Genomic DNA, 57,671 nt, shown 5'->3' with positions numbered 1-57,671 from the left:
TTTAAAAGACGTTTATCCGGTATTTTTGTATTCAATTTTTAGAATTAAAAACATGAGTACACAAGCACTTTTAAAATCTTATAAATTAGGCGATTTAGAATTAAAAAATCGCGTGATCATGGCACCCATGACACGTGGTCGCGCCGATAACCCTGAGAAAAAACCTACCCGTGAACTACATGCGGAATATTATAAGCAACGAGCAAGCGCTGGTTTGATCATTTCAGAAGGTTCTCAGATTTCTGAGGATGCCGTGGGTTATATCAATACTCCCGGAATTCATACAAAAGATCAGATTGAAGGCTGGAAAGAAGTGACCTCTGCGGTGCATGATGCCGATGGGAAAATTTTTATTCAGTTATGGCATGTAGGAAGAATGTCGCATCCCGACTTTCACACTGGTGAATTGCCATTGGCGCCATCTCCTATCAACCCCAATGCGAAATCTTTTACGCCGGAAGGTTTTAAAGATACAGTAGCACCAAGAGAGATGACTACTGAAGATATCAAACAAACCATCGCAGATTTTAAGCAAGCGGCAAAAAATTCTATGGAAGCAGGATTTGACGGAGTTGAAATACATTCTTCTAACGGATATCTTTTCCATCAATTTTTTAATGCAACTTCCAATCATAGAAATGATGAATATGGCGGTTCTATAGAAAACAGGGCGAAGATCCTTTTTGAGGTTCTTGATGCAGTGAAAGAAGTAATGCCTGAAAATCGTATCGGAATTCGTCTAAATCCTTCCATGCACGGATTATTTGGTATGACGATGGATGAAGAAACCATTCCTACGTTCGATTATATCATTAAGAAGCTAAATGAGTATGATCTTTCATACCTGCACCTTTCTGAACCATTTAACGATGTTTCTGAAATTTCTTTTGCTGAAACAGATATCGCTAAACGCTATCGTCCTGTTTACAACGGAACTTTAATGATCAACAGCAATTTTGATCAGCAAAAAGGAAATAATGTAATTAAAGATGGCGATGCAGATCTTGTTGCCTTCGGAAAACCATTTATCTCTAATCCAGATCTGGCTGAAAGATTCGCTCAGGATATTGAACTCGATTCCTGGGATGAAGACACTTTCTATTCTGGTGGAGCAAAAGGCTATATCGATTATAAGGCAAAAACCGATAGAGCAGCGGTTCTTCAGTAATACTGGATTTATCCATTATAAAAGAAGTCGTCCAAAAAGTAACACCTATATGGCATTGCGTCCCGAGCTGTCGGGAGAAGTGAAGCAATCTCCTGTTTGATACCGGTGATTTGCAGATTGCTTCGTTCCTCGCAATGACCGCTAAAAAAAGTCCTTCAGAAAACTCTGAAGGACTTTTTTTATTGACTAATCAAATATCTATAAACCTAGAACTCCTGAACGGTAGGTCTAATTACTATTTCATTTACATCTACATCATTCGGCTGCTCAATTGCGTAGGCAATAGCTCTGGCAATAGAATCCCCGGGAATAGCCTGCTTGTAAAATTCTTTTACATTTTCTGAACTTTCATCATGGCTACTTCCAAATTTTAATTCAGAATCTATAGCTCCAGGTTCTATTGTGGTAGTTCTAATATTTCCACCAACTTCGTGACGTAAACCTTCAGAAATTGCTCTTACCGCATATTTTGTTCCGCTATATACAGTTCCTCCTGGACTAAATACTTTAATTCCCGCAACTGAAGACAGATTAATAAAGTGACCATGTCCCTGTTCCTGAAAAACGGGCAATGCAGCAGAAATTCCGTACAACACCCCTTTTACGTTGATGTCTATCATCTTATCCCATTCGTCTACTTTATCTTCGGCTATTGGAGCAATTGCCATTAGCCCGGCATTGTTAATGAGAACATCCACTTTTCCAAACTCTTTTTTGGCGGTATCTATAAGATTTTTCACCTCTCCTCTATTGGTAACATCGGTTTTCACTACTAAAGCTTCCCCTCCATTTTTCTTAATATCTTCTGCAATAGCATCGAGTTTTTCCTTTCTTCGTGCAGCTATAACCACTTTTGCACCTCTGGAAGCTAAAAGACGCGCAGTATCTTCACCTAATCCGCTACTTCCTCCAGTTATCACAACAACTTTTCCTTTGATATTATCTTCCATTATTTTAAAATTTAGATTAAACTTATTTAGAAGACAAAAATACGATTAGTTGAAGCCTAAGAAGCGGCAATCTAATTGATTATAAATAGTTTAACCTGTTTGATTAACCTAGGTTAAGAAGATTTCTTAAGGTAATTGAAATATGCGGCTACGTATTGAAAGTATAAAGTAAAATTGTAAAGAAATCAGGAAGAAAATTAAAATTACACACTGTTCAGGCTATAAATTCTCATGGCTTCGGTTTTGCCTTTAAGCTGAATATTTCCTTCAAATTTTAAATCGAAACCCTCTTTAGAGCCAAGCTGCTTTTTAATATCTTCAGAAATAAGAAAATCTTTCCCTAAAATATTGCATTCATTCTGGATTCTGGAAGCAGTATTGATAGTGTCGCCGTGATAAGCGATCTCTCTTTTGTATTCCCCTACCTCAGCCACGGTAATAATACCCATATGCATTCCGGCTTTAAATTCAGGAACCACCTCATATTTTTCTGAGTAATATTTTCTCTTTGAATAGATCTTTTCCTGAAATGCCAAATAGGTCTTAATACACCGGTTATTCTTTAAACCTTTTTCTTTTTCCCAGGTAAGCACGGCTTCATCACCAACGTATTGATAAATTTCAGCCTTATATTTTTTAACTATAGAAATGTCCCTGAAACAATCCTGGATTAGTTCGCTATATCTAATATGCCCCAGTCTTTCGGCAATGCTGGTGGAGGATCTCAGATCCAGAAACATAAAAATTCGCTCTTCCTCTTTAGGTTTATAGAACTTGCCACTCAGCATCTTTCGCAAATTACCGGGACCAAATTTTTTATCGACTTCAGAAAGAAAGTTTATTAAAGAAGCTACCAGAAAACAATACACAATAATGGGCACCACTTCTTTTGAGAGCAACAATTCCCTGTAGAGATTTATATGCAGTTCTTCTTCCAGGATTCCGGAAAAAACGAAAATCGCTAAACTCAGCAGTGCAAAAATTGCCAGTAAATATCCCAGGGAACCTACCAATAATGCAGCTCCAAAGGCTATTTTCTTAAAAATATATTTTTCGAAAACAATTTGAATACTCCCGAATAAAATTCCCGCGAATATTCCCAGAATTAGGTGAACCCCAATCTGCTGAAAGATTTTAAGAGATGTATAATCTTTAAGCACATCCTGCCCAAATTCCCTTAGAAATGTAAAAAATGCCAGGGCGATGATCCAAATTAGGATATAAAACAGAATTCTTGATACGTAGTTCTTATACATTCAGCATTATTAAACTTTCACAAATTAGCCCTTTTTTACTGAGACCGGGTGTATAAAGATAAAGGATGTTTGAAATAGCTTTCATCCTTCCAGAACTTAAGTATTCTAGTTTACTATTTCAGGTATAAGCCTATGAATAAATTCCATGATATCACATCAAGGATCATTAACTTACCACCTACCTGAAATTTGCTTACTTTTACTATATTAAATGTAATATATACATTTAATATAAATTCAATAAGTTTTTCGATGGTTGGAATATTTCCGGAATTTAAATCTTTAGCACTCTGGGTATGCATTGTTTTTTATGCTTCCCTATCTGCCCAGATTCAACCGGAATTTAAAAATATCGATCAGTCCAGTGGTTTATCTAATGGTCGTATTACAAGCATTGTTAAAGATCAGCACGGGTTTGTGTGGATCGCTACCAAAAACGGAATTAACCGTTACGATGGCCTTGATTTTAAAATTTATTCCAAGCAAAACTCCAGTCTGAGTTCCAACGACATTTCAGATTTATATATAGACAGAAAGCAGCGTCTATGGGTCGCCACGCTTGGTGGCGGACTCAACCTTTACGACCCGGTTCTGGATACATTCACGGTTTTTAAGAACTCAGAAAATCCAAATAGCATTGCCTCAAACCAGGTAAATGTGATCTATGAAGATAAAAGTGGACATCTGTGGCTGGGAACCGAGAACGGACTTTCAGAATACCTAGAAGAGAAAGGAAAATTCAACAATTTCAGGCACGATAATACTCCTGAAAGTTTAAGCCACAACAGTGTGACCAGTATTTTTCAGAAAAAAGAAGGAACACTCTGGATTGGAACATTTGGGGGTGGATTGAATAAATTCAATATATCTAAAAGAAAATTTGAAAGGATTCATCCTTCAGAAAAATATTTTACTTCTTTCATCTACAAAATTTTCGGAATGGATAAGGAGCATATTCTGTTAGGGACAGGTGGCGACGGACTTCTACTATTCAATACTGAAACCTATAATTTCTCTAACTATTTACAAGACCTGGGTGTTTCCCAGGAGATAAATATCGTTCGCGCGATTAGCCGGGATAAATCTAAAGCACTTTGGATAGGCACCGATGGGAATGGTCTTTTTAAGATTGAAAATACGGGTGAAAAGTCAGTCATCCAGAACTTCCTCTATAATTCCCAATTACGTTCATCCCTTTCTGGCAATGCAGTTTACGAGATTATGGAAGATGATGAAGAAAACATGTGGATTGGAACGGCATGGAATGGCATCAATGTGCTGGAAAATAATAAGAATTACGAACTTCTTTTTAGTGATATCGTGGGCGAAAACCCCACCCCGGTACTTTCCGTATTCAAACAAAATAATAAATTGTTTTTGGGGCTTGATGGCAATGGTCTCACCATTTTCAATTCAGAAAACAACCGGGTTTCCTATTTTAATAAGGAAAATAAAAATTATATAGGCGGCAATTACATTCAGCATATTGCCGAATTCCAGAATTCTGAAGATCTATGGCTGGGAACTTTTGCAAACGGACTTATCAAATTTAATCCGGAATCGGGCAGTTTCACCCGGTTTATGCATCGTTCAGAAGATACCAGCAGCATAAGCTATAACGATGTTAGATATATTGTCCCGGAAGAAAATGGAGATCTCTGGATTGCTACCTGGGGCGGAGGACTCAATTATTTTAACCGGAAAACTGAAAGCTTTAAAAAATTCCGTGCTTCTGAAAATGATCAGAATACGATAAATAGCGATAATGTTATCAGCATTCAAAAGGATGGGAATTTATTATGGCTGGGGACTTTCGGCGGTGGGCTGGATAGATATGATATTGAAAAAGACAAATTTGATCATTTTGAATACCAGGAGAATGATCCAAATTCTATTTCCGGGAATAATCTTTTTTCTCTTCTGATAGATTCTGAAAAAAAAATATGGATTGGCACATCAGGAGAGGGCATCAATCGTTTTGATCCAAAAACTGAAAAATTTGAAAGGTTTGATAATTTTCAGAATTTAAGATATGCCACCGTAACGGCAATTATCGAAGATGACGCTCAAAATATATGGTTCAGTACCAAGCAGGGAATCTGGAAATTTGACCGTGAAACTGAAGCATTTCAAAATTTTCCAGGCTTGACCGGGGAATTCCATATCAATTCAGCTTTTAAGGACGAAAATGGCCTGCTTTATTTTGGCGGAATTAATGGCGTTGTAAGATTTGATCCGGAGAAAATAACCTATGACAGCCATCCTCCAAAGCTTGTGCTCACGAACTTCAAATTATTCAACAAAGAGTTACCCGTAGGGCAACGGGAGTTTTTAAAGAAAGATATTGCTTTTGAAGACCGTTTGACACTTAAGCATAACGCCGATGTTATTACGTTTGAGTTCGCAGCCTTGAAATTTCCTTTTTCAGACAATTGCGAATATGCGATCAAAATGGAAAATTTCGATCAGGACTGGCGAAATATCGGGAAAGACAGGACCGCTACTTTTACTAATCTGGCTCCCGGTGATTATATTTTTAAGGTTAAAAGTCGTGAAGCCTGGGACGAATGGGGAAAGGATTATGCTTCTATAAATGTGAAAATTCTGAAACCTTTCTATTTGCAATGGTGGGCTTTTGTGATCTATGCACTCCTAATAATCCTTCTTTTTTACCTGTTTAGAAAATATATTATCGCATGGGAACAGCTAAAATCAAACTTACGCCTGGAAAAACTGACCCATGAAAAAGACACGGAATTGTATAATCTAAAACAACAATTCTTCACGAATATTTCCCATGAAATAAGAACGCCAGTAACCCTAATGCTGGGTGCAGTAAACCGACTTATAGAACGTTCCTCTTTCGTGGAAAAGAAAGAAACCACGCCGGTTCGCACCATACAAAAACATGGAAACCATTTATTGCAACTGGTGAATGAATTACTGGACTTCAGAAACCTGGAACTGGAAAGTATAAAATTGAAGGTTTCACGGGATAATTTTGTGGCGTATTGCGAAGAAATCTTTCTCTCTTTTAGTGAAAGTGCCAGGGATAAGAATATCGATTTTCAATTTGAAAGTACCTCCCCGGAAATTGAATTGTGGTTTGATCTAAACCAAATGGAAAAGATTCTATATAATCTGCTTTCCAATGCTTTCAAATTCACTCCGCAAGGTGGAAAAATCAGTCTGAAAATTACAGAAAATGAAAGCGAAGTTTTCCTGGAAGTTCAGGATTCTGGGATTGGAATTGGCAAAAAACAACGTGAGAAGATTTTCGAACGCTTCTATCAAAGCAAAAAACCAAAAGATTTTGATGTACCCGGTTTTGGCCTTGGTCTTTCTATTACAAAGGAAATTGCAGACCTGCATGACGGAACAATTAGCGTAAAAAGCAAGAAAAATGAAGGCAGTTCATTTCTTCTGAAACTTAAAAAAGGTAAAGAGCATTTTCAGAAGAAACAAATTATAGAAACGCAAACACCAGGTTTTGATGTTATAAAGCAAAAACCGGAAGATGGAATTAGAGAAGAAGATTTTGATACTTCTCTTAGCGGCCTGCAAGATGAATCTATATTGATTGTGGAGGATAATAAGGAAATTAGAAAATATATTTCCGGTCTTTTAAAACCTTACTGCAGGGTCATTGAAGTCGAAAACGGAAAAGAAGCACTTGAAGAAATCACTCAAAACCAGCCCGATCTTATTATTAGCGATATAATGATGCCCATCATGGATGGTGTGAGCCTAACCCGAAAATTAAAGACTTCTACGGAGACCAGTCATATTCCTGTTATTTTACTCACTGCGAGAGCAACGTCTATTCAACGCATGGAAGGTTACGAAACGGGCGCTGATGCTTATATCACCAAGCCTTTTAATGAGGAAATGCTCATGATCAGGATTAAAAATCTTTTACGAAACCGAAACCTACTGCAGGAAAAATTTAAAAATGATCAAACGCTTCTTCCATCAGATCTTGCCATAAACTCCTTAGATGAAAAATTCCTTCAAAAATTGATAAAGGTTATTCAGGAAAATATAGATGGTGAATCGCTGAATGCAGACTTCATCTCAAAAGAAATGGGCATGAGTCATTCTGTAGTTTATAAAAAAATAAAAGCTATCACCGGAATGACTTTTATAGAATTTGTTAGAGATTTCAAATTAAAAATGGCCAAAGAATTGATTGCTGAAAAAGGCTTTTCCGTTTCAGAAGCATGTTACCGGATTGGATATTCAGACAGAAAATATTTCAGCAAGTTGTTCAAAAAGAAATTCGGCAAGAATCCTTCTCACTACGCCAAGTAAACCTCATAGCATTCAGCCTAAACATTTAAGGTATAAGCTATTGAGAAATCTATAAATTTCACCTCACCCCGTTTAATTAGGCTTAAAAACGAAATTCTCCCCCCTTTAAAACGAATATTTCCCCCCATAAGACTTACGAAAACGTTTTAATTGCAAATGTTAACGAATCCTGAATTTTAAGGTATTGAATACAACTATTCAATAATTAAATAAGGTTTTAATTAAAGCATTAACAATTAGAAATTTCAATTCACTCTTATGGAGATAAAATCACAAAAACATTCAGGCAGTCAATGGGGATTATTGTTCACCGCCTTTTTATTACTCATTCCTGTTATTTCTTCTGCCCAGCAAATAACAGTTTCGGGAATGGTTTCTGAAGCCTCAACCGGAAATCCGCTGCCGGGGGTAAACGTAATAGTTAAAGGAACCACTACGGGAGCCATTACAGATTTCGATGGAAATTACGAAGTTCAGGCAGAGTCTGGCGCTATAATCCAGTTTTCATTTCTGGGTTTCAAAACACAGGAAAGAACAATAAATAATGAAACTATTAATGTGGCATTAGAAGAAGACGCCGGCCAACTGGATCAGGTAGTTGTGATAGGCTACGGGACCACTACGGTAAAAGATGCTACCGGGGCAGTAACAAGTGTACAGGAAGAAGACTTTAATAGAGGTAATATTGTAACTCCTGAAAACCTCCTGAGCGGAAGGGTTGCCGGTTTAAGTATTAACACAGGAGGAGCGCCCGGTTCGGGATCTACCATCAGGATTCGTGGCGGTGCGTCCCTGGGCGCATCTAATGATCCGTTGATCGTTATTAATGGCTTGCCGGTAGACAACAATACTATTGGTGGTTCCCGCTCAGTTTTGAGTACGATCAATCCCAGTGATATTGAATCTTTTACGGTTCTAAAAGATGCCTCTGCCACCGCAATTTACGGCTCCAGGGCTTCTAATGGTGTTATTATAATTACTACAAAACAAGGTGGTAAAAATCTTAAAGTGAATTTTGATACCCAGTTTGGAATTAATACGCTCACCGATAAGATTGATGTATTTACCGGCGATGAACTAAGAGCTTTGGTGGCAGAAAGAAGACCTGAACTCTCTTCCCAGCTTGGTGAAGCGAATACCGACTGGCAGGACGAAATTTACAGAACAAGTCTCACTTCGAGTCAGAATATTTCAGTTTCCGGGTCACCTATTAAAAATCTCCCCATGCGCTTGTCCATAGGCCGAACGCTTCAGGAAGGACTGCGACTTACTTCACAATTTGAAAGAAATAATGCTGCCCTTACGGTGAATCCTAGATTATTTGATGATCACTTGAAAATTAGTTTGAATGCCAATGCCACGTATGCTGAAAACCGGTTTGCTGGAGGTGAAGAAGGTAATGCGATTACTTTTGATCCCACCCAGCCGGTCTATGATGCAGATTCACCTTTTGGCGGTTATTTTCAATATTACAACCTCAACGATGACGGGGTTTTAGATGAAAATGACCTTACTTCCCTGGCTCCTTTTAACCCGGTTGCGAATTTATTGCAGAATGAAAGCCGAAGCGATGTAAAACGTTTCTTCGGAAATATAAAATTCGATTATAATTTTCACTTTTTTCCAGATTTGAGCGCTGTCATAAATCTTGGTTATGACGAACAAAGGGCAGACGGATTCGTAAGTATTTCCAGTCTCAACCCGGTAACTCAGCCAGACGGAAGTATTGTGGGATCTGAATCTACGTACGAAAATTACCAGATGAACAAGCTTTTTGACGGTTACCTGGCTTATGAAAAAGAATTGGGTGACTTTGGTATCGATGCCACTGCCGGTTATTCATACCAGAGATTTGAGAGCAACCAGTATGTTTCAGGAGAACTTTTAAACGATCAGCCCGATAGCGCACCGATTTTGAATATAGACACCGATTTGGTACTTATTGGTTTCTTCGGAAGGACAAATTTTGACTTCCAGAATAAATATCTTTTAACCCTTTCTTATAGAAGGGATGGAACTTCAAGATTTAGTCCTGAAAATCGTTGGGGTAATTTCCCTGCAGCCGCCTTTGCCTGGAAAATAAAAGAAGACTTTTTTCCCGATACTGAAACCTTTTCAACTTTAAAATTAAGGGTTGGTTATGGTATTACCGGTCAGCAGGATATTGGAAGGTCCAACGGAGACCTGTTTCTGGCGAAATATGTAACCGGACAGCCGGCTTCTCAATACCAGTTTGGGAATGAAGTGATCCAGATTGGAATTCCGCAGTTTAGAAATGAAAATCTTAAATGGGAAGAAACCACCACGTATAACGCTGGTTTTGACTACGGATTTTTAAATGATCGTATTTCAGGATCTATCGAAGCTTTTTACAAAGAATCTGACGATCTACTTGCCAATGCGGCAATTTCAGACGGTTCCAATTTTAGCAACGCCGGTTTCCAGAATGTGGGAAGTTTTACTTCGAAAGGACTTGAATTTGCCGTGAATGCAGATGTTATTAAAAGTGACACCGGGGGATTCTCCTGGAATGCTAATTTTAATGCGACCTATATAGATACCGAAATTGAAAGCCTTGCGCTTGATCAGGACCAATTAGTTGGGGGAATCTCCGGAGGTACCGGGAATACCGCTCAAATTAATAGAATTGGTTATAGCCCGTATGCATTCTATGTATATAAACAGATTTACAATGCAGAAGGAATGCCTATTGAAGGTGGTTATGCCGACCTGAACGGGGATAATATTATTAATGGAAATGACCGCTATATCTATAAGAACGGAAATGCTGATGTAACCATGGGTTTCCTCTCAAATATGAACTATAAAAACATAGATCTTTCCTTCAATTTAAGGGCTAGCCTCGGCAATTATATTTACAACAATGTGAACTCTTCAAGAGCACAGTTCAATATACTTCAGAACAACTCGGTAGTTTCCAACCTTCCAGTTACAGTACTGGAAACAGGATTTACAACTACAGAAGATGTGATCCTTTCAGATTATTATATCGAAAATGCTTCCTTCCTGAAAATGGACAATATTACCCTGGGCTACACTTTCGACAAAACCTGGAATGAAAGTTCTTCAATTCGGATTTCTGCCGGAGTTCAAAATGTTTTTACCATTACAAATTACTCGGGTTTAGATCCTGAAGTTTTTGAGAACGGAATTGATAATACACTCTATCCGCGTCCCCGCACATTTTTAATTGGAGCAAATGTTAGACTTTAAAAAATTAACTATGAAAATATTCAACACATTATCAAAAATCGGCATTTTGATGCTGTTTATTGGCTGTACCTCAGATCTGGACGTAGAACCTGGCGATCCAAATGCATTCCTGGATTCAGATTTCTATTCAGATCCCAGCGCGTATCGTGAAGGACTTGCAGGTGTTTATGCAAATTTAAGTTTAACCGGTACGAATGGTGCCGATAATTCAAATATTCAGGGTCTTGATGCCGGAACGAGCCAGTATGGCCGTGGATTATGGAATTTACAGGAATTAACCACCGATGAAGCGATCTGGTCCTGGGAAAACGATCCCGGATTACGGGAATTAAACAGGAATACCTGGGCTGCTGACAATGTGGTCTTACGCGGAATGTTTGGTAGAACCATGACCTCTGTGGCGTTTGCCAATGAATATTTAAGACAAACCGAAGAAAGCGTTTTAGATTCCCGCGGCGTTGACGGGTCGTTAAGAGAAGATATTCAGGTCTATCGTGCTGAAGCAAGATTCCTTAGAGCTTTGAGTTATTACCATATGATGGATTTATTCGGAAAAGCACCTTTTGTAACCGAAGCAGATCCGGTGGGTGCTTATCAGGCTCCTGAATATGACAGGACTGAATTATTCAATTTTATCGAATCTGAATTGACAGCGATCATCCCTGATTTAAAAGATCCGTTACAAAATGAATATGCCCGGGCAGATAAAGCTGCTGCCTGGATGCTACTGGCAAAAATTTACCTTAATGCCGAGGTGTTCACCACGGAAGCACGCTATTCAGAATGCCTAAGTTTCTGTGAGCAGATCATCAATTCAGGCTATTCCCTGGCCCCTGAATACCTGAATTTATTTAAGGCAGATAACGATCAGGGAGCTTCCCGGAATGAGATCATTTTTCCACTGGTTTCCGACGGAATCACCACCCAGAACTATGGTCCAACAACCGTAGCGATCAACGGCCAGGTGGGTTCAAAAGAACTGAATGGTGAAAATTTTGGTGTTGCCGCAGGTGGCTGGGGTGGAGCTTTAAGAGTTACACAACAATTTTCTGAAACCATGTTGAATGGAAATTACAACGAGGATACTCGTAATACCATAATCCTTGCAGACAGAACTATAAATATTACTGAGGTTTCTCAAAAAGACCAGGGATATATTGTTTCTAAATGGTCCAATAGAACTTCTACCGGGGAAACAGGCTCTGCGACTGAAATTGTAGATACAGATTTTCCTCTTTTCAGGCTTGCAGATGTTTATTTAATGTATGCTGAAGCGCAAATTCGTGGCGGAGGTGGCTCAGCCAGTTTGGCCGTTGAATATATTAATGATTTGAGGACAAGGGCAGAAAACCCACAGCGTATTGGTGTTTCAGATCTTACATTGGATCTAATTCTGAACGAACGTTTGGTGGAACTTTACTGGGAGGCACATCGCCGACAGGATCTTATACGCTTTAACCGCTATACCGGCGGAGTGTACAACTGGTCCTGGAAAGGAAATACTCCCAACGGGATTGCGATAGATGCGACTAAAAAACTATTTCCAATTCCTGAAGCAAGTTTAGCCGCAAATCCCAACCTTACCCAAAATTCTGGTTACTAACAATTAAAAAATTATTGAAATGAAAAAAGCACTTTTTATACTATTCAGTTTTATGTCGGTTTTCGCTTTTATCTCCTGTGAGGAAGAGGAAAACCTTATTTTTACTGCACAACCTGACCCGGAAGGAGTTTCCTTCGAAAATTCGTTCCAGGCCCAGTATTTACTTTCAGAAGAAACCGCTTCGAATATTGCCGAACGATTTTTATGGAACCCGGTAAATTTTGATGCTCCTGTAAATGTAACTTACGATCTTGAAGCATCGCTGGATCCTGAATTTTCAACTTCAGAAATTATAGGGACAACTTCAGAAACCAACCAGGTAGTTACTGTAGATCAATTATTAGAGTTTGCTGAAGAAATGGGATTGGATGCTGATCCCGAAACAACCAATGAGGATGGCACCCCAAATAATTTAGGAGAAGTATTTTTCCGAATTCATGCCTATACGGGAACCGGTGCGGCCAATACCGTAGAAATGTATTCAGATATTCAGCCGCTATCCATTAAATGGATTGAAAAAGTAGCTACAGGAGCTGGTTGTGACCCCATTTATGTGGTTGGTGCTGCAGCTGTAGATGCAGGATGGAACTGGGCTTCCCCAATTGTATTTAATTGTGAGGACAAGGTTTATACGGCAATGCTTTCCCTTACCAACGATAATTTCAGATTTTTCGAAACTGAAGGTGACTGGGAATCGGGATTAAACTATACCTATTTTTCTGAAGAAGGTTATACCATAGATCCGATTTTTGAAAACGCCGAAGATGGTGACAGTAATTTTTCATTCGTAGGTACGCCGGGAGTTTATATCGTAGTAGTGAATATGAATGACAAAACGATTACTGCCGAAGCTGCAAAATCATATTACCTGGTTGGTGATGGCGTGCCTGCAGGATGGAGCTGGGACAACCCGGTTGAGGTTGCCGTAACCGGAGCGGGAATTAGACAGGCTACATTTAATTTCAGCGGTACCGGTGCATTCAGGGTTTTTACCACAAAAGATGACTGGAATAGCGGAATTAATTACCCGACTTATGAAGAAATGGGCTACACTATAGATCCTGATCTGGCCAATGCCGAAGACGCGGATAGTAACTTCACATTTGTGGGCGAACCAGGAACTTATACATTCACCATCAACGATGTTGAAAAAACGATCACTATAGAGTAAAGATTTTTAAAATTTTTAAAAGAGAAATAGAAAAGTGAGCATGGATTTCCCCCAGACACGGGAGTGTTATCTATCTCACTTCTGAAGAAGCCAGAGAATCAGTGAAGACTTTTCCTTCTGAAAAGCTGAAGCAAGAGTTTAAAAATTAGCACAGAACCTCACAGGTTTTGAAAACCTGTGAGGTTTAAAGCTTAACCGAGGACCAATAGTATTTAAAAAAGAATAAAATGAAATTTCTAAATTTTTTAATAATTTTTTTTCTTGTCACCTCCTGTTCTTCTCAAAATGATAAAGATATTCTGGAAACTACAGATGATACTCCGGTAAATCAGAATCCCGATGAAGAAACTCCGGAAGAAATCCCTTCTGAAGAAATTGGGTTTTATTACGGTGCCGATCTCTCTTATGTAAATGAAATGGAAGATTGTGGCGCTGCCTATAAAAACTCGGAAGGTACAAGTAAGGATCCTTATAAAATTTTTGAAGAAGCGGGAGCCAATCTGATAAGGATCCGCTTATGGCATTCGCCGGACTGGACCGAATATTCCAATTATGAAGATGTAAAGAAATCTATAAGCCGTGCCAAAGCTGAAGGTATGAAAGTGTTGCTGGATTTTCATTATTCCGATACCTGGGCAGATCCTGCAAAACAGGAAATTCCGGCAGCCTGGGAAGCTCAGATCAATAATACCGAAATCCTTGGTGATTCGCTTTATAATTACACCTACAAAACCTTAAAAGATCTTGATACTGCTGGTTTGCTTCCGGATATTGTGCAGGTAGGAAATGAAACCAACGGGATGATCCTTCAAAAAGGGGAACTTCAATGGCCCATAGACTGGGAACGAAATTCTTCATTATTGAATAAAGGCATTAAAGCGGTACGAGATATTTCCGAAGAAACTGGAGAAGATGTTGAAGTGATGCTACATATTGCCCAGCCTGAAAACGGTCTTTGGTGGTTTAAAGATGCTACTGAAAATGGAGTTACAGATTTTGACTGGATTGGTCTTTCGTATTATCCAATCTGGTCTGATTATAAACTCGATGATGTTTCTTCCGCATTTAAAACACTGATAGATACTTATGGCAAAAAATTAATGGTGGTAGAAACTGCGTATCCTTTTACGATGGAAAATATTGATCCTGCCAATAATATTCTGAATAATGATGCTTTGATTGCAGGTTATCCCGCCACTCAACAGGGGCAGTTGGATTACCTGAACAAATTGCAGGAAACTATCGAGTCGGCTGGCGGGGAAGGTCTAATTTACTGGGAGCCGGCATGGGTTTCAACAGGCTGTAATACGCTTTGGGGACAGGGTTCCCATTGGGATAACGCGGTGCTGTTTGATCATGAAAACCAAGCCACACTGGGAATGCAGTTTTACGGGAGAACCCAATAACTTTAAAATAATTATTAAAATAGTCCTGACAAATTATAATTAGGATGTATCCCTGAGACCTATGATAAAAAAAATATCTAGCATAGGGAATTGACGTATTGTTTAAGAAGCTTGTTCATTTTTTCCATTGATAAAAAAACGAACCAAAAAAATCTAGGCTCACGAAAGTTTATCCAAATTTATCGTTTAGCACCTAAATTTTAGGAACTCGCTATAAGAATTCAATTTTACAACAGAATTTGTTTAGCTCAAACAACCTAAAATTTCACGTTGCTTTCACTTCAAATTTCACGATAAACTTTCGGTAGGCCGGGAATTAAGAGTATTTACAATTAAATATTTAGTGTCATAATTACCAATTTTTGATAATACGTCAATGGTAGCATGTCGAAGCGCTTTTAAGGATGTGCCTCGACAAGTTTAGAATGACGGCAAATCTAAACCGAAATTCGTCACCCTGAATTTATTTCAGGATCTCGATACACAATTAAAGCAGCAAAGGTGAAGGTTTAAGAGGATTTCGACTGCACAATAAAGGCCAAAGTCGAAATGTTATTTGTCAATCCTTCGACTGCGCTCAGGATGACAAAAACCCCAAGGTCTAAGGCCATTAACTATAAAATATATAATACCCATGAAATTTCCTTTTTTAAGAACCAGTATCCTAATCCTCTGTTTAGCGTTTTGTTTACCTGTACTGGCACAAAGAAATCTTATTGAACTTCAGAAAGACTGGAAATTTGCCAAAGGCGAAATACCAACCGCTGCTGAAACTAATTTTAATGATTCCAACTGGCAGGATGTGCGAATTCCCCATGACTGGGCGATTTCTGAAAATTTCATAAAAGATGGAGACGGGAGCACAGGAAAACTTCAGTGGAAAGGACAGGGCTGGTATCGTAAAAAACTCGATATCGCCCCTTCATTTAAAGATAAGCGAGTCTATCTCATTTTTGACGGAGTAATGGCGTTTCCTGAAGTTTACATCAATGGTAAGCTTGCCGGAAAATGGGATTATGGTTATAACTCATTTTATGTTGATATCACAGATCACCTGAATTTCAACGGAGAAAACTTTCTTGCGGTTCATGCAGATACCCGCAAACATGACAGCCGCTGGTATCCCGGAGCCGGAATGTACCGAAAAGTACAAATGCTGGTAACCAATCCCGTACATGTGGATATATGGGGAACCTATGTCACCACACCGGTTATCAAAAAAGATAGCGCGAGTATAAGAATAAGCAATAAGATCATCAATACTACTGAGAAAGCAGATTCGGTAAAAATATACCAGAGCATTCTTAATCCTGAAGGAAATGAAGTTTCAAAAGATTCTGTTACGCGTTTTATTGCAGCCGGTGGTGAAAGCTTTCTGGAAATAAATACAAAAGTTTCCAAGCCTCAACTATGGGACGTCAATCAGCCGAATTTATATAAAACCATTACCAAAGTATTTGTAGGCGGTAAACAAACCGATGAAAAGGAAACCACCTTCGGAATTCGAACTATAAAATTCACGGCAGATGACGGTTTTCATTTAAATGGGAAACGGGTTCAGTTGAAAGGAGTAAATCTGCATCACGGTCACGGACCTTTGGGTGGGGCTTTTTACCCAAGAGCTGCTGAAAGACAACTGGAAATTATGCAATCCCTGGGTGTAAACGCCATCAGGAACAGTCATAACGTCGCTGCCCCGGAATTGCTGGAACTTTGCGATAAAATGGGCATCCTGTTCTTTAATGAGATCTTCGATAAATATGATGCCAAGGCAGGGATTGTAGATACCACCAATTTTGAAGATTTCGCACATAGAAATATCAAGAATTTCGTGTTGCGTGACCGTAATCATCCTTCAGTATTCATGTGGAGCGTAGGTAACGAAATTGGTGACGTACAATGGAACCAGAATAACGGTTTTCAAAGACTGCATACCATGTTGAATTACGTAAATAAATATGATCCCACCAGGCCAACTACCCTGGTGAATGATCAGCTAAAAAGTGCCGAATTACGTCATTTTGACCTTTACGATGTGCATAGCTGGAATTACGGCAGGCGCTATAGAATTGCCAGAAAACTCGAACCGAATAAAGCTGTGGTGATTAGTGAATCGGCTTCAACCTTAAGCACAAGGGGCTTTTATGAATTTCCGTTACCGGAAAAGAAAACCGATTTCACCAAATCTTTGCAGGTAAGTTCCTATGATCTGAACGCTCCGGATTGGGCCGAAATTGCCGATGACGATTTTATGTGGCAACAACAGGAACCTTATATCGCCGGAGAATTCGTCTGGACTGGTTTTGACTATTTAGGAGAACCAACACCTTATACCAATAAGGAAGTCACTGAAATGGGTATGACCGATTTGGAAGCTTCACGTAGTTCCTATTTTGGAATTGTGGATCTGGTAGGTATTCCCAAAGACCGTTATTATTTATATAAGAGTTACTGGAAGCCTGATGAAACTACTGTTCATATTCTACCCCACTGGAACTGGGAAGGTCGTGAAGGCGAAACCACACCGGTTTTTGTTTATACCAATGGCGATTGTGCTGAACTTTTTATAAACGGAAAGTCTTTCGGAAAAAAATGTAAAAAATTAGATTCTGAAACCTCTACCGATCGTTTTCGTTTGATGTGGAAGGATGTAACCTATGAACCCGGCGAAGTAAAAGCCGTTGCTTATAAAGACGGGAAGAAAATTGGTGAAAACAACATTAAAACAGCCGGAAAAACATCAAAAATCAGCCTTACTGCAGATAGAACATCTATAAAAGCTGATGGAAAAGATCTTTCTTATATCCTGGTGGAAGCTTTTGATAAAGATGGCAACCCGTCTCCTCTGGCCGATAACGAACTGAAAATTGAAGTTTCGGGGGCTGGACATTTAGCCGGTGCAGGAAATGGAGATCCACAATCCTTTGAACCATTTCAGAATAACAAAGTGAATTTATTTTACGGAAAAGCTATGATTATTGTAGGCTCCGATTTTGAAAAAGGCAAGTTAAAACTCTCAGTAAAGCCTGAAAATATTCAAAAAGAATCTATCACTATCAATGTGGAATAGTTTGAAAAATTAACGAGCAAGAAGAAAAGCCGACTTTTACGAGTCGGTTTTTTTGTTTTAGATTGATACATCCTCAAATTTGCAATCCTGTTGCATTTCATAATTCCTATATTTGCAATGTGAAATTACTCAGTATCATATTTTCGTTTTATCTCATAGGGCTCACTATCGTGCCTTGTGAAGATGAATCCAATCTGGATACTGTTGCTTTTGAGCAGATTACAGATCTTGAAGATCAGCATCAAACCGGGGCAGATCTCTGTTCCCCTTTTTGCCAGTGCCACTGTTGCCATATTCATGTGTTGAATATTGAAACCGTGGAATCTGAAGATCTTGATATCCAGGTTTCGACTTTAATTATTGAAAGAAACGCAGAGTCCGGGATAGAAATTCCAGACACGCACTTTCAGCCTCCGCGTATTTAATTCAGTTTTAGAGGACAGCTATGTCCATTTTTAAGGAAATATCTCCTTATCAAACATTTTACTGAATTCAAATCAAAAATTTTATGATTAACAGAATCATTGATTTTTCAATCAATAATAAGTTTATTATTGGGTTGTTAACCTGTGTTTTGATCGCCGCGGGAATCTGGAGCATGATTAAAGTACCCATAGATGCGCAACCCGATATCACTAATAACCAGGTGCAGGTAATTACGCAGGCCCCCAACCTGGGCACCCAGGATATTGAACAATTTGTCACCTATCCGGTAGAAATAGCCATGAGCAATCTTCCCGGGGTAAATGAAATAAGATCGGTTTCCCGTTTCGGACTTTCGGTGGTGACCATTGTTTTTAAAGATGATATGGGCACTTACCTTCCACGCCAGCTGGTAAGTGAAAAACTAAGCGAGGTACGGGACGAAATTCCTGAAGGTTTCGGGCAGCCATCTATGGGACCCATTTCTACAGGCCTTGGCGAAATATTTCAGTATACGCTGAAAGTAGAAGAGGAATATAAAGATGAATATTCCCCAACCGAATTAAGGACCATTCAGGATTGGATCGTAAAACGACAAATGGCCATGGTGCCGGGAGTGGTTGAGGTAAACGGCGTTGGAGGCAGGATCAAGCAGTTTGAAGTTGCCGTAAATACTGAAGAGTTGAGGGCTATTGGCCTGACGATTTCAGATGTCTTTACTGCCCTTGAAAAAAATAATCAAAATACCGGTGGCGCTTATATCGAAAAGAATCACCAGGCGAATTTTATTCGCGGGGAAGGTCTCGCAAGAAGTATCTCTGATATTAAGAATATCGTGATTAAGAATTCCGAAGGGATTCCTATCACCATAGATAATATCGCGGAAGTGAAAATTGGGAGTGCCGTGAGATACGGAGCTTTAACTAAAAACGGACAGGGAGAAACCGTTGGCGGGATGGTGATGATGCTGAAGGGCGCTAATTCTAATGAAGTTGTTGAGAATGTAAAAGACAGGATCACGCAAATTCAGAAATCCTTGCCAGATGGAGTTTCTATTGAACCTTTCCTGGATAGAAGCGAACTTATTTCTGAAACCACCTCCACGGTCACGCAGAATTTAATAGAAGGAGGACTGATCGTGATTTTTGTCCTGATCATCCTGCTTGGAAACTGGCGTGGCGGATTAATTGTCGCTTCCACAATCCCGTTATCCCTGTTATTCGCTTTTATCATGATGAATATTTTCGATGTCTGGGCCAACCTCATGAGCCTGGGTGCGATAGATTTTGGGATCATCGTAGATGGAGCGGTTATCATTGTGGAGAGTACCGTTTTTATTATTTCTCAGAAAATGAAGACGAGTAAGAAGATCGACCAGAAAGAACGGGATAAGATCGCGGCTTCCTCTTCCAAAAAAATGATGAACTCGGCATTTTTTGGTCAGTTGATTATTTTGATTGTTTTTCTACCTATCCTGGCACTGGAAGGTGTTGAAGGTAAGATGTTCCGACCTATGGCGCTTACCTTTATTTTCGCCATGATCGGGGCCATGATCCTTTGTCTTACCTATGTTCCCATGCTTTCGGCGGTGTTTTTAAAAGAAAGTAAAAAAGCTAAAAAATCCTGGGGAGATAAAGCCATTTACTGGCTTCAGGATAAATATGAACCTATTCTGAAATGGTCTTTAGGCCACGCAAAGATATTGCTTGCTTCAGCTTTAGGCTTATTACTGGTAAGTATAGTCTTGTTCACGCGTATGGGCGGGGAATTTATTCCGCAGCTGGATGAAGGGGATATTGCCTTTCACATTATTCAGAAACCCGGTAGTTCTTTAAAGGAAGGCATAAAAACCTCCACTAAGATCGAAGCGCTTTTACTGGATGAATATCCTGAAATTGAACAGGTGGTCACCCGTTTTGGAGTTTCAGATGTACCTACAGATCCCATGCCCATGGATATTGGCGACAGTTTTATTATTCTGAAACCAAAGTCTGAATGGGTTTCCGCGGAAACAAAGGATGAACTTATTGCTAAGATCAAAGAGACTTTGGGCGCGATTCCCGGCGTGAGCTATGAGTTTACGCAACCGGTGGAAATGCGATTTAATGAATTGCTTACTGGCGTGCGGGAAGATATCGCCGTAAAACTTTATGGAGAAGATCTTAATGTCCTTGCTGAAAAGGCCAACGAAATGGGAAATCTCATTAGTCAGGTTGAAGGTGTTGGCGATATGAAGGTGGAAGCAACGGTGGGACTTCCGCAGATCACTGTAGATTATAACCGGAATAAACTGGCCCAGTACGGCCTGAATGTAAACGAACTGAATTCATTGATCCAGTCCGCTTTTGCCGGTGGTAAAGCCGGGGTGATCTTTGACGGCGAAAAGAAATTTGATCTCGTGGTAAGACTTACCGAAACCCAGCGGAAGGACATCAGTAATATTCGAAATTTGTATGTGAGCCTGCCTTCAGGAAGTCAAATCCCACTTAAAGAGGTAGCAGAGATAAGTTACCTGCCCGGGCCCATGCAGATTAGTCGGGACAATACCCAGAGAAGAACTTATGTAGGGGTGAATATTCGCGATCGCGATGTAAAATCTGTAGTGGAAGACATTCAGGAAAAACTGGATGCAGAACTGCAATTGCCACCGGGTTATTATATTAGATATGGTGGAGCTTTCGAGAATTTTGAAAGGGCCAGCAAACGTTTGCAACTGGTAGTACCCATCGCGCTTCTGCTTATATTCATTTTTATCTATTTCGCCTTAAAATCATTTAAACAAACCACCATGATCTACATGGCCATTCCTTTGGCGGCCATTGGCGGTGTATTCGCCCTCTGGCTACGCGGAATGCCTTTTAGTATTTCTGCCGGCGTTGGCTTTATTGTGCTTTTTGGAGTCGCAGTTTTAAACGGACTTGTTCTAATAAGTGGATTAAACGAATTGAAAGCAGATGGGGTTCATGATCTGGGAGAAAGGATACGTTTGGGAACCAAAAGAAGAATAAGACCCATTATGCTTACGGCCCTTACCGATGTTCTGGGATTTCTACCCATGGCAGTATCAGGATCTGCAGGCGCAGAGGTTCAAAGACCCTTAGCGACCGTAGTAATTGGAGGCTTGATCACCGCCACAATTTTAACCCTGATAATTTTACCAATTCTGTATAAGTGGACAGAAGAAAAATCTGGAAAAGTGAAAATTAAAAAACCTGTACTTGCCGGAGCAGTGATCATTTTCTGTTTGTTTATTCCGAATAAATCTATGGCCCAGGAATTCTCAGAAAGTACGGAGATAGATCAACAGGAAGCTGTAAAAAAAGCACTGGAAGCCTATCCCCTGCTTCAGAAGAAAAGACTGGAAATAGAACGGCAAAAGGCCAATAAAATTAGTGCCTGGGACCTTGGGAAAACCCAGATATTTACCGGCGGCGAGGAACTCAATGATGATGTGGGTATTTATACCAAAGTCGGATTTCAGCAACAGGGAATCGATATTTTCGGGATCGCGCCAAAATCAAAACTTCAGAAGGAAAAAGTTCACCTGGCTGAATCTGCCTTTGATCTTTCCAGAATGGAAGTAACGAGACAGGTGCAAATCGCCTGGAACAATGCTTATACTGCCAAACGTAAGTACTTGCTGTTACAACGGCTAGATTCGGTTTATCAGCAATTTCAGAAAGCCGTAGACCTAAGGTATGAAGTGGAAGCGATCTCAAATCTGGAGCGATTGACCGCGACCAATAAAGTGAAAGAGGTAAACCTGCAAATGAACCAGGCTCAAATGGAATATTATTCTGAAATCGAGCACCTCAATCTCTGGTTTGCAGATTTAGAAAAATTTACTGTTCCCAATAAAGCAAATTTTGAGGAAAAAGAATTGCTTGTAGTTGATAAAAATAAGCTGAGTGATCATCCGGTTTTGGCTGTTTCCGAACAAAAAATACGGGTTACTGAAGCCGAACGTTCCACGGCCATAGCTGAATTTTTACCAGATCTTAATGTGCAATACGGAATTCAGGAGGTTAATAACAATTCAGGTTTTAGAAGTTTTCAGGCAGGAATTTCAATTCCCATTCTTTCAGGGGATGCATATGCTCCAGTAAAAACTTCAAAATTCGATAAACAAATAGCTGAAAAAGAAATGGAGTACCAGAAAAAAAGGATGGAAAGCTCCTATTCTGTAGCGGTTCAGAACTATAATAAATGGAAAGAATCCTGGAGCTATTATCGGGATAAAGGGCTTTCTCTGGTTGAAGAGCAGATAAATGCTTCACTTCTCGCCTTTAATGAAGGAGCTATTTCTTATGTGCTTTTGATCCAAAATCTCGATACCGCCTTACAAACTGAATTAAATGCCCTGGAAGCCCTGAAAAATTACGGGCTGGCCCTTGCTGAACTGGAATACTTTCAAAATAATAAATAGACCAAAATGAAAATAAAAAGGATAATATTACTTACACTTCCGCTCTGGATTTTCTTCTCGTGCGGGGATAAAAAAGAAGCTGAGGACATTAAAACGGCTTCTATACAGAACGATACAATTTCAAAAGCTCCTGTTCAGGAAGTGATGTTGAATCAGGCGCAGTTTGATGCACTGGGAATTAAAAAAGACACTCTTACAAAAAGGGTGATGAGCGGCTACGTAGAAGTTAATGGTGAGCTGGAAGTTCCACCACAAAGTGAAGCTCGTGTCACCACAGTTTTTGGTGCAAATATTACCAGGATCCTGGTAATAGAGGGTGAAGATGTAAAGAAAGGACAAGTGCTTGCCTATATAACCCATCCTGATATTATCAAACTACAAAGTGATTTTCTAAATGCTTACAATGATTTTGAATTAAAGGAAAAGGAATTTAACCGACAGGAAAAATTGTATAATGCCGGTGTTGGTTCGGGAGAATTATTTCAAAGATCTGAAGCCGCTTTAAAAAGTGCGCAGGGAAGATATAGAGGTCTGAGATCACAGGTGGAAATCTTAAATCTTAATCCCTCCACAATTTTAGATGGAAACATACAAAGAAACGTTCCTTTAGTAAGTCCTATAGAAGGTGCGGTTCAAAAGGTAAATGTAAAAACTGGGCAGTTTGTAGAAGCTCAAACCAGTCTTTTTGAGATCGTGAACACACATCATGTGCACGTAGATCTAATGGTATTTGAAAAAGATGTTTCCAGGGTACAACAGGGACAAACGGTTAAGTTTACCGTGGAATCCCTTCCGGGAACCGAATTGACAGCCAGAATTTTATCGATAAGTAAAACTTTTGAAGACGATCCTAAAGCCCTGCATGCCCATGCAGAGATCAACAACAAACCCGAAAACCTTATTCCGGGAATGTACGTTAGAGGACGTATTCTGGTGGAGGATAACAAGATCACTGCTTTACCGGAAGATGCCGTGGTACGCAACAATGGCAAATATTTTATTTTTACGGTAGAAGCAGAAGGAAAAGACTGGAGCTTTAAACCGGTTGAAGTAAAGACAGGCACCGAAGATTCCGGTTGGATCCAGGTAGATCTGTTAAGAAACATTCCGAAGGATACAGAAATTGCTTATAACAATGCCTATTATCTTATGGCAGAAATGCAAAAAGGAGAAGGAGGGCATGGTCATTAGATTTACAAAAGGTCCACCGCCAAGTTAATTTACATGTAGCCGCAACAAAGATTTATAAAAATGATGACCGAAATAGAAAAAACATTACAAGACAGAAATGTACGCCCAACGGCAATGCGTATCCTCATCTATAAATTTATGGCTGAAAAGGAGATCGCAGTCGCCTTATCTGATATTGAGAATGCTTTCTCAAAAGCGGAACGTACCACATTATATCGTACCATTAAAACCTTTGAAGAAAACGGGATTGTACATCAGATAGATGACGGCACCAATATTTCAAAATACGCCTTATGTGAGGCGGGCTGTAATTGTGAACTTAATCATGATTTGCATTTGCATTTTCACTGTAGTAATTGTGATGAAACAATATGTTTGACTGAGCAAAAAATACCAAATATAAATCTGCCTAGTGCCTATATCGCAGAAGATGCGAATTTGGTGGTGAAAGGTATATGCGAGAAATGTAGCGGCCAATAAATGCACTGCGGTTACATCGTGATTTTAATTATTTTATAATCAATTTAAAAAAAAGATTAAGTGTTACAGTTTATTGATTTAAAACAAGACAAGCTTTTGGCCACGGTCATAGATGGTAAGCTTTCCGAAGAAGAAATAGAATTATTGCATGCGAAAATCCACGAAATCCTTGAGACGAACAATAAACTTAGGTGGTATTTTGAAATGAACGATTTTGATGGATGGAGTGCAAAAGGCTTCTGGGAAGATTTAAAAATGGATTCCAAACACGCCAGCGATTATGAAAAAATTGCCATGGTTGGAGATTCCGAATGGCAGGATTGGATGACACAATTAATGAAACCCTTTACCAATGCCGATATAAAGTTCTTCGAAATAGAAGAAAAAGAGCGGGCAAAGAAATGGATTCAGTTGTAGATGGCACACGAGCATTCACATAAGCAATCTGGTAAAAACCTGAAACTGGCATTTTTTCTCAATCTGGCATTTACCATCCTGGAATTTATTGGCGGTATGTATGTTAACAGTATCGCCATAATTTCTGATGCCGTCCACGATCTGGGAGACAGCCTTTCCCTGGGAACATCGTGGTATCTGGACAAAAAATCCAAACAAGGTGCCAATGCACAATTCTCTTTTGGCTATCGTAGGTTTTCGCTTTTGGGGGCACTTATCAATAGTGTGGTACTTATCGCCGGTTCTGTGTATGTTATTTATGAAGCGGTGGGCAGGATTTTAGAGCCTCAACATTCTGATGCGCAGGGAATGATCATTTTTGCCATTGTCGGTGTGGCCGTTAATGGTTATGCCGCCTACAAATTGAGTGGTGGGAAATCTATGAACGAAAAAGTGGTGTCCTGGCACTTACTGGAAGATGTTCTGGGCTGGGTGGCCGTTTTAATAGTTGCCATTGTATTGTACTTTAAAGATATTCATTATCTCGACCCTGCACTGTCATTATTAATCACATTGTATATCCTTTACAACGTCATAATAAGATTAAAAGATACGCTGTTTGTTTTTTTACAAGGTGTTCCCAAGGATATTGATCTTGATGAAATAAAATCAAAAATCAGGGAAATTGAAAATGTTAGTTCCCTACATCATACACATCTATGGTCTTTAGAAGGAGAGCACCATGTTTTTACCAGCCATATTAAATTGAATAATATTAAGGAACTCGGCCAGATAATCACCATAAAAGAAAAGATTCGGAATATTTTGAAAGACTATAATTTTGATCATTATACCATTGAAACCGAATTGGACGAGGAAACCTGTAGCCTTAACGATAATCAAGGATAAAAAAATGAAAAAGAAAAAACTCAACCTACGGGACATCACTACCGAAGAACATTCAGGAGAGCACACTCACAACGATGGTCACAACCATACCAGCCCGGAAGAGTTATCCAAATTTAGGACCTATTTACCAGCTATTTTCAGCTTTGTAATGCTGATTGTGGGAATTGCCATCGATTACTTTGATGCTTTTCCATTTTTCAAGGGTTGGGTCCGCATTATATGGTATGTTGTGGCATACATCCCGGTGGGTTTCCCGGTAATCAGGGAAGGATGGAACAGTATTAGGAATGGTGATTTCTTCACGGAATTCCTATTAATGTCCATAGCCACCCTAGGGGCTTTTGCCATAGGCGAATATCCCGAAGGCGTGGCCGTAATGCTCTTTTATGCGGTGGGTGAATTGTTTCAGAATGCCGCGGTAAATCGCGCCAAGGGAAATATTAAAGCCCTGTTGGACGTTCGTCCTAATGAAGCCCTGGTATATCGGGATGAAGATTATGTTTCGGTAAATCCTGAAACCGTGGAGATTGGCGAGAAAATCCAGGTTCGGGTGGGGGAAAAAGTGCCCCTTGATGGAATATTGCTTTCTGAAAAAGGTTCTTTTAATACCGCCGCCTTAACCGGTGAAAGCAAACCCGATACTATTGCCAAAGGTGACAAAGTTTTTGCGGGAAGCATTAATCTGGATGGCGTTATTGAAATTGAAACTACCAAAGAATTTAAAGATAGCTCTATTGCCCGGATTCTGGATATGGTGCAGAATGCCACCGCCCGTAAATCCAAAACCGAATTATTTATTAGGAAATTCGCCAGGATCTATACACCTATCGTTGTTTTTCTTGCCATTGGTTTGACCTTCCTCCCTTATTTCTTTGTTGAAAATTATGTTTTTGAAGACTGGCTATATAGAGCTCTTATATTCCTGGTAATTTCCTGTCCCTGTGCGCTGGTTATTTCTATTCCCCTCGGATATTTTGGCGGATTGGGCGCTGCCTCTCGAAATGGAATTCTGTTCAAAGGTGCTTCCTTCCTGGATGCCATGACCAAAGTGAATACCGTAGTAATGGACAAAACAGGAACGGTCACCAAAGGGGTTTTTAAGATCAAAGAAGTAGTGGTCAAGAATCAGGCTTTTTCTGAAGCGGAATTTATGCAATATTTAATGGCGATGGAAGAACAATCTACCCATCCCATTGCTAAAGCGATTTTGGAGTATAAAGCTAAAGGAGCCGATTTTGATGCAAATGAGGTTTCTGAAATTGCCGGAAAAGGTCTAAAAGGAACTGTAAACAAAAAAACTGTCCTGGTTGGGAATAAAGCATTAATAACCGCAAACAGTATAGAAGTTTCCAAAGAAACTAGCGATATTGTTGAATCTATCGTGATGGTATCTATTGATGGGAAATTTGCCGGCTACGTAACCATTGCTGATGAATTGAAAGAGGATGCCCATCAGGCGATTGAACAAATTAGGAAATCGGGAATTTCCAAAATTATCATGCTCTCAGGTGATAAAGATTCCATTACGCAACAAGTATCAAAGGAACTGGGAATAGATTGGGCAAAAGGTGGGTTATTACCAGAAGATAAGCTGAACGAGGTCGAAGAGCTCAAAAAACAGCTGGATACGCAAGTCGCCTTTATTGGCGATGGGATCAACGATGCGCCAGTACTGGCAGCAAGTGATGTAGGTATCGCAATGGGTGGTTTAGGAAGTGATGTCGCCATTGAAACGGCGGATGTTATTATCCAGACCGATCAACCAAGTAAGATTGCAAGGGCTATAAAAATTGGTCGCTCCACCAGACGTATTGTTTGGCAGAATATTGGACTGGCGTTTGGGGTGAAAATCATTGTACTTATCCTAGGTGCAGGTGGCCTCGCCACGATGTGGGAAGCTGTTTTTGCGGATGTTGGTGTGGCTTTGCTGGCAATATTGAATGCAGTACGTTTACAGAAGATGAAGTGGGATTAACCAAAATTTAGGTAGCTGGATCCCTTTTGAAAATTTTTATCAGATTAAAGACCATGGCGCAAAAAATCACCCATATAAATTCTGCTGATACCGATACTTTGAATAAGCTGTACCAGAGTTACCATTTTTAAATCCAAAATTTCATAAACAGCATTATTTGACGATAAAATACACAATATATTTACATCTATTTTTTATGAAATAATACCCATAATTTCCTAAAACTAGAGTATTACGTCTATTTAATGGATTTTTTATATATTTTTCTCATATTTTTAACATTATATGATTAATACAAATGAATATTTTGTAGTATTTTTATTACCTTCAAAAAAATCAAACAAACAAATCGTTGTATAGTGACTTTTAAATTAAAGTAACTATTAAGTTCTCAGTTTACCCTACTGGATTGAGATAAAATGTCTAACATTTAAATCTCGAACTTATGTTGAAAATTACTTTTCGACAGCTTTGTTTTGTGTTGTCAATTATCGCTTTTTTCACCTCGACTCTTGAAATAAACGGACAAGAGGTTGCGAATTCTGTTATTACAAGTGATAATGTCACCAACCCTGAAAATGCTGTAAATTTTAATGAGACTTACGCCAGGTTAAATTCCGATGCAGGAATCGCATTGGGTATTGGTTCAGAAACGGGGATCCTTGAATTGGGTTATCCCGAAACGCTCTCCTCAGGAACAACTTCTTACATTCGTTTAGATTTTCAAGATGACATCCTTAACTCTTTATTACAGGGAAGTTTAGGCGAGTTAATCATTGATGTTACCAGTACTCTAATACTAGGCAATCATTATTTTGAGATTCAACCTAAGTTTAATAACAGTGTATTAGCAACCTACGCTACAGATTCTTTCGAGAGTAGCAATGATTTTAAAATTGTTAGTGACAGCGAAGGGAATTTTTATGCTGCAGTAACTCCAAATTCTGAATATAACAGGATTCGTATTGAAGATATTACCGCAGGAATCCTGGGTTTAAGCAATGAAAATTCTATGGATGTATATTATTCATTGTATGATATACAGAGTGCCCCAGAATGCTACAAACCAAATTTTACCTCTGGAGATGCTTCTGGTATTAACCTGGATGTTTTAGATCTTGGCAATGCAGGAATTAAAAATCCAGATTTCGCTATTGATGAAAACCTTAATTCATTTTCGCAGATAAGTCTTGGAACTGCCGGAGTCGCTTCTAGAATTTCTCAGCTTTTTTATCTGGAGAATAATTCCGAAAATGATCAGTTCAGTATTAGCTTTAAGATGGATGGCTCTTTGGTTTCAGTAGGGGTTTTACAAAATCTAGAGTTTTCTGCATCCTTAAACGGTAGTAACGAATTTACTACTTCAGCCAATGATCTTTTGGATGTAGCTCTTCTTACAAGTCTTCAGAATAATGAAATAATCACGCTTACTATAGACCCTCCCTCAGATTTCAATCGCGTAGAAGTAAGTCTTAGTGCTCTTTTAGATATTTCCCTTGAACAATCCATAGATATTCATGACGTAAACATTCTAACTAGCGAATGCGTAGGAAATCAGGATAATGATAATGATGGACTTACCAATGAAGAGGAAGACAATATCGGCACAGATCCGAATGACCCGGATACCGATGGCGATGGAATCAATGACGGTGATGAAGTTGAGGGTGGATCCGATCCGCTTGATCCTTGTGATCCGGATCCAACTGCAGGTCCTTGCGATCAGGATAACGACGGACTCACCAATGATGAAGAAAATAACATCAATACCGATCCTACGAATCCAGATACCGATGGCGACGGAATTAATGATGGTGATGAAGTAGATGATGGTTCAGATCCATTAGATCCTTGTGATCCGGATCCAACTGCAGGTCCTTGTGATCAGGATAACGACGGACTCACCAATGATGAAGAAAATAACATCAATACCGATCCTACGAATCCGGATACCGACGGCGATGGAATCAATGACGGTGATGAAGTTGATGGTGGATCCGATCCGCTTGATCCTTGTGATCCTAATCCGGATAATGAAAATTGTGAAATTACTCCGAATGATTCTGATGGCGATGGCTTAAATGATGACGAGGAAGACAATATCGGAACAGATCCAAATAACCCGGATACCGATGGAGATGGAATTAATGACGGTGATGAAGTTGATGGAGACTCAGACCCATTAGATCCTTGCGATCCAGATCCAACTGCTGGACCTTGTGATCAGGATAATGACGGACTCACCAATGATGAAGAAAATAACATCAATACCGATCCTACGAATCCAGATACCGACGGGGATGGAATTAATGATGGGGATGAAGTTGATGGTGGTTCAGATCCATTAGATCCCTGCGATCCAGATCCAACTGCAGGTCCTTGTGATCAGGATAATGACGGACTTACAAATGATGAAGAAAATAACATCAATACCGATCCTACGAATCCAGATACCGACGGGGATGGAATTAATGACGGGGATGAAGTTGATGGTGGTTCAGATCCGTTAGATCCTTGTGACCCAAATCCGGATAATGAAAACTGTGAGTCTGAAGACAACGACCAGGATAATGACGGGATTGATGATGAGGATGAAAATGATATTGGAACCGATCCAAACGATCCTGATACTGATGATGATGGAATCAATGATGGAGATGAAGTGGATGGTGGTTCAGATCCATTAGATCCTTGCGATCCGGATCCAACTACAGGCCCTTGTGACCAGGATGATGATGGACTCACCAATGATAAGGAAAATGATATCAATACCGATCCTACCAATCCAGATACCGACGGCGATGGAATTAATGATGGTAACGAGGTTGATAATGGTTCAGACCCATTAGATCCTTGTGATCCGGATCCAACTGCAGGTCCTTGTGACCAGGATAATGACGGACTTACAAATGATGAAGAAAATAACATCAATACCGATCCTACGAATCCGGATACCGACGGCGATGGAATCAATGATGGGGATGAAATTGAAGGAGGTTCCGATCCATTAGATCCTTGTGACCCAGACCCAACAGCAGGTCCTTGTGATCAGGATAATGACGGACTTACAAATGATGAAGAAAATAACATCAATACCGATCCTACGAATCCAGATACCGACGGGGATGGAATTAATGACGGGGATGAAGTTGATGGTGGTTCAGATCCGTTAGATTCTTGCGATCCTAATCCCGATAATGAAAATTGTGAAATTACTCCGAATGATTCAGATGGCGATGGCTTAACTGATGACGAGGAAGATACTATCGGGACAGATCCACATGATCCGGATACCGATGGGGACGGAATTAATGACGGTGATGAAGTGGATGGTGGTTCTGATCCGCTTGATCCTTGTGATCCAAATCCGGATAATGAAAACTGTGAGTCTGAAGACAACGACCAGGATAATGACGGGATTGATGATGAGGATGAAAACGATATTGGAACCGATCCAAACGATCCTGATACTGATGATGATGGAATTAATGACGGCGATGAAGTTGATGGTGGATCCGATCCGCTTGATCCTTGTGATCCTAATCCAACTGCCGGACCTTGTGACCAGGATAACGACGGACTTACCAATGATGAAGAAAACGACCTTAATACCGATCCTACGAATCCAGATACTGATGGAGATGGAATTAATGACGGCGATGAAGTGGATGGTGGTTCAGATCCGTTAAATCCTTGCGATCCAGATCCAACTGCAGGTCCTTGTGATCAGGATAATGACGGACTTACAAATGATGAAGAAAATAACATCAATACCGATCCTACGAATCCTGATACTGATGATGATGGAATTGATGACGGTGATGAAGTTGATGGTGGTTCAGATCCGCTAGATCCTTGTGACCCAAATCCCGATAATGAAAATTGTGAAATTACTCCGAATGATTCAGATGGCGATGGTTTAAATGATGACGAGGAAGACAATATCGGAACAGATCCGAATGATCCGGATACCGATGGTGATGGAATTAATGATGGTAACGAGGTTGATAATGGTTCAGACCCATTAGATCCTTGCGATCCGGATCCAACTGCTGGACCTTGTGATCAGGATAAAGACGGACTTACAAATGATGAGGAAAACGACCTTAATACCGATCCTACGAATCCAGATACCGATGGGGACGGAATCAATGATGGTGATGAGGTAAATAGCGGATCCAATCCGTTAGATCCTTGCGATCCTAATCCAGATAATGAAAATTGTGAGTCTGAAGACAACGACCAGGATAATGACGGGATTGATGATGAGGATGAAAACGATATTGGAACCGATCCAAACGATCCTGATACTGATGATGATGGAATTGATGACGGTGATGAAGTAGACGGTGGTTCTGATCCGCTAGATCCTTGTGACCCCAACCCGGATAATGAAAACTGTGAGTCTGAAGACAACGACCAGGATAATGACGGGATTGATGATGAGGATGAAAATGATATTGGAACCGATCCAAACGATCCTGATACTGATGATGATGGAATCAATGATGGAGATGAAGTGGATGGTGGTTCTGATCCATTAGATCCTTGCGATCCAAATCCTGATAACGAGAATTGCGATAAGTTCGCAAATCTTACTGTGTTAAAAACAGTAGATCTTATGACGCCAGCAATTGGTCAAATGGTCACATTTACTATTAAAGTTGCTAATAACGGAGAGTTGGATGCCAGTAATATTATTATTCAGGAGAATATTCAAAGCGGATTTAAACATCTTGAAAGTCTCGCCACTCATGGAACTTATAACCATATAACGGGAGAATGGAAAATAGATACCCTGGAAATGAATTCCATGGCTGAATTGGTGGTAAAGCTGGAAATATTGGAAAATGGTATTTATGAAAACATGGCTTTCCTCAGAAATTCTACTCCAAATGATGAAAAGGAGAGTGATAATATGTCTATTGTTCAATTAGACCCTCTTTGCATTAGAGTTTTCAATCAGTTCTCTCCAAACGGAGATGGTATGAATGATTTGTTTGCAATCAACTGTATCCAAAACTTTCCAAAGAATAACCTTAAGATTTTTAATCGTCACGGTAATAAGGTCTTTGAAACCTCTGGCTACAATAATACGTGGAATGGAACCTCTAATACCGGATTTTCGGTTGGAGATAACAAAAAGATACCGAATGGAACTTACTTCTATATTCTAGATCTGGGAGATGGCTCCCCGCTTATGGAAGGATGGATTCAAGTAATAAGATAAAATGAAAATTATGAAATCACTGTATATAAAACACTTAATCATAGGCCTGTTCATTTTAAATTTTTACGCAATGAATGCGCAGGTAGAACCTCAATATTCAAACTATATGTACAATCTCCAGCACGTGAATCCTGCGTATGTAGGCACACTGGAAAATAGCAATATTACAGGGATGTTTCGAAGTCAGTGGACCGGGATAAACGGTGCCCCAGAATCCCAATGGCTGTCTTACGGAACATCCCTTTCAAACAACAAAATGGGTCTTGGCCTAAATCTGGTAAATGATAAGATTGGGCCGGCATCTTACAAATCTTTTGCGGCAGTTTATGCTTATAACATTTCTCTTAGTGAAAACACTATTATATCTCTGGGAATCAATGGCGGAGGAGCTTTATTAGATATTGATTTCAACAAAGGAAATTTTGAAAACCCAGGTGATATAGCTAGAAATAATATAAGTAATGAATTTTACGCCAAAGTAGGAGCTGGTTTGATGGTTTCATCAGAGAGTTGGTACGCAGGTATTTCAGTTCCAAATTTTTTTAAGCAGGATTTTTATGATGAGGAAGTTCGTAACGTCGTAGCTGATAAAATTCAATATAATATACTGGCAGGTTATCAATTCGATCTAAACAGGACACTTACTTTTCGCCCTTCAATTCTGGCTAATGTGATTCAGGGAAATCCAATCACCTTAAATGCCAATGCAAACTTTTTATTGTTTGACAGGCTAAGTCTTGGCCTGGGTTACAGGTATGATGAAGCTATGATTGGGAATGCAGGATTTCAGATACTGGAAGGATTATTCTTAGGGTATTCGTATGACTTTGCTACGAACGATTTTGCTGAATATCATAATGGATCACATGAAATTGTTATAAAGTTCAAATTCAACAAAGAAACCTTTCAATCTAAAAATGCATTGAATTCATTTTAAGGAATAACGATTACAGTAGGGAAAGATAGTCACTCATGAAAATTCAGGGTGGCTATCTTTATATTATTAGTATAAAACTGAATGAAATCAATAACGGACATCACGAAGCATCATAACTTGGAAAAAGTACTTCGCCACTTTATAATTCAGTGACATTCCCAGCAGACGACATCAGGTTTAAAAATATCGGGACAGGGAATTTTTGCACAATTTACCGGAGTAGCAGATAAAACCTGGTTATCTGACTGATTAATCCCACTTCCGGACGGATAATATGGAATGAAATTTCCTTCTTTAGTTAACAAGAAATTTTTTGCGGTCTTCCAGCTTACCAACTGTTTTGCTGCTTCTTTATTATTCTTTTGTAGATCTGAAACCACTTCATCATAAGTTTTAACCTTTTCGGCTTTTGTCATTTTCAGTTCCTTTCTTACCTGAGCATTTAATCCGAATGAAAAGAAGCTCATTAAAATTAACAGCAACATACTTATTTTATAAAATTTTCCAATAAACATAACTTATTGATTTAAAGGTTTATACACTCAATAAGTTACGGATTTTCCAAACAAAATTTCATAATAATTTGATTATCAATTACTTTAAATTTTCATATGAAAACAAAGGGAGAAGATAATCTAGAGTTTAGATACGTCTAATACGCTGGGCATTAAGAATAATAAGTCCCAGAATTATGGCAGTAACCAATAATATAGAACCAAATTCTGTTCCCATATCCATCAGTGTTCCAAAAATCAGAGGTCCCAAAGCAGTACTTAACACCATAAACATGGTAAAAACACTTCTTATGGTTCCTAATTTTTCTGTTCCGAAGACTTCAGCCAGAACTGCGGATTTCACGGTACCAGCCATCCCAACACTAATGCCCGCAAGAATCAGAAAAACCAGGGCTCCAAAAATACTATCAGAAAAGGCAAAAGGAAGTAATCCTAATGTAAATGGGATCAGGTAGAAGCGAAACATTTGTTTTCCGGTATATTTATCCACAAGTACACCGCCGTAAATTGAAAACACCACCCTTGTTAAGGCGTAAACGGTAAAAAAACTGGCATAAAGCGAAACAGACCAGCCATTATCTTCAACTATAACATACTGGTAAAAAAATACTGCGGTGATCGTAAAACTAAGGGCAAAACTTACCGGCATAAGAATATAAAATGCCTTCTTCTTCAGGAGACTTTTATATTCCTTCATCAAAGATTTAGCAGAAGGCTTTGTTGCCAATTCGAGACCTTTATCAAAATGGGTAAGATCTGAAAAATATAATCTGATCAAATATAAAAACAGGAAGGCTGCACTGGCCATCGCTGCGATCTCATAATCATACCAAAGTATAAGGCTTGAAATACAAATTGGAAAGATAGCCTCCCCAATGGCATAGCCAAGGGACGCGATACTTAAGGCTTTTCCCCGGTCTAATTCATAATGCCGGGACATAACGGTTAAGCTAATATGACTCATTAGTCCCTGGCCGGTCAATCTTAATCCGATAAGGGCAATGATGAGAATCGCAATACTCAAATGAGAAATTCCCAGTAGAAAAGAAGACACCGCAAGTCCGGCTACAGTAAGTGCCGTTATTTTTTTTACTGGCTTATGATCTATCATATGTCCTACCGAAAGCATAATTACTGAAGAAGTGACCGTAGCAATGGCATAGATACTACCGAATAAACCATTAGAAATAGCAAAGGTCTTTAATATCTCAGGAACGTAGATGGAAATAAGAAAGGTTTGCCCGAAACTGGAGAGAAACGTAAGCATCCATCCAAAACCCACTTCTCTGGTATTGTTCCTGAAAAATTTAATGAGTCCGGCCAAAATCAAACTTATTGATATTCCTAATATTTGCAAAAATAGAAATATCAGGATGAATTAAACTGAATAGCTCTTAAACCTTCAATCTAAGCTAATACCGATTAAATTTTTATGCTTTTTTCTAGCTATCTAAATACAAACATCTAATTTACAGTTGGTTAAAATTATTTACTATCTTAGCAAAGCCTGATATAAGTAATTTTATGTTCTGGCATTCCCCACTCACAACTTTGAATTAAGTAATAGCTTTATTTTATCTACTTATAAACTAACCAAAATTATAATTATGAAAATTAAAGCTACAATTGTCCTTCTTTTTATTGGTGCATTATTATTTAGCGCGGATTCCCACTCTCAGAATCAAAAAATGATAAAACTTGAAGTTGATACTGAAAATATCAATGAGAATAATGTTGATAGCACTGCTACATTTGGACAGCCACCAGAAACGAAAAATAAAGATTTCACACTTGATGTGAAAATGGGCGATATAATAATCTGGCAAGGTAATTCTACACCCGGTAGTGGAGGACTGGTAAGGATAAAATTATTTAAGCACGACAATGGAATTAAACTACTGGGAACGGGGAGAATAAGTGAGCAAAATGGCACCGGTGTTATTGTAGGAAGAGTACAAAATGGGGAACCCGGAAATGAGGAAAAATATACTTTAAATTTTGAGGTAAGAAAGCGCGGTTCCAGGACCTGGACAAGTTATTCCATAGATCCCAAGCTCAAACTAATAGCACAGGATTAATCATTTTATATCCACTTAAACAATATGCGTATTCATTTGCTGAAATACAGGACATTTTTATTTCTGTTACTGTTTCTTGTCAATTCAGTAAATAAAGGTTTTTCACAGAATCAAACAAAAGCAGACAGCCTTGAAAAAATCTACAATTCCAGCAGTAGAGCAAGACAGAATTTAGAAATTCTAAAGGACCTTTCAGAAAATTCAATAGCACCTTATATGAAATTAAAATTTTCTGAGGAGCTTTTAGAGATTGCCAAAAAAAGGAATTCCCAAAGCTATTTCTATACAGGATATTTACAAAAAGGCAATGCGCTGGCTTCACGAGGTGATTTTACTGAGGCTCTGGAAAGCTATTTTCAGGCAGCTTCAGTAGCTAAAAATGAAAAAGAGCTGGGATTAATAAAAGTCACTCTTGGCGATGTGTACTCCCTAACTAAAAACCACCAGAGATCATTAAATTATTATAATGAAGCAATTGAAATTTTCAGAAAAACAAAGGATTCCCTCACGCTTGGTTCAGTAATCTTCAATGCAGGGGATGGATATCTTAAGAATAATCAAATGGATATGGCCATATCCTATCTGGAAGAATCTGAACAGATCTTTAAGAATATAAATTTTGATCTTGGCCTGGCGTATTGTTCGGGAACTTTAGGGCTTGCTTATGCCAAACTAGGCAGAAATGAAGAAGCTGAAAAAAATATTCAACAAGCCATACAGGCTCTGGAAAAAGCAGAAGATTATTCTCCGATTTGCGAATTTTTAAATGGAATGGCAGATATCTATACAGAAAAAAATGAAGACTCAACTGCAATAGAATTTGCAAGCATAAGTCGGGATTTGGCAAGAACCTATGGCTTTAAAAATGAAACCAGAGAAGCCAATTTAAGGTTGGCGCAAATCTATGAAAAGACCGGAAATATCCCTGAAGCTTATAAATTCTATAAAGAATATATTATTTATAGAGATAGTGTGCTCAACGTTTCTACCGCTCAGAATATGGCCGGGCTCCGGGCAGATTATGAAGTAGCACAAAAGCAGATAGAAGTAGATTTGCTAAGTGCACAGAGAGAAAATCAACAATTGGTGGTAATCTCCATTGCCGTTGCTTCTTTTCTGGTTTGTCTCCTGGCTTTCGGACTTTATCGTAGAAACCGGTTTATCAAGAGAACCAGTGCCATTATTGAAAAAGAGAAAAACCGGTCTGAACTTTTACTACTGAATATCCTTCCTGAAGAAACTGCCAGGGAATTAAAGAAAAATGGAAAGGTTAGAGCTAAAAAATTTGAATCGGTTACGGTTCTGTTTGCAGATTTTAAAAGATTTACGCTCATTGCAGAAAACCTTCCCCCGGAAAGACTTATAAAAACCATAGACTATTATTTCTCTCAATTCGACAAAATCATGGAGAAATATGATATTGAAAAAATAAAGACTATTGGAGACAGCTATATGGCGGCAAGTGGTCTTCCCTTTCCCAATCAGGATCACGCCTACAAAATTTTAATGGCCGCTTTTGAGATGACTCAGTTTGTAAAAGAGACCAAAGAAAATTCTCTTTATGATGACGCAAATTTTGATGTTAGGGTGGGATTAAATTCAGGTCCAGTAGTGGCCGGTGTTGTAGGCACCAAAAAGTTTGCGTACGACATATGGGGCGATACGGTAAATATTGCCGCCCGTATGGAATCTCATTCAGACATTGGCAAAATTAATATTTCTGAAAATACCTATGATCTCATCAAAGATAAATTTGATTGTGAATATCGAGGGGAAGTAGAAGTCAAAAATGGAAGGATCTTAAAAATGTACTACGTTAAGGATATCAAAGAAGAAGAAAATAAGATAGCGGGATGAGCAATGAATTTCTTTTGACTACACTCCTAAATTGAAATACAGTCTTCAGGACTGGAAACCTCTTTCTACCTTAATCTCGATTTTCTGAATCCGGTATCGCCATTTACAATAAACCTGCCGGATATAATCCATCCAATACCGAGCCCGATAAGGATTCCCGAAAGTAGATGAACCTCTGTTCGATTAAAAAAATATCCAATAAGAACACCGCTAATAGTGGCAGCTATACCTATGATCCGCACCTTATTCATGGTAAAATGTTTAAAAGTCTTTACAATCTACATGCGGAATAGGGTTGGCATTTTGGGAGGTAACGACCTGAATTTGATAGCAAAAATACTTAAAAAATTGGGGAAGGCTTAAAATATTAATATTTTTTCTTTCTTATAGTAAGCTGAAAAAGTCTATACAAAGATAACAGTTGCCTTAGAAACAGAAACAACAGACCACTCAATACCTGAATATTAATCGAAATATAGGATTTAGTGACTAAGCTTTTGAGGATTAATGCTCTTAAAGGAAGAAAGGAAACTTTTGTCTTTCTGGATCTTCACAAAATCTACTTTTTTACAATGAATTATAAAGTTACCGCACCAAAGAATCCAAAATTAAAAGATTTTGAAAGACCTTAAAGCAAATAGTTTTAGGAGTTATTAGAACTGTCACTATTGAATAATTATACCGAGAATAAATTCCCATTAGCGACATAAATGGCGAAATATTACACAGTTTTGCTAGACAACTTTCTAAAAACATCTAGTAATCAACGCTAATAAACACTGGCATACGGCTTGCTAAAGGAATATTCAATAAGAATTTAATCCGATTATATGAATTCAGGTTTTGATAACTCAACTAAAAATATTTCAGAAGCTATTCCTTCTAAAAATTTTCAACCTATAAAAAATCCCAAAAACATCTGGGGTATCATTGTTTTGCTCAGCACATTTATTTTAATGATTGGAGCTGCTTTTTTGGTATTCCACCTACAGAGCGACTTTTCAGCCTATAATATGGAAAGGATGAGCACTACCTGGGGATTCATTTTTGCCATGATCGCAGGTGCATTATTTGTATATAGAGCAGGTTTCTTTGTTTACAATCTCTATCTCTATTTTCGGTATAAGCCTATTAAATCTGTAAGTGATGAAAAACTGCCTTCCTGTACCGTTATTGTCCCGGCCTATAATGAGGGCAAGCAGGTTTATGCTACCTTAATGAGCCTTGCGGCAAGTGAATATCCTGAGCAAAAACTTCAATTACTGGCCATAGATGATGGTAGTAAAGATGATACCTGGCACTGGATGAAGGAGGCGAAGAAAATTCTGGGCGATCGAGTAGCTATTTATCAACAGCCTGAAAATAAAGGAAAACGCCATGCTTTATACCGCGGATTTAACTTGGGAACAGGGGAAGTTTTTGTGACTGTTGATAGTGATTCGGTCGTAAATGAAGATACTTTAAGAAATTTGGTTAGTCCTTTCATACTTAATGAAAAATGTGGGGCGGTTGCAGGAAACATCAGGGTTTTGAACAACCAGAAAGCTTTGCTTCCTAAAATGCTCAATGTAAACTTTGTCCTGAGTTTTGAATTTATGCGTTCCGCAGAAAGCACTTTGGAATCTGTACTTTGTACTCCGGGCGCGCTGGCAGCTTATCGCAGAACAGCCGTTTTTGAATGTCTGCCGGAATGGATCAACCAGACCTTTATGGGACAGGCCTCCGATATTGGTGAAGACAGAGCCATGACCAATATGATCTTAAAACGCGGGAATCATGTATTGTTTCAACGAAACGCCTACGCTTATACCAATGTTCCTGAACAATATAGCGGACTTTATAAAATGTTTATTCGCTGGGGCAGAAGTAATGTTCGTGAGAATATTGCCATGTCTAAATATGTATTTACTAATTTCAGGGAGGGTTCAAAAATCGGATCCCGGCTTCTATTCATTAATCAGTTTCTCAAGATCATTATGAGTTATCCATTAATTTTCTTAATGCTCTTCTTTGTAGTTTCAAAGCCTGTACTTTTTATAAGCTCTACCCTACTCAGCATATTTATATTTTCTAGTTTCCCGGCTTTGTTCTATGCCAAAAGATATAAGTCTACTGAATCATTCTGGGCATATACTTATAGCATTTTATATACATTCGGATTGTTCTGGATCACCCCTTATGCTATTGCAACTGCGAGTAAAAGTGGTTGGTTAACCAGGGAACTAAGCGTTAAAAAATAAGGCTTTTATAAAGATTGAAATATAGGAAGCTGTCCCAAAAATTTGAAATTTGTCATGCTATTTCAGCCTGACAAAAAATAGAATTTTGAGACAGCTTCTTTTTATTTCCCCTATTCGATAATATTCAGAAGGTATGCATTAGGTTAACTGAACTAAGTTCAGAATAAAGGCAATATTCATCAAATCCTATTACTTTTCATCATTCATTCAATTTTAGAATTATGGATGAAAAATGTAGCATCCTGTATTTATTCGGCCAGCTGATTTCCTTCAAAGCTCTCTTTCCTGAAGTAGAAATAGATCCAGATAATAAAGATGATTTGTGCTACAGTTGATAGAACCGAGGTCTCAAAACCAAAATTTCCACCATTCCAAATATTTGCTTCATTTATTCTCAATTCTATTATTGAATAAAAATCCTGTCCGCTTACATTAAAACCAATTAACGTTTGAACGAGGTTCCAGCTAAAATGCAATGCGATTGGAAACCAAAGATTCTTGGTATAGATATAAGAAAGTCCGAGAAATCCCCCCGCAAGAAATAGTTGAAAAATTGCAAACGCAGATATATTTGGATTCGCCCCATGCATTATTGCAAATATAACTGCTGATATAACTAAAGCCAGGTACTTATTCATACTTAGCATAAGATTTCTTAGAATATATCCTCTAAAAAGTGCTTCCTCTACAATAGCTACTATGGCAAACACAGCAATAGAAATGAATAGCTCGGTTAGATCGAAATTTACACCTGTGATATTTATTTCATCAAAACCCCATAAAAAGAGAAAGCCCATGAGAATAATGCCAAATCCTAGTAAAAACCCAAAATGAAAGTCTTTAAGTCTGTTTTTTAACTGAAAACCCAGATCTATGATTCTTTCCCTATCTACATATTTCACAAATATCCATAAGAGCACAAAATGGCCTAGCAGGTTGAAACAGGAAATTATTAATTGCTGATAAGAGGTTTTAGTATAAGATGCTGCAGTATAATCTACTCCAGAAATCATAGCCCCTGTAAATTGAAAAATACCTACGATAAAGAAATAAGGAATAATTAGCAGCAAAACTCGCTGCCATCCATCAATATTGGAATTCATTTGGGCTAAATTGGAGTAGTAAATCTATCATTAAAAAAACAAACACTCAACGGTCTGCTCTAAATTAAAGTTTACTGATATATAGACTCTAATTTGAAACTACCTTCAAGCCTACCACAGATGCTATTAAAGTACTTATAAAGAACATTCTCCAAAAGGTCGCTGGCTCATTGAAAACCAGAATTCCTATTAGCACAGTTCCAACCGCACCAATTCCGGTCCAAACCGCATAGGCCGTTCCTATTGGTAATACCTGCGTTACCTTGACCAATAGCAACATGCTTATCGCAAGACATATAACAAAACCTATGTACCAATAAGTTGCTTCCATTCCGGTGGCTTCTTTAGCCTTGCCCAGGCATGCCGCAAATGCCACCTCAAAGCAACCTGCAATAATGAGTAAGATCCAGTTCATTTATTCCCGTTCTTTGAATTCGATTTTTCCAGATAAGAAATTTAAAATTACACAGGATTTATGAAGGTATTGATAAGTTCGTTAGAAAGTTCAGGGTTCGCGCCTTCTTTAGCTGCGACCAATGCTCCTACAGCGCAAGCCATATCTAGTGCCTGCTGTGGTTTTTCTTCTTGTAATAATTTAGCCAGTAAAGTGCCCAGGAACGAATCGCCCGCACCTACGGTATCTTTCACCTTAACTTTATATCCTGAATTATAATATAGTTTTTTATCATGCATTAAAACCGCTCCGTGCCTGCCTTTGGTTACGCAAATAGTTTCTGCATTCGATTTCACTGCCATAAATAAAAGATTTTGCTCGAGAGAATTATACGGGGATCCCATTAAATCTGCGATCTCAAAAAGCTCATCATCATTGAATTTGATAAATTCAGCATGTTGGATCAGTTCTAAAATGAGGCCTTTTGAATAGTGCGGAGGTCGCAAATTGAAATCCAGCACACGGTAGGTTGCCTTTGGAATAAGTTCAAACAAGGTTTTTCTGCTTACCTCATCGCGGCACACCAAACTTCCGAATATAAATGCATCTGAATTTTCAACCGAATTCTCCATGGTTTTAGTAAGTTCTATCTTATCCCAGGCAGAAGGATAAGTAATATCGTAAGTCGCCGAACCACCATCTGAAAGGTTCACCTTTACCATCCCCGTAGGATGGTCTTCATCCTTTAAAATATTACCGGTTTCTATATTCCTTGAACTTAGATAGCTCAGCAATTCGTTTCCTTTATCATCAACACCAACTTTACTAATCATTTCAGTATCTATTCCCATACTACTTAGACGGCTGGCTACATTTAATGGTGCACCACCAATTCTTTCCATATCGGGAAATACGTCGTAAAGGATCTCTCCAAAACAAACCGCTTTTATTTTTTTTGTCATGAGTTTTAAATTACAAATTTAATTTAAAGAAAATTTAGTAACCTAATAGGTTTTGGGGATTAGTTAACAAAAAACACGAAGCATAGACTCCGTGTTTTTTCAAATTCAAACAAAAATAAAATTAATACCCAGGGTTCTGTTCATATAGTCCCCCGGTAAAATCGATCTCACGTTGTGGGATTGGATAATATTCATCCCTCCCGGCAGTAAAGATAGCATTGGCTAAAAAGTCTCTTTTGGTTTTTTCTTCATCAAGGTAAGCGTTCAGGGTTTCCTCAGCTTCTCCCCATCTTACAAGGTCAAAAAATCTTGGGCCTTCCATTCCAAATTCAAGTCTTCTCTCGAACTTAAGTGCTTTCCAGGCAACTTCTTTACTTGGAAAAGAATTATATAATCCAACACTATATATGTCGGAAGCTCCGGCATCTACAGGTTTTTGAGTACTTGCTGCTGCTCTTTCCCGTACTTCGTTAATTAAAGGAACTGCTTCTTCGAATCTATCTAATTGAATTAGTGCTTCTGCTTTAAATAGTAAAACATCTGCATATCTAATAAATATCACATTTCTCGATGTCCCTACAAACGGGCCTTCTTTTACATAACAGGAACAATCTGGAGCTTGTTGCTCTTTCATATTTCCGAAGAAACCATAAACACCGGGATCTCTTGCCCAACTAAACTTATATATCATATCGCCCTGTTCATTTACCGTATTTCTATATTTAAAGGGTCTGCCAGGAACACCCACCGTATGATCTAATCTAGGATCTACTGTCAAGCCAGAAGAAACTGCTACTGTACCATCTTCCTGAACGTTATTCAAAATATCTGAATCATTGAAAGAGTCTAAAAGAGGCAATCCGTTAGAGTCAGTTTTAAAAGCATTCACCATATTCTGGCTGGCGAGATGGAATCCGCAACATCCATAAAGACCAGTACCATGTGGAGAATTTAATCCTGTAACAAAACTTACCCTTCCAACTCTTGTTCCATCATTAATCGAAAATTGAGCTGCCCAGATAGACTCGGGACCGTTTTCAAATTCCACAAGAAAATTATTCGCATAATCAGGTTCAAGACTTCCGGTAACCTCGTTAGCATAATCTATCACTTCCTCCAGCATAGAAGCATTTATATTGATTACCTGATTATTTTCATCCTGCACATAAGCCTGATATAACCTGGTTTTAGCAAGATAGGCCGCGGCGGCATTCCTATCAGCTCGACCAACTGCCTCTTGAGCCTGAGGCAAATTATTATAAGCAAATAGAAAATCATTAGCGATCATATTCCATAATTCCTGATTCGGAAGATCATTTCCGATTTCTGCAGCTTCATCCTGTGAAAGGTCTTCAGTGATGTACGGAATCTTTTTGAAGATTCTTTTTAGCATAAAGTGACAGTGACCTCTGAGGAATTTTAATTCTGCCTGACGGATAGTTTTTTGATCATATTCGGTTTCAGGTATATCATTGATTACTCTGAGAGCAAAATTTATCCTGGAAATAGCTTTATAATAGTTTGTCCAGGTTCTTGGAGCCATTAATTCTCCCTGATCTGGAACCGTTAGATAATATTGTTCATATCTATCTACTTCACCAACATCGCCGCGACCTCCCCCGCCTTTATAAGAATCATCAGAGCGAACGCTTCCATACACCCACATATGAGTTAATGGGCCAATCATATCGTCATTGGCAATTCCTGCATATGCGGCAATCACAAGGGATTCAGCATTTTCAGCAGTGGCTACATTTTCATTGGAAAGAACTCCTTCCGGTTCATATTCCAGAAAATCTTCAGAACAGGATGTTAATAAACTTGAAAGCAATAGTGCTGTTATGATGTATTTTATATTTTTCATGATTGTCATTTTTTAAAAATTCACGTTAAGACCAAGGGAAACCACGGTTGGTACAGGAATCCTGTTCACATCGGTTCTTTCAGGATCAGATCCTATATAATCATTAGGTGTAAACCAAAACAGGTTTTCTCCCTGGAGATATATTCTGAAGCTTTCCAGAACACCTATCCTTTCAATTAGAGTCTCCGGAAGAGAATATCCTAATTGCGCATTTCTAATCTTGAAATATGAATTTTTCCTGTACAAATAATCGGAAGTTCTTAAGTCGTTAAATGCCAGTGATAAAGAGGGAATATCGGTATCTGTATTTGTCGGTGTCCATGCATCAAGCACACCAAGTCCTGCATTCTCCCTACCCTGAACGAAATTGTTCCAGAAGATATATGGATCCTGACCAATCCTTCCCGTCACTCCTGAACCAAATACTGAAAAATCCCAGTTCTTATATCCAAGGTCTACTCTAATACCATATTCAAGATCTGGTAAGGTTGTTCCTATAAAATCACGGTCGTCGGTATCTATTACATTATCTCCATTAAGGTCTTGAAACTTAATTCCTCCAGGCCGGGCACCTACCTGTTCCGGAGAATTATCCACATCCTCCTGGCTTTGAAACAAGCCATCTGACCTATAGCCAAATATGGAAAATTGAGATTGTCCAAGTATGGAGTTTTCTGCCGTTCCCGAGAATCCTGCGCGTACTTCCTCAGGAAGAAATGTAATCTCATCTGAGAAAGAAGATAGATTTGTTGAAACCGAAAAAGTAAGCCCGTTTTCCAAGGTATTGGTATAGGCAAGGGCAAACTCCCAACCTTTGGTTTCCGTAGTAGCTCCATTTAAAACCCGCTGCTGACCTTCTCCAAGTACTGAAGGAATTGGAGGCGTGGTTAAAATATCTACTGTTTCCCTGGTAAAGTAATCAAATGAACCACTCAGTTTATTATCAAAAAGTCCAAAGTCCACCCCAAAGTTCCATTCTTTGGTGGTTTCCCATTTAAGATCCGGATTTTCAGCCTGTACAGATACAAAACCAGAAGGTAAATTTCCCGTATTATTTCCATTGATATCATAAGCGGTTCCTACATTATAGTATTGTTCAAAGAAACCTCCTGTGAATTGAGAGAGAGTAGACCCGTATCTCGCTTCATAAAGTCCGAATCTGGCAAGGTCCCCAATGGACTGGTTCCCCACTTCACCATAACCTGCTCTTAGCTTAAGATTGGTAATGATTTCGCTTTCATTCAAAAAATCTTCATTACTTATCCTCCAACCTGCAGTCACCGCAGGAAAAACACCATATCGATTATTCTTTCCAAACCTGGAAGAACCATCTCTACGAACAGTCACAGAAGCTAAATATCTGTTATCAAAAGAATAGTTTACTTTACCGAATTGAGAAAGCAATCGGCTACCTGAGGAATTTCCGTTTGAAGTCCTGGCACCTGTCCCGGCATCCAGTACAAAATAAGATTCTTCTTCTACGGCAAAACCTTCAGCTCTTGCAAGCACTCTATCAAAATCGTTCTTAACTGACTCCACACCCAGAAGTACCCCAAAATTATGATCTCCTAATTCCAGCTTATAGTTAAGTGTGTTCGTAAAAACTACACTGGTGTATTTATTAGTATCAAAGGTGAGACTGTTATTACTTCTGGTTATAAATCCATTATTTACGCGTGGCTCTATATCTTTTCTTTTGAAATCGCTAAAATCTATACCAAAACTGGATCTAAAAGTTAAATTCTCAAGAAGATCTGCTTCAACATAAATATTTCCGAAGAAATTATTCTTTTCAGCATTATCCCAGCGATTCAAATATTGAATCAATACGGGGTTATTTCTATCTGAATATCCGGCTCCAATGGGTCCTGCAAAATTTCCATTAATATCATAAACAGGGATTGTTGGGGCAAGGGATATTGCCAAGCCAGGAGTTGGCGCACTACCAACATCGGGAGATGCCAGCGTTTCGTCTGAAGTTGAGAACTGGGTATTTACACCAAAACGCACCTTGTCTTCAAACAGGCTTGTATTTGCATTGATCTTCGCCGTATAACGTTCATAATTGGTGTATTTAAGAATCCCTGTATTCTTGAGATGCCCGAGATTTACAAGAAATGATGATTTTTCAGAATTAGCAGAAACAGTTAGTTCATTATTATAAACATATCCTGTTTCATACGTTTCTTCCTGCCAGTTCGTATCTCCCGCCGGAACCGTTTCATCGCCCCCCACAAACGGTCTTACAGTTACACTATTCAATACAGGATTATCAAAATCCATATTCCAGTCAAAATTATAGATCTCTCCATATCCTGAAGCAGGATCAGCCCCATCATTTACTGAAGCTCTCCATAAAACCTCACCTCGCTGTAATGCATTAAGCATATCGTAGCGTTGTTGTTTTTCTGACTGTACCGAAAAATTTGAATTAAAACTCACACTTACTTTCTCTACACGTCCGCTTTTATTCTTGGTGGTAACAACGATTACACCATTACCGGCTCTCGCCCCATATAGTGAAGAAGCCGAAGCATCTTTTAGTACCTGAATAGATTCAATAGCATCTGGATTCAGGGAAGAAAAAACTTCCTGTCTCTGAGTAGGAACACCATCAATTACATATAATGGATCATTATTACCTAAAGTAGTTATACCTCTAATTAGCACCCTGCTGCTAGCGCCGGTAGGATCTCCAGATTTCTCTACAAAAAGACCGGGAACCCTTCCCTGCAGTGCTTGCATGGCATTACCAGAACTACGACTTTGCCCTTCTATAGGAGCTGTTTCCACCACCGTTATAGCTCCAGTAACATCAACCTTTCTTTCCCTGGAGTATCCTGTTAAAACGACTTCGTCCAGTAATGCCGCATCTGCCTGTAAGGCAACATCTACTGTTGTATTACTGTTTACCGGGACTTCCGTTTCTTTGTATCCCACAAAAGTGAATACCAATACGCCATCTTCTGGCACATTCTGCAGGATATAATTTCCATCAAAATCTGTAGATGTTCCGTTGCTCGTCCCCTTAACAAACACAGATGTACCAGGAAGAGGCATTCCTTCCTCAGCTGTAGTTACGGTTCCGGAAACCTCAATTTCCTGTGCCGAAAGAAAGCTTATGGGCACCATAAAAACAATGAGTAAAATTAGTTTTAATCTCATAATATTAGTTTTAGTTGAATTTTAGTTGATATGCTTCTATTTCGGACATAGTAAAAGATCCTTCTTCAGAATTTATTGAAAGTGTCTCCCAGGGTTGGTTTGGAAAGAAAATCTCAGTCATTACTGTTTTTCCTTCATCATAGAATAATTCAATGGAAGTTTTATCCAGAATTATTATACCGCTTAGGTCTTCAGAATTTGAAATGCGGGGTGCTGTGGAAACTTTATTTGCAAAATCTTCTGAAAAATCGATCTGTCCAGCCTTAGATCTGTCAATAAAAAATTCCTGAGTGGAATGATCGTACCCAAAAAGAAGCTCATCCCCGAATGAATTAGAAAGTTTGAACTGGTATTTTGTATCCTGAAGACTGGAAATTTTAAATCTTATCTCTGCACTCGTAAGATCTATTTTAGCTGAATCGATGATTTTTGTATTTCCATCAATTTCAACATTCCGGTCTTTATAATTCTTACTTCGATAACTCTTCAGTTCATTTACAGGAGTGGAACTGATAATATAATTATCATCTATTTTTTCCAGTTTCAATTCGCGCGCAATAGTCATTGCACTTCGCCAGGTTTCTGTTGGAACCTCCTGTGCATATTGCCAGTTAGACATCCACCCCATAAAAAGGGTTCTGCCATTTTCTTCAGGAATATTTGCCCAGGTAACCCCAGCATAATTGTCTTTTCCAAAATCCAACCAGTAGGAGTGATCTTCACCCAGGTTTTTCATCTTTTCTACAGGGGTAAAAGTCTTTCCATCAAAATCACCTATAAAATACTGTGTACCCGAGCCTCCATTATATCCGCCAGGATTTAAACTCTGGATCAACACCCATTTTACTTCTTCGGTATCTCCTACATACATTGGAAAGAAATCAGGACATTCCCAAACTCCACCATGTGCTCCAATACCTTCCCCAAAATCTGATTGTCTCGTCCAGTTCTTTAAATTTTCAGAGGTGTAAAATAAGGTCTTCTCGTAAGTAGCAAGAACCATTACCCATTGTTGGTGAATTCCATCCCAGGTTATTTTTGGGTCCCGAAAATCCTTGATTCCCGGGTTTTCAATTACTGGATTCGCCTTATACTTGGTCCATGTCTGCCCTTCATCCAGACTATAGGCAATCGCCTGGGATTGATAATCTATCTCATCATTCTTCTCTCCTTCAGGATCGTGATACGTAAACATCGCAATTACAGGAGTCTTTCCATCTTTTCCGAAGCCGGAAGTATTGTTTTTATCTACTACCGCACTTCCGGAAAAAATATATCCTTTCTCGTCAGGATAGATTGCGATAGGCTGTTCCTTCCAGGTAACCATATCGGTACTAATTGCATGACCCCAATGCATAGGTCCCCACACATTATCATCTGGATAATGTTGAAAATACAGATGGAAGTACCCATTGAAATAAAACATCCCGTTGGGGTCGTTCATCCAGTTCTTCTTTGGGGTAAAATGAAAATTTGGCCTGAAGTCTTCGTCGTTTTGAACCTCAGACAAGGTTTTTTCAGATTTTTCTTTAGTATCCTCATTAGCGACCTTACAAGAGATGAAAAGGCTAAATGAGAGCGACATAAATACTACTAAATTGACTATTCTTTTCATATGAATTATTTATTTGAAATTGAAATATTGGGATTAATTGAAAGTTCTTCACTTAATTCTTCAAGCGATTTCCCTTTGGTTTCCGGCATCATAAAAACAACAAAAATCAACTGCAGTACCATCATAAAAGCAAAAAATGCAAATACGTATCCCGGGCCTATTGTAGAAAACAGAAATGGAATGGTAGATGGAATTATTGCTGCAAGTACCCAGTGCGTGGAAGAACCAAATGCCTGTCCTGACGCCCTTAACCTATTAGGAAATATTTCTGATATAAAGACCCAGATCACCGCTCCCTGCCCAATAGCATGGGATGCTATGAATAAGAACAGGAAGATTGGAACCCATAGACCTCCCCAATTCAGGAAAAAAGCTGCAGCTACCAGCGATAGCGAAATAATGTACCCTATAGAACCGTAGAGCATTAATTGTTTTCTTCCTAGTCTATCAATAAGAAAAACTCCTAATAGCGTAAACAGGAGGTTAATAACTCCAATTCCTATACTACTTAATAAAGCTGTACTTTCCCCTAGACCTGCAGATTCAAAGATCCTGGGAGCATAGTACAAGAAAGCATTAATGCCAGAAAGCTGATTAAAAAAAGCAATTAAAAAGGCCAGGGTTAGGGGAAACCGATATTTCTTCATGAAAATATTCTCACCTGTGGCTTCCTTTGCATCAAGCTCTTTAATTTCCTGAACTTTAGCCTTTGTATCAATACCCGGATTTATAATCCCCAGAACTTTTTCTGCTTCAGAAAACCTTCCCCGGGACACAAGCCAACGCGGACTTCTGGGAATAAAGATTACAAACACAACATAGATAAGAGCAGGTACAGCTTCTATACCTATCATCCATCTCCAGGGCTCCTGCCCCGTATTTCGCAATAAATAATTTGAAAGAAATGCGATAAGAATTCCGAGTACTATATTGAATTGATAGAGCGATACCAATTTCCCTCTTTGACTGGCCGGAGCAATTTCTGATACATAAGCCGGTGCTGCTATTGTTGAGGCTCCTACGCCCAATCCCCCCAGGAACCGAAACACAGCAAAACTTATAGGATCGTCAACCAATGCAGATCCAAGTGCAGAAACAAAATACAGAACTCCTATTATAATAAGAGTATTTTTCCTTCCCCACTTATTGGTGGGAATTCCACCAAAAATAGCTCCTACTACAGTACCCCAAAGCGCCATCGCCATTACTACAGAACCATGAAAAGCATCTGAAGTACTCCATAATTCCTGAAGCTGTTTGTCTGCGCCTGAAATGACTACTGTATCAAATCCAAATAAGAAACCGGCAAGTGCAGCGCTTATTGACCAGGTAAGAATTTTATTCATCACTTAATTTTTATATCTAAAAACTAAATTATGTCTAAAACCCTTCCTTATATTTTAAGAATTCCGCAAATGATTCTAATAATGTTAAGGAATAGTGAATTTTTTATTAAGCTCTTTATTGGTAGGAGATTAGAGGGAATTCAAAATAATTTCGAAAACGTTATAGTTTTAAAAATGATACTATAATTCCAATTATGTATCATTTTTTTAAACAACTTTTCAAGTTTCTGGCTTTGCAGTTATCGGGATTTTAACTCTTTTGGGGAAATACCATATTCTTTCTTAAAAGAAGTGGAAAAGTAACCTGGAGATGAATAGCCAACTTCATATGCAATTTCCGAGATATTCATATCAGAATCCTGTAAAAGATTTTTAGCTTTATTCAATCTTTGTGAATTGATATATTCGCTAATGCTCACTCCTAATAATGCTTTAACCTTTCGATATAATTGAACTCTTGAAATCTTTAATCTGGCGGCCAAATCTTCTACAGAAAAACCTGTATTTCTAAGATTATTATCGATAAGCGAATTGAGGTCTTTTAGAAATTTTTGTTCAGCATTAGCAAAATTCTCATCTCTTACCTCATCAATTTTATTGGTGTAGTAGTAACGTAATTTCTCCCTGTTATAAAGAACAGATCTTAGAGATTCGTTTAGTATTTCATAATTAAAAGGTTTGGTAATATAGTTATCAGCTCCGGCTTTTAAGGCTTTAAGTCTGGATTCCTTACTATCTAATGCGGTAAGTATTATTGTGGGTATATGTGAGGTTCTAAGATCATTTTTAAGTTCATTACAAATTTCAAATCCGTTCTTATCAGGTAAATTAAGATCACAGATAATTACATCGGGAATATTGTCAATGGCCATTTTTATCCCATTGGTTCCATCTGAAAGAATTACATGAAACTCTGAACTTAATTTCTTATTTAGTATATAAGACAGGTCCATATTATCTTCAATAATAAGAACGGTTTCAGCATTTTCGTCCAGATGATTAGTAGGATGAGTTTCTGTGGGTATCCCAGATTCAGACAACCTATAGGAATCCGTTTGTTCTATTTCGGTATTCAATTCAGATATCTCATATTCCTTTAAATGAGATTTACCTTTGAGAAGAGATATCTTAAATTCGGTTCCCTGATGAGAAGAAACGAAAATTTCACCATTATGAAGCTCTATGAACTGTTTTGAAATATAAAGGCCAAGACCTGAACTTGGCTTTTTATTGTTGCTTGCCTGCATATAAGGATCAAAGATCTTTTGGAACTCATCTTTTGGAATACCAATCCCAGAATCTTTAAAAATCACATTTACACCATCTTTAGATTCCTGGATGAATATACTTACGCTACCATTCTTTGGAGTGAATTTAAAAGCATTTGAAAGGATATTAAAGAAAACCTTATCCATCATATCTCTATCTATATATAATTCCAAGGCTTCATTAGCTGAACTAAATTCAATTTGAATAGATTTTTTTAGAGCTTCGGGTTTAAAATCTGCTATAATACTTTGAATGAATGGAGCTATTTTGGTCTTTACAGGTTTTAGAGCGAAGGTCCCACTCTCCAGTTTTCTGAAATCCAGTAGTTCATTTATCAGTCTTAGCAGCCTTCTGGAATTATTGATTATAAGGTTTGTTTCATAAGATATGCTCTTGAGCTCTTTATTAGGATGATCTGAAATTGATTCAATAGAACTAGTAATAAGGGTAAGTGGAGTTTTAAATTCATGTGAAAGAGCAGTAAAGAAATTGATCTTGCTCTCATTGGATAGTTTAAGTTTTTCGGCAAAGCTCTCTATCTGGTTTCGCTGTGTAATGATTTTTTGATTATTCAGCTCCAGTATTCGCTTTCTTTTCTTAAGCTTTACAACAAGATATACACTCCAGAGAGTAAGAATAAGAAGTAAACTTAATAAAATCAACATCAGCTGGATAAGATCGCTTTGAGTGTTATAGGTTCTTATTTGTTTATCGATGACCTCCTGTTGCTGTTCGATATCATTTTGTTGCTGATTCATCTTATTGAACTGATTCTGCATGATATCCACATTTACAGAATCTATAATCACCGTTCTCAAAATGTTATTCTTATTGACGTTTTCTCCATTAAGAATATCCTCTGCCAATTTAATAGTTTCCATTCCGCCTGTGGGATATAGAATCGTAGCATTCAGAATATTATCTTTTACTAATTGAATACCTCCATTTGGCCCAAAAACGCCATCTACTCCAATAATATTAATTTCTTCTTCCAGTGATTTGGAGCGAGCCACTTCCCAGGCTCCTAAAGCCATCCGGTCATTATGAGCAAAAATATAATCGGGAGCTTTTACAGAATCCAAAAGATCTGATAATTTAGATTGGATAGAAGTTTTTTCCCAGTCACCTTTTATTACATGCCGCACTTTTAGCTCCGGAACAGAATCCAAAGTTTTTTTAAACCCCATACTCCGTTCATAGGCAGGCGAAGAACCCTCCTGTCCTGTGATCTCTATAATATCAGCTTTTCCACTAGAATGAGAAAGAATATATTTTGCTGCATTTCTTCCAATTTCAATATTGTTGGCACCCACATAAGCTGTAAAGTTTTGGCCTTCAATTTTCCTATCGATAATAATAGTTGGAATCCCTGCAGCCATTGCCTTTTCGATAGCGGGAGTTATAGGGATGGATTGAATAGGTGAAACGATAAGAACATCTACTCCATCCTTTATAAACTCCTCAATATGAGCAACCTGATTAGTAATGTGATTTTCAGCATCCTTTATTTCGAGAATTATATCGGGATGCATGGATGCTTCTAGCTTCATGGATTTATTCATCTCACGTCGCCAATTATCGGTAGTCATGGCTTGTGAAAATCCAACTTTAAACTTTTCTTCCTCCGACTTAACCTGACAAGAGTCTGTAAGGATGGAGAGAAAAACAAATAGCAGAAGTTTTAGATATTTCATTCAATTTTCTTAAGTATACCTTAAAAGTATAATTTAAAGATAACTCGACAAGAATGAAAAATTAAAAATGTCCTCATTCCCTGAATAATGAAAGACATATAATTTATCCTACAAATTTTATTAGTACCTTCATAACCAACCAAAAATCAATAGTTTAAGCGACCAAAAAGTCAGACCTGAAGCTGAAGCGACTTCAGATTTAATTCTTATGAATGAGAAAGATTTTTTTATTGCTGCTTTTGGTTATGCCCTCCCATGTTTTTGCCCAGTACTGGCTTACACGAGAGGACACCTACTTTTTTGTAAGTTCAGGCCTGGATATTCGTAATGCTACTTTTGGCGGAACGGTGAACCCAGCTGCTTATGATGGCACCTGGACCGCTGGTTACCGAAATGAAAATTTCAGTATTTTGGCTTATTACGAAACTTTTTCGGCCATAAAATATGAATCTATGGGGGTGAATCCAGGGTATGTATTTAGACCCGGGAAAATGCTGATTCCCGTTGTAGATCTCTCTCTTTCTTTTATAAGAAGACCTTTTAAAACATATCCTTCCTTAGCACTTAATTCCCGGATGGAATTTCATTTTTCAAGATTCTTTATTTACTTACGGGGAGAATCTCGTTGGCGTACCGACTATGATTTTTTTCAGGTTTCAGTATATGGAGGGATTAGTTATAAATTTGGCTTTCCAAAATGAGGTTGAAAATTTTCTCTTCTTCCTTTGTCAAAAGTTTAACTTGAACTAATCAATTTTTATATAATTTTGAGGCTTAGCCAACTAATGAATTATGGAGATTTTCTTACAACCTGATACCTGGGTAGCCCTTCTTACCCTTACTTTTCTTGAAATTATACTTGGGATAGATAACATTATTTTTATTTCGCTTGTTGCAGGAAAAGTACCTGAAGAAAGTCAGAAAAAAGCCAGACTGGGCGGCCTTTCTCTTGCTCTTATAATGAGAATACTATTACTTCTAAGTATTACCTGGATCATTGGTTTAACGAAACCTGTACTAACACTGGCAGATTTTGAACTCAGTTGGCGTGATATCATTTTAATTTCTGGCGGGATCTTCCTCTTGATTAAAAGTACTTTGGAAATACATCATAAAGTGGAAGGACAGGAAGAGGAAAACAAAACCGGAGTAAAAGCAAAGCCGACATTAAGTTTCACCTCAGCAATTATCCAGATCGTTCTGCTGGATCTTGTCTTTTCTTTTGATTCTATTCTAACAGCCGTTGGACTTACAGATCAAATTATACTTATGGTCATCGCTGTAATCGTGTCCATTATCGTGATGATGATATTTGCAAGACCGGTAGGAGATTTTGTAAACAAACATCCTACTATTCAAATACTAGCATTATCATTTTTAATTTTAATAGGGGTTATGCTAATCATTGAAGGTGCGCATTACCATGTACCAAAAGGATATATCTATTTCGCCGTTTTCTTCTCTTTAGCTATTGAAATGTTGAATATGAGATTCCGGAAAAAGAATGTTAATCCAGTATCTCGTAATGAATAGGCTTAAAGCTTCCGCCGTTACTATCTTCAGCTGAACAGGCTGTTAAACCCACTATTAGATCCATTCTGGCTTCAAATAGAATATAGTCCCCGGCTTTAGTTTTTGGAGGTTTTACAGAGATCTTTCCATATTTATCGAATTGAACATTCATAAAAATGTTGAAAGCGGTAGGAATATCATCAGGCTCTATATCAAATTTTTCCAGATTGGTATAAAGGTTTTCAAAACAGCTGGGATGATATTTATCATTTTTATACATGATCTTGAAAGTTTCGGGACTACAAGGAGCAAGTAGAAAATCATTACGCCCATTGGTATCTTCAAGAATCTCCATCATTTTATTGCTCCGGTTGCTCCAAATATAATTTGCCTTAGAAATTAGTATACTTTCTTCGTAATCCATAGTTTTTCCGCTGGAGATCTTTTCTCTTTTATCATCAGTATTAAAAAGAACCATATCGCTCACCTGCTTCCCTTGCGGATCTATAACTTTTAATAACTGACCTTTTTTCAATTTAAAAGCTTCGCCACTTTGCTTTTCAATTATCTGCATTTTATAATTCTGAATTTATTTAATATTATTTTCCTTTTTGATCGCCTGTCCCAGGTCATTCTTCATGGTATCTTCTGAAGAAAGTAAATGTTTGGTCACTTCTTCAATATCATGTTTTGGATACGCCTGATGTAACTTCGCAATCCCTTCGACTTTATAAGGTTCTAACCAGAACCCGGTAATAAGCGGCAGATGTTCATCCAGCATTTTTCGTGGAATATTATCATAATATAAAGGCTTGTCCTGTTTCTTTTCAAATTTTGAAACGAGCTCCTTTAAAGAATTTTCCAACTCCTCTGCCGTCTGCAATTTTATCTTTGCATTAACATGTACAGCTGAATAATCCCAGGTGCTTATATCTTTTTCCTTATACCAGGAAGAAGAGATATAGGCATTAGCTCCCTGAAAGATCACCAGCGCTTCTGCTCCTTCCTTTAAATATTTAAGTTGCTCATTATGATTTGCAATATGGGAAAACAACCTCCAACCACTAACTTCGCCCTCCAGGAGGATAGGGATATGAGTAGCAAGTAATCGCTCTCCATTTAATACAAAAGTTGCAAAAGGATGATGCTCGATAAAAGAATAAATAAAGTCCTTATCATCCTTTTGATATTTTGAAGCTCTGTACATTTTATTCAATTATTCTTATGAAAAGGACATTTCCATTCCTTCCCTACTTTTCTACCGCTATATTGCTTTGCTTCACTACTGGCGCCAAAATCTTCGAGCATTGGATTCATATTTCCCTGAAGTTCAATATCACGCTGTCGTATTCTATCCCTTACAGTCTCATAAGTACCCATTTCCCTTAATTTTTCGAACTGCCAGTGCAGATTAAATGCGATTGCCGGGTATGGACTTCTTCTCGCTATCCTCGATGAGTTAGGATGTAGCCCTACAATGTAAAAAGCTTTACCTCCAAGACTGAAACTGAAATTTTCTTCACTGGAATCCTGACTAACTTCATGATCCCAATCTTTATTATCACTCTCATGAAGGTTTTGTAACTGTTCCCAAAGTATTTTCTCAAAGTCAATTTCAGAATATTCCGGAGAATCGGGAAATACCGCCAAAAATGTTTTAAAATCATTCGACTTAAAATCATATTCTGCAATATAGTTCTCCAAATCCTTCATCAGGTTTTTTGCAGTTTTCAAAGAACCGAAGTCAGAATAAGAATTTAAAACAACCTGGTCCATAGAAAAAATCGTCTGCGCCATGATACAAGGATGATCTTTCACGAGAATAAAATTTTCAAACTCTTTCCTGATCTTGCTATTTTCATCTTTCAACAGGCACCTCTTTCTATTTTTCTTTTCAATAGTTCCCATATTTTCTTTCATC

At 38.4% G+C, this 57,671-nt stretch carries 37 protein-coding genes; 21 read left to right on the top strand and 16 right to left on the bottom strand.

Going from position 1 to position 57,671, the window contains the following annotated elements:
• Positions 1-52: 52 nt before the first annotated feature.
• Positions 53-1,168: an alkene reductase gene (locus GFO_RS00190; protein ID WP_011707968.1), complete on the top strand. Its 1,116-nt coding sequence runs from the start codon at positions 53-55 to the stop codon at positions 1,166-1,168.
• 206 nt (positions 1,169-1,374) lie between these two features.
• Here the strand turns inward: GFO_RS00190 and GFO_RS00185 are convergent, their stop codons facing one another.
• Together GFO_RS00185 and GFO_RS00180 are read right to left on the bottom strand one after the other, a co-directional pair.
• Positions 1,375-2,118 carry an SDR family oxidoreductase gene (locus GFO_RS00185; RefSeq protein WP_011707967.1) on the bottom strand — a complete coding sequence of 248 codons (744 nt, stop codon included), beginning with the start codon at positions 2,116-2,118 and terminating at the stop codon, positions 1,375-1,377.
• 203 nt (positions 2,119-2,321) lie between these two features.
• Positions 2,322-3,374, bottom strand: a complete 1,053-nt coding sequence (locus tag GFO_RS00180) for an adenylate/guanylate cyclase domain-containing protein (protein WP_011707966.1) — start codon at positions 3,372-3,374, stop codon at positions 2,322-2,324.
• A gap of 252 nt (positions 3,375-3,626) precedes the next feature.
• Between GFO_RS00180 and GFO_RS00170 the strand changes: the two genes are divergently transcribed.
• The 15 genes from GFO_RS00170 (at position 3,627) to GFO_RS00100 (ending at position 34,136) form a co-directional block, all read left to right on the top strand.
• Positions 3,627-7,685, top strand: a complete 4,059-nt coding sequence (locus tag GFO_RS00170; protein WP_011707965.1) for a hybrid sensor histidine kinase/response regulator transcription factor — start codon at positions 3,627-3,629, stop codon at positions 7,683-7,685.
• A gap of 258 nt (positions 7,686-7,943) precedes the next feature.
• Positions 7,944-10,919, top strand: coding sequence for a SusC/RagA family TonB-linked outer membrane protein (locus GFO_RS00165; RefSeq protein ID WP_011707964.1), 2,976 nt, complete (start codon positions 7,944-7,946; stop codon positions 10,917-10,919).
• A 10-nt stretch (positions 10,920-10,929) separates the two neighbouring features.
• Positions 10,930-12,522 (top strand): RagB/SusD family nutrient uptake outer membrane protein, encoded by a 1,593-nt coding sequence (locus GFO_RS00160; protein ID WP_083830822.1) that lies wholly within the window; start codon positions 10,930-10,932, stop codon positions 12,520-12,522.
• A 19-nt stretch (positions 12,523-12,541) separates the two neighbouring features.
• Positions 12,542-13,693, top strand: coding sequence for a SusE domain-containing protein (locus tag GFO_RS17180; RefSeq protein WP_011707962.1), 1,152 nt, complete (start codon positions 12,542-12,544; stop codon positions 13,691-13,693).
• A 227-nt stretch (positions 13,694-13,920) separates the two neighbouring features.
• Positions 13,921-15,099 carry a glycoside hydrolase family 53 protein gene (locus GFO_RS00150; protein WP_011707961.1) on the top strand — a complete coding sequence of 393 codons (1,179 nt, stop codon included), beginning with the start codon at positions 13,921-13,923 and terminating at the stop codon, positions 15,097-15,099.
• A 634-nt stretch (positions 15,100-15,733) separates the two neighbouring features.
• Positions 15,734-18,169, top strand: coding sequence for a glycoside hydrolase family 2 TIM barrel-domain containing protein (locus GFO_RS00145; protein ID WP_011707960.1), 2,436 nt, complete (start codon positions 15,734-15,736; stop codon positions 18,167-18,169).
• A gap of 119 nt (positions 18,170-18,288) precedes the next feature.
• Positions 18,289-18,594 carry a DUF6660 family protein gene (locus tag GFO_RS00140; RefSeq protein WP_041249952.1) on the top strand — a complete coding sequence of 102 codons (306 nt, stop codon included), beginning with the start codon at positions 18,289-18,291 and terminating at the stop codon, positions 18,592-18,594.
• Between the two features lie 83 nt (positions 18,595-18,677).
• Positions 18,678-23,018 (top strand): CusA/CzcA family heavy metal efflux RND transporter, encoded by a 4,341-nt coding sequence (locus tag GFO_RS00135; protein ID WP_011707958.1) that lies wholly within the window; start codon positions 18,678-18,680, stop codon positions 23,016-23,018.
• A gap of 6 nt (positions 23,019-23,024) precedes the next feature.
• On the top strand, positions 23,025-24,209 hold the full coding sequence (locus GFO_RS00130; protein WP_011707957.1) for an efflux RND transporter periplasmic adaptor subunit: 1,185 nt from the start codon (positions 23,025-23,027) through the stop codon (positions 24,207-24,209).
• 63 nt (positions 24,210-24,272) lie between these two features.
• Entirely contained in the window at positions 24,273-24,689 is a 417-nt protein-coding gene (locus tag GFO_RS00125; RefSeq protein WP_041249951.1) for a Fur family transcriptional regulator, read from the top strand.
• Between the two features lie 60 nt (positions 24,690-24,749).
• Positions 24,750-25,106: a SpoIIAA family protein gene (locus GFO_RS00120; RefSeq protein ID WP_011707955.1), complete on the top strand. Its 357-nt coding sequence runs from the start codon at positions 24,750-24,752 to the stop codon at positions 25,104-25,106.
• A complete protein-coding gene (locus GFO_RS00115; protein WP_011707954.1) occupies positions 25,107-25,994 on the top strand; it encodes a cation diffusion facilitator family transporter in 888 nt (295 codons plus the stop codon). It abuts the gene before it with no gap.
• 4 nt (positions 25,995-25,998) lie between these two features.
• On the top strand, positions 25,999-27,969 hold the full coding sequence (locus tag GFO_RS00110; protein ID WP_011707953.1) for a heavy metal translocating P-type ATPase: 1,971 nt from the start codon (positions 25,999-26,001) through the stop codon (positions 27,967-27,969).
• 445 nt (positions 27,970-28,414) lie between these two features.
• Positions 28,415-33,199, top strand: a complete 4,785-nt coding sequence (locus tag GFO_RS17175; protein WP_011707952.1) for a T9SS type B sorting domain-containing protein — start codon at positions 28,415-28,417, stop codon at positions 33,197-33,199.
• Positions 33,200-33,209: 10 nt separating this feature from the next.
• Positions 33,210-34,136 carry a PorP/SprF family type IX secretion system membrane protein gene (locus GFO_RS00100; protein WP_158308611.1) on the top strand — a complete coding sequence of 309 codons (927 nt, stop codon included), beginning with the start codon at positions 33,210-33,212 and terminating at the stop codon, positions 34,134-34,136.
• A 146-nt stretch (positions 34,137-34,282) separates the two neighbouring features.
• Here the strand turns inward: GFO_RS00100 and GFO_RS00095 are convergent, their stop codons facing one another.
• Together GFO_RS00095 and GFO_RS00090 are read right to left on the bottom strand one after the other, a co-directional pair.
• Positions 34,283-34,651 (bottom strand): hypothetical protein, encoded by a 369-nt coding sequence (locus tag GFO_RS00095; RefSeq protein ID WP_011707950.1) that lies wholly within the window; start codon positions 34,649-34,651, stop codon positions 34,283-34,285.
• Between the two features lie 127 nt (positions 34,652-34,778).
• Complete coding sequence (locus tag GFO_RS00090; protein WP_041250179.1) at positions 34,779-35,975, bottom strand: MFS transporter; 1,197 nt, start codon at positions 35,973-35,975, stop codon at positions 34,779-34,781.
• 283 nt (positions 35,976-36,258) lie between these two features.
• On the opposite strand from GFO_RS00090, the gene GFO_RS00085 reads away from it, so the two are divergent.
• Complete coding sequence (locus GFO_RS00085) at positions 36,259-36,729, top strand: hypothetical protein (RefSeq protein WP_011707948.1); 471 nt, start codon at positions 36,259-36,261, stop codon at positions 36,727-36,729.
• A 216-nt stretch (positions 36,730-36,945) separates the two neighbouring features.
• Complete coding sequence (locus GFO_RS00080) at positions 36,946-38,586, top strand: adenylate/guanylate cyclase domain-containing protein (protein ID WP_229664743.1); 1,641 nt, start codon at positions 36,946-36,948, stop codon at positions 38,584-38,586.
• 65 nt (positions 38,587-38,651) lie between these two features.
• Here GFO_RS00080 and GFO_RS00075 read toward each other — a convergent pair whose 3' ends face one another.
• The gene (locus tag GFO_RS00075) at positions 38,652-38,837 is read right to left on the bottom strand and encodes a hypothetical protein (RefSeq protein ID WP_011707946.1); all 186 of its coding nucleotides are present in this window, start codon (positions 38,835-38,837) and stop codon (positions 38,652-38,654) included.
• A gap of 579 nt (positions 38,838-39,416) precedes the next feature.
• Between GFO_RS00075 and GFO_RS00070 the strand changes: the two genes are divergently transcribed.
• Positions 39,417-40,826 (top strand): glycosyltransferase family 2 protein, encoded by a 1,410-nt coding sequence (locus tag GFO_RS00070; protein WP_011707944.1) that lies wholly within the window; start codon positions 39,417-39,419, stop codon positions 40,824-40,826.
• 248 nt (positions 40,827-41,074) lie between these two features.
• Here the strand turns inward: GFO_RS00070 and GFO_RS00065 are convergent, their stop codons facing one another.
• From GFO_RS00065 to GFO_RS00030, 8 genes are all read right to left on the bottom strand, one after another.
• Positions 41,075-41,929 carry a CPBP family intramembrane glutamic endopeptidase gene (locus tag GFO_RS00065; RefSeq protein WP_011707943.1) on the bottom strand — a complete coding sequence of 285 codons (855 nt, stop codon included), beginning with the start codon at positions 41,927-41,929 and terminating at the stop codon, positions 41,075-41,077.
• Between the two features lie 88 nt (positions 41,930-42,017).
• Complete coding sequence (locus GFO_RS00060; RefSeq protein WP_011707942.1) at positions 42,018-42,344, bottom strand: DMT family transporter; 327 nt, start codon at positions 42,342-42,344, stop codon at positions 42,018-42,020.
• Positions 42,345-42,391: 47 nt separating this feature from the next.
• Complete coding sequence (locus tag GFO_RS00055) at positions 42,392-43,285, bottom strand: carbohydrate kinase family protein (protein WP_011707941.1); 894 nt, start codon at positions 43,283-43,285, stop codon at positions 42,392-42,394.
• A 121-nt stretch (positions 43,286-43,406) separates the two neighbouring features.
• Positions 43,407-45,149 (bottom strand): RagB/SusD family nutrient uptake outer membrane protein, encoded by a 1,743-nt coding sequence (locus GFO_RS00050; protein ID WP_041249950.1) that lies wholly within the window; start codon positions 45,147-45,149, stop codon positions 43,407-43,409.
• 12 nt (positions 45,150-45,161) lie between these two features.
• On the bottom strand, positions 45,162-48,314 hold the full coding sequence (locus GFO_RS00045) for a SusC/RagA family TonB-linked outer membrane protein (RefSeq protein WP_011707939.1): 3,153 nt from the start codon (positions 48,312-48,314) through the stop codon (positions 45,162-45,164).
• Between the two features lie 10 nt (positions 48,315-48,324).
• Positions 48,325-49,929: a glycoside hydrolase family 32 protein gene (locus GFO_RS00040; RefSeq protein ID WP_011707938.1), complete on the bottom strand. Its 1,605-nt coding sequence runs from the start codon at positions 49,927-49,929 to the stop codon at positions 48,325-48,327.
• Between the two features lie 5 nt (positions 49,930-49,934).
• Positions 49,935-51,275, bottom strand: a complete 1,341-nt coding sequence (locus GFO_RS00035; RefSeq protein ID WP_011707937.1) for a sugar porter family MFS transporter — start codon at positions 51,273-51,275, stop codon at positions 49,935-49,937.
• A 239-nt stretch (positions 51,276-51,514) separates the two neighbouring features.
• On the bottom strand, positions 51,515-54,238 hold the full coding sequence (locus GFO_RS00030; RefSeq protein WP_011707935.1) for a substrate-binding domain-containing protein: 2,724 nt from the start codon (positions 54,236-54,238) through the stop codon (positions 51,515-51,517).
• 212 nt (positions 54,239-54,450) lie between these two features.
• Here GFO_RS00030 and GFO_RS00025 point away from each other — a divergent pair, with 212 nt between their 5' ends.
• Positions 54,451-54,939: a hypothetical protein gene (locus tag GFO_RS00025; protein WP_011707934.1), complete on the top strand. Its 489-nt coding sequence runs from the start codon at positions 54,451-54,453 to the stop codon at positions 54,937-54,939.
• A 91-nt stretch (positions 54,940-55,030) separates the two neighbouring features.
• Entirely contained in the window at positions 55,031-55,771 is a 741-nt protein-coding gene (locus GFO_RS00020) for a TerC family protein (RefSeq protein WP_011707933.1), read from the top strand.
• Here the strand turns inward: GFO_RS00020 and GFO_RS00015 are convergent.
• Genes GFO_RS00015 through gntA form a run of 3 tightly spaced genes read right to left on the bottom strand, consistent with a single transcriptional unit; the run spans position 55,746 to position 57,658 of the window.
• The gene (locus GFO_RS00015) at positions 55,746-56,324 is read right to left on the bottom strand and encodes a DUF1989 domain-containing protein (RefSeq protein ID WP_011707932.1); all 579 of its coding nucleotides are present in this window, start codon (positions 56,322-56,324) and stop codon (positions 55,746-55,748) included. The two genes, GFO_RS00020 and GFO_RS00015, sit on opposite strands and share 26 nt — an antisense overlap.
• Before the next feature lie 15 nt (positions 56,325-56,339).
• Positions 56,340-56,957, bottom strand: a complete 618-nt coding sequence (locus GFO_RS00010) for an FMN-binding negative transcriptional regulator (protein ID WP_011707931.1) — start codon at positions 56,955-56,957, stop codon at positions 56,340-56,342.
• 5 nt (positions 56,958-56,962) lie between these two features.
• Complete coding sequence (gene gntA, locus GFO_RS17405; protein ID WP_148264579.1) at positions 56,963-57,658, bottom strand: guanitoxin biosynthesis heme-dependent pre-guanitoxin N-hydroxylase GntA; 696 nt, start codon at positions 57,656-57,658, stop codon at positions 56,963-56,965.
• Positions 57,659-57,671: the final 13 nt, after the last annotated feature.

This window comes from Christiangramia forsetii KT0803, from assembly GCF_000060345.1.
Lineage (GTDB): Bacteria > Bacteroidota > Bacteroidia > Flavobacteriales > Flavobacteriaceae > Christiangramia > Christiangramia forsetii.
The sequence above is the reverse complement of the archived record's forward strand: the minus strand, read 5'-3'. Positions and strand labels throughout refer to the sequence as shown.

What these genes read in the sequence shown, in the direction of transcription:
- GFO_RS00135 (WP_011707958.1), top strand. Translation starts at nt 18,678, where the DNA reads ATGATTAACAGAATCATTGATTTTTCAATCAATAATAAGTTTATTATT.
- GFO_RS00115 (WP_011707954.1), top strand. Translation starts at nt 25,107, where the DNA reads ATGGCACACGAGCATTCACATAAGCAATCTGGTAAAAACCTGAAACTG.
- GFO_RS00065 (WP_011707943.1), bottom strand. Translation starts at nt 41,929, where the DNA reads ATGAATTCCAATATTGATGGATGGCAGCGAGTTTTGCTGCTAATTATT.
- GFO_RS00010 (WP_011707931.1), bottom strand. Translation starts at nt 56,957, where the DNA reads ATGTACAGAGCTTCAAAATATCAAAAGGATGATAAGGACTTTATTTAT.
- GFO_RS00035 (WP_011707937.1), bottom strand. Translation starts at nt 51,275, where the DNA reads ATGAATAAAATTCTTACCTGGTCAATAAGCGCTGCACTTGCCGGTTTC.
- GFO_RS00170 (WP_011707965.1), top strand. Translation starts at nt 3,627, where the DNA reads ATGGTTGGAATATTTCCGGAATTTAAATCTTTAGCACTCTGGGTATGC.
- GFO_RS00150 (WP_011707961.1), top strand. Translation starts at nt 13,921, where the DNA reads ATGAAATTTCTAAATTTTTTAATAATTTTTTTTCTTGTCACCTCCTGT.
- GFO_RS00080 (WP_229664743.1), top strand. Translation starts at nt 36,946, where the DNA reads ATGAAATTAAAATTTTCTGAGGAGCTTTTAGAGATTGCCAAAAAAAGG.
- GFO_RS00165 (WP_011707964.1), top strand. Translation starts at nt 7,944, where the DNA reads ATGGAGATAAAATCACAAAAACATTCAGGCAGTCAATGGGGATTATTG.
- GFO_RS00125 (WP_041249951.1), top strand. Translation starts at nt 24,273, where the DNA reads ATGACCGAAATAGAAAAAACATTACAAGACAGAAATGTACGCCCAACG.
- GFO_RS17180 (WP_011707962.1), top strand. Translation starts at nt 12,542, where the DNA reads ATGAAAAAAGCACTTTTTATACTATTCAGTTTTATGTCGGTTTTCGCT.
- GFO_RS00055 (WP_011707941.1), bottom strand. Translation starts at nt 43,285, where the DNA reads ATGACAAAAAAAATAAAAGCGGTTTGTTTTGGAGAGATCCTTTACGAC.
- GFO_RS00060 (WP_011707942.1), bottom strand. Translation starts at nt 42,344, where the DNA reads ATGAACTGGATCTTACTCATTATTGCAGGTTGCTTTGAGGTGGCATTT.
- GFO_RS00050 (WP_041249950.1), bottom strand. Translation starts at nt 45,149, where the DNA reads ATGAAAAATATAAAATACATCATAACAGCACTATTGCTTTCAAGTTTA.
- GFO_RS00180 (WP_011707966.1), bottom strand. Translation starts at nt 3,374, where the DNA reads ATGTATAAGAACTACGTATCAAGAATTCTGTTTTATATCCTAATTTGG.
- GFO_RS00025 (WP_011707934.1), top strand. Translation starts at nt 54,451, where the DNA reads ATGAGAAAGATTTTTTTATTGCTGCTTTTGGTTATGCCCTCCCATGTT.
- gntA (WP_148264579.1), bottom strand. Translation starts at nt 57,658, where the DNA reads ATGGGAACTATTGAAAAGAAAAATAGAAAGAGGTGCCTGTTGAAAGAT.
- GFO_RS00130 (WP_011707957.1), top strand. Translation starts at nt 23,025, where the DNA reads ATGAAAATAAAAAGGATAATATTACTTACACTTCCGCTCTGGATTTTC.
- GFO_RS00030 (WP_011707935.1), bottom strand. Translation starts at nt 54,238, where the DNA reads ATGAAATATCTAAAACTTCTGCTATTTGTTTTTCTCTCCATCCTTACA.
- GFO_RS17175 (WP_011707952.1), top strand. Translation starts at nt 28,415, where the DNA reads ATGTTGAAAATTACTTTTCGACAGCTTTGTTTTGTGTTGTCAATTATC.
- GFO_RS00085 (WP_011707948.1), top strand. Translation starts at nt 36,259, where the DNA reads ATGAAAATTAAAGCTACAATTGTCCTTCTTTTTATTGGTGCATTATTA.
- GFO_RS00190 (WP_011707968.1), top strand. Translation starts at nt 53, where the DNA reads ATGAGTACACAAGCACTTTTAAAATCTTATAAATTAGGCGATTTAGAA.
- GFO_RS00040 (WP_011707938.1), bottom strand. Translation starts at nt 49,929, where the DNA reads ATGAAAAGAATAGTCAATTTAGTAGTATTTATGTCGCTCTCATTTAGC.
- GFO_RS00020 (WP_011707933.1), top strand. Translation starts at nt 55,031, where the DNA reads ATGGAGATTTTCTTACAACCTGATACCTGGGTAGCCCTTCTTACCCTT.
- GFO_RS00045 (WP_011707939.1), bottom strand. Translation starts at nt 48,314, where the DNA reads ATGAGATTAAAACTAATTTTACTCATTGTTTTTATGGTGCCCATAAGC.
- GFO_RS00110 (WP_011707953.1), top strand. Translation starts at nt 25,999, where the DNA reads ATGAAAAAGAAAAAACTCAACCTACGGGACATCACTACCGAAGAACAT.
- GFO_RS00145 (WP_011707960.1), top strand. Translation starts at nt 15,734, where the DNA reads ATGAAATTTCCTTTTTTAAGAACCAGTATCCTAATCCTCTGTTTAGCG.
- GFO_RS00100 (WP_158308611.1), top strand. Translation starts at nt 33,210, where the DNA reads ATGAAATCACTGTATATAAAACACTTAATCATAGGCCTGTTCATTTTA.
- GFO_RS00160 (WP_083830822.1), top strand. Translation starts at nt 10,930, where the DNA reads ATGAAAATATTCAACACATTATCAAAAATCGGCATTTTGATGCTGTTT.
- GFO_RS00185 (WP_011707967.1), bottom strand. Translation starts at nt 2,118, where the DNA reads ATGGAAGATAATATCAAAGGAAAAGTTGTTGTGATAACTGGAGGAAGT.
- GFO_RS00015 (WP_011707932.1), bottom strand. Translation starts at nt 56,324, where the DNA reads ATGCAGATAATTGAAAAGCAAAGTGGCGAAGCTTTTAAATTGAAAAAA.
- GFO_RS00095 (WP_011707950.1), bottom strand. Translation starts at nt 34,651, where the DNA reads ATGTTTATTGGAAAATTTTATAAAATAAGTATGTTGCTGTTAATTTTA.
- GFO_RS00070 (WP_011707944.1), top strand. Translation starts at nt 39,417, where the DNA reads ATGAATTCAGGTTTTGATAACTCAACTAAAAATATTTCAGAAGCTATT.
- GFO_RS00075 (WP_011707946.1), bottom strand. Translation starts at nt 38,837, where the DNA reads ATGAATAAGGTGCGGATCATAGGTATAGCTGCCACTATTAGCGGTGTT.